Genomic DNA, 57,671 nt, shown 5'->3' on the forward strand with positions numbered 1-57,671 from the left:
CGGAGGACACCGCCGCGCTGGTCGAGCTGTGGCGCCGCCTCGCCGCGGACCGCTCCCAGCTCGCCGTCCGCGACTCGGGCCGCGCCTGGGTCGCCGCCAACGCCGACGACGACCTCCTCGCCGAGCGCTACCTCCAGATCCTCGACCGCGTCACCGCCCGCCGCCCCGCCTGACCCGCCCGGCCCCGCCCCGGCGCCTGCCCCGACTGGCCGCCCCGGCCGGTCAGAGCTCGGTCTCGGCGCCCATCACGACGGTGCGGGAGGGCGGGAGGTGCAGCACCTGGGTGCGGTTCGCGGAGGCCCGCTCGAGCATGCGGAACAGCCACTTCTGCCAGCGGGGCAGGGAGTCGTCGGCCCCCGGTTCGATGCGGAACACGGAGAGGAAGTAGATCGCCTGCTCGGGGTCGACGGCGAGCTCCGGAGCGTGGGCTGTGCAGGCGGAGCGGTCGACCTCGTCGGGCGCATGGGGTGCGCCGAGCTGCTCGACGGCGATGCGCAGGGCCTCGGGGACGTCCTGGCTGTCGTGGAATCCCACCTGGTAGGAGACGTGGACGATGCCGTCGGACTCGTCGCCGAGGGCGTCGACGAAGACGCGGTCGTCGCGGTGCACGTGCGGCACGCCGCGGTGCTTCATCGTCACGATGACGACGTGCTCGTGGATGACGTGGTTCATCGCCACGTTGGTGCGCAGGGCGAGGGGCACGGTGGTGGGGTCGCCGTGCGGGTAGACGGCCAGGCCCGGCACGCGGCGCGCCTCGCGGGCGGGGCCGGTGACGAACTCGTCGATCGGTCCCTCCATCGCGCGGCGGCGGCCGAAGAGCAGCTTCGATCCCTTCTTCCAGGTGAGCATGATCGTGGTGAGCGCCGCGGCGATGAGCAGCGGCAGCCAGCCGCCCGCAGGGATCTTCACGACGTTCGCGGCGAGCAGCACCAGCTCGAGGCCGCCCACGATGACGGCCATGAGCACCACGCGCCACAGCGGCCAGTGCCAGATGCGCAGGGCGAGCAGCAGGAACAGGGCGAGCACGAGGATGATCGTGGCGGTGACGGCGAGGCCGTAGGCGGCGGCGAGGGCGGAGGAGTGCTGGAAGATCAGCACGAGCGCGAGCACGCCGAGGAACAGCAGCGTGTTGATCCGGCCGATGTAGATCTGGCCGCCGTGCTCCTTGTCGGTCTGCGTGACCTTCAGGCGCGGCAGGAGGGACAGCCGGGTCGCCTGGCGGGACACGGAGAAGGCCCCGGAGATCACGGCCTGGGAGGCGATGACGGTCGCGGCGGCGGCGAGCACCACGAGCGGGAGGCGCAGGGCGTCCGGCACGAGGGAGAAGAAGGGGTTCACGATCGTGGTGGGGTCCGCGAGGATCAGCGCGCCCTGGCCGAAGTAGTTGATGAGCAGGGCCGGCAGCACGAGGCAGGTCCAGGCGAGGAAGATCGGGCGGCGGCCGAAGTGCCCCATGTCCGCGTAGAGCGCCTCCGCGCCGGTGATGGTGAGGACGACCGCGCCCATGGCGATGAAGCCGACCAGCGGGCGGTCGATCATGAAGGCGAGCGCGTAGTGCGGGGAGACGGCGCGCAGGATCGAGGGGTTGCCGAGGATCTGCGGCAGGCCCATCGCGGCGAGGGTGAGGAACCAGAGCACCATGATCGGGCCGAACGCCCCGCCGATCCGTCCGGTGCCCCAGCGCTGCACGGCGAAGAGCGCGGTGAGGACGATGACGGCGCCGGGCAGGATCACCTCGTTGGGGACGCCGCCGGTGACCTCGATGCCCTCGAAGGCGGAGAGCACGGAGATCGCGGGGGTGATGACGGAGTCGCCGTAGAACAGGCTCGCGCCGATCACGCCGAGCGCGAGGGCGACGGCGATCTCGCGGCGGTGGCCGGAGTCGAGCTTGCGCAGGATCAGGGCGGTGAGGGAGAGGATGCCGCCCTCGCCCTGGTTGTCGGCGCGCATGATGAGGCCGATGTAGCTGACGGTGACGATGATGATGAGGCACCACAGCACCATGGAGATGACGCCGAGCACGTCCCCCTCGGTGGGGGCGACGGCGTTGTGGTGGGTGGAGAAGACCGTCTGCAGCGCGTACAGGGGGCTCGTGCCGATGTCGCCGAAGACGACGCCGAGCGCGCCGAGCATGAGCAGCGGGAGCGGCTTGTGGCCGCGCGGGGTGCCGCCGGGTCCGAGGCCGCGGTGGGTGTGCTCGTGGTGCGCGTGGCCGGGGGCGGAGCGCGGCTGGAGGTGGGAGAGCCGGGTGCCGGCCATGCCCGGGATCTCCGCGGTCGCCGCGGGCGCGGCGGAGGCGGCAGGGGCGCCGGCGCCGGCGGTGGGGCCGACGGGGGTGCTGTGCGGGGCACCGGCGGGATCGCCGACGCGGGCGCTCGGTGCGCTGGCAGCCGCCGGTGCGGCGGGCGCGGGCTGCTCCGAGGAGGGGTCCGACGGGGTCGGTGCGGGTTCTCCGACGGGGGAGGCGCCCTGGGCGTGCTTCGACACGAGCGGCAATCCTGCCACTGTTCGCTCCCGGCGCAAGCCCCCGGCGGCGCGGTGGACTGTCTGCTCCGTCACCGGACCCGGGCGGCGGCCGATGCGCGGGCGCGGCGTCGTCCCGCTCAGCCGGCGTCGCGCGCGGCGGCGTAGGCGGGCCGCACGATCTCCTCGAGGATCCGCTCGCGCTGCTCCGCGGGGGCGAAGCCGCTGCTGAGCGCGGTGTGGGTGATCCGCTCGAGCTCGGGGAGCTCCCAGCGGTGGGCGCCGGCGAGGAGCTCGAGCTCGCGGCTCGTGCAGGTGCGGGACATGAGGCGGTTGTCGCTGCTGATGGCGACGGTGAAGCCGCCGGCGAGGAGGCGCCCCGCGGGGTGCGCGGCGAGGGAGGCGGCGGCGCCCGTCTGCAGGTTGGAGCTAGGGCACACCTCGAGGCAGATCTGCCGGGCGTGGACCTCCTCGGCGACGGGGCCGCGGGCGCCGTCGGCCCCGATGTCCTCGATGAGGCGCACGCCGTGGCCGATCCGCTCCGCGCCCTGCGCGAGAGCGCAGGCGATGGAGTCGGGGCCGTCGGCCTCCCCGGCGTGGATCGTCACGTGCACGCCGAGCTCGTGGGCGAGGGCGAAGGGGCCCGCGTAGAGGGAGGCGGGGAAGCCGGCCTCGGGGCCGGCGAGGTCCACGCCCCACACGCCCGCGTCGCGGCGGTCGGCGGCGAGGCGCACGAGCTCCTCGGTGGGCGGGAGGTGGCGCAGGTGGCACAGGAGCTGCCCGGCGAGGATCGGGCGGCCGGCCTCGGCGGCGATCGCCATGCCCTCCTCGAGTCCCGCCTGGACGGCGTCGACGGCCTGGGCGAGGCTGAGCCCGCCCTCGAGGTGCTGGTGGGGCGCCCAGCGGGTCTCGGCGTAGCAGGCGCCGTCGGCCGCCATGTCCTCGACGAACTCGCGGGCCACGCGGTGGAGGTCCTGCGGTCGCTGCATGAGCGCGATGGTGCGGTCGAAGGTCGCGAGGTAGCGGGGGAGGGAGCCGGAGTCCGCGGCGTCGAAGAACCAGTCGGCGACGGCGCCCGCGGTGCCGGCGGGCGTCTCGATGCCGAGCTCCGCGCACAGCTCGAGCACGGTCGAGGGGCGCAGGCCGCCGTCGAGGTGGTCGTGGAGGACCGCCGTGGGGAGCGAGCGGATCTGCGCGGGGGTGAGCGGCATGATGTCTCCGGGTTCCTGATGTGCGGGGCGGGGCAGAGGGAAGAGCCCCATTGTGCGACGCGGCGGCGGGGCCGACGGTCAGCGCAGCATGATCAGTTGCCGCAGCCAGGGCACGTGCCCGCTGATCAGCGCATAGATGCCGTCGCCGAGCACGGCGAGGCCGATGAGGGCGAGCAGGATCGCGAGCGCCGTCTGCAGGGCGCGGCGGCGCGGGCCGAACACCGCCATCACCCGCTCCACCAGTTGCTCGTGCCTGCCGAAGGCGGCGGCGATCGTCACGGCGACGAGCGGCAGCTGGTAGACGACGTTCCACAGCAGCAGCAGGGCGATGTGCGCCCACAGGTGCCGCTCCTGGGAGGCCATGCCCACGGCGATCGTGAAGGAGGGATCGGCGAGGGCGGTCACGGAGAAGGCGACGCCGGCGAGGGCGAGCGGGGTCGCGGCGAGCCGCGTGGGGGTGGAGCGCTCCTCGATGCGGCCGTGCTTCTGCTGCGGCCGGGTCACGGCGCGGAACTGGTGGGCGCTGATGCCGGCGAGGGCGAGGCCCACGACGATCTCGACGGTGCCGATCGCGTTGTTGGAGTCGAGCACGGGCCGCAGCACGGAGCTCAGCCAGGCGAGGAGGGGGTGCAGCACGAGCGTCGCGGCGGTGACGACCACGGTGTACCCGCCGAGGAAGGCGAGGAGGTGGCGCACGGCGCCGCCGCGCAGCAGCACGCCGGTGGCGATGACGCCGCCGAGCACGTCCATCGTCACCACGGCGAGCCCGAGGAAGGCGAGGATCCCGGCGAAGGTCATGGGCTCGAGGATAGGAGGCCGGGAAAGGGGCGGGCGACGGGGCGCCCTGCAGAGTCCGGGCGGGGGTTCTCCCCCACGCACTGCCATAATGACCAGCATGCGCGGAATCATCCTGGCGGGCGGCACGGGCTCGCGACTGCATCCGTTGACCATCGGCGTCTCCAAGCAGCTGATGCCGGTCTACGACAAGCCGATGATCTACTACCCGCTGAGCACGCTGATGCTCGCGGGGATCAAGGACATCCTCGTCATCACGACCCCGGAGGACCAGTCCGCCTTCCAGCGCGTGCTGGGCGACGGGTCGCGGTTCGGGGTGAGCCTGCAGTACAAGGTCCAGCCCTCGCCGGACGGTCTCGCCCAGGCCTTCGTGCTGGGTGAGGAGTTCCTGGACGGCGAGAAGGCGGCGCTCGTGCTCGGCGACAACCTGTTCTACGGGCAGGGCATGGGCTCGCAGCTGCGGCGCTACACCGACGTCGAGGGCGCGGCCGTGTTCGGCTACTGGGTCAGCGACCCGCGCGCCTACGGCGTCGTCGAGATGGGGGAGGACGGTCGCGCCGTGTCCCTCGAGGAGAAGCCGGAGAAGCCGCGCTCGAACCTCGCGATCCCCGGCCTGTACTTCTACGACGAGACCGTCCCCGAGCGCGCGAAGGCCCTCACGCCCTCGCCCCGCGGCGAGCTCGAGATCACCGACCTGAACCGCACCTACCTCGAGGACGGCACGCTGCAGGTCGAGGTGCTCACCCGCGGCACCGCGTGGCTGGACACGGGCACCTTCGACGACCTCGCCGCGGCGAGCGAGTTCATCCGCACCGTCCAGAAGCGCCAGGGCCTGTCCGTCGGCGCGCCCGAGGAGATCGCCTGGCGCATGGGCTACCTCTCCGACGACGAGCTGCGCGAGCGCGCGGAGCCCCTCGTGAAGTCCGGCTACGGCCGCTACCTGCTCGACGTCCTCGACCGTGAGACCACCCCCGGAGGAACCCACTGATGTCCCGTCACCTTCTCGTCACCGGCGGCGCCGGCTTCATCGGCAGCAACTTCGTCCACCACGTCGTCGAGCACACGGATGACACCGTCACCGTGCTGGACAAGATGACCTACGCGGGCAACGAGGCGAGCCTCGCCGGCCTGCCCGAGGACCGCGTCAAGCTCGTCGTGGGCGACATCGCGGACGCCGCGACGGTGGATCCGCTCGTGGAGCAGGCGGACGCCGTCGTGCACTACGCCGCGGAGTCGCACAACGACAACTCCCTCGAGGACCCGAGCCCGTTCCTGCAGACCAACCTCTTCGGCACGTTCACCCTGCTCGAGGCGGTGCGCAAGCACGGGACCCGGTACCACCACATCTCGACCGACGAGGTGTACGGCGACCTCGAGCTGGACGATCCGGCGCGCTTCACCGAGCACACCCCGTACAACCCCTCGAGCCCCTACTCCTCCACCAAGGCGGGCTCGGACCTGCTGGTGCGGGCGTGGGCGCGGTCCTTCGGTGTGCAGGCGACGATCTCGAACTGCTCGAACAACTACGGGCCCCGCCAGCACGTGGAGAAGTTCATCCCCCGCCAGATCACGAACCTCATCGACGGGGTGAAGCCGCGGCTGTACGGCGCGGGGCTTAACGTGCGTGACTGGATCCACGCGGACGACCACTCCTCCGCCGTGCTCACGATCCTCGACTCCGGCCGGATCGGCGAGACCTACCTGATCGGCGCGGACGGCGAGGAGTCCAACAAGGACGTCGTCGAGACGATCCTGCGGCTCATGGGCCACGACGCCGGCGACTACGACCACGTCAACGACCGCCCCGGCCACGACATGCGCTACGCGATCGACTCCACGAAGCTGCGCGAGGAGCTGGGCTGGAAGCCCTCCTTCCAGGACTTCGAGGCGGGCCTCGCCGCGACCATCGACTGGTACCGCGAGAACGAGGCCTGGTGGCGACCGCAGAAGGCGGCCACCGAGGCGAAGTACGCGAAGGTGGGCCAGTGACCGCGGCGGGCCAGCAGCGCACGCTCGCCGTCCACGAGACCCCGATCCCGGGGCTGCTCGTCATCGACCTCCCCGTGCCCGGGGACAACCGCGGCTGGTTCAAGGAGAACTGGCAGCGGGCCAAGATGACCGCCGCGGGGCTGCCGGACTTCGGCCCCGTGCAGAACAACATCTCCTTCAACCAGGCGGAGGGCGTCACCCGCGGCATCCACGCCGAGCCGTGGGACAAGTACATCTCCGTCGCGACGGGCGCCGTGTTCGGCGCCTGGGTGGACCTGCGCGAGGGGCCCAGCTTCGGCACCGCCTACTGTCACGAGATCACGCCGGAGACGGCGATCTTCGTGCCCCGCGGCGTGGGCAACGCCTTCCAGACGATCAGCGCGCCCGCCGCGTACACGTACCTCGTCAATGACCACTGGTCCGAGGGGGCGCAGGCGCAGTACACCTTCCTCAACCTGGCCGACGAGACCGTCGCCATCCCGTGGCCCATCCCGCTCGAGCAGGCGGAGCTCTCGGCGAAGGACGTGGCGCATCCGCGCCTCGCGGACGTCACCCCCGTGCCGCCGCGCCGCACCCTCGTGGTGGGCGCGAACGGCCAGCTGGGCCGCGCCCTCGCTGCGCGCTGGGCGGAGCGGGCCGACGTGGACCTCGTGGCCCGCGACCGGCTCGACCTGGCCGACGCCGCCTCCGTCGAGGCCTTCGACTTCACGCCCTACGGGACCATCGTCAACGCCGCCGCGTACACCGCGGTGGACACGGCGGAGACGCCCGAGGGCCGCGCGCAGGCCTGGGCCGTGAACGTCGACGGCGTGGCCCGGCTCGTGGAGCGCGCCCGCGCCCAGCGTGCGACGCTCGTGCACGTCTCGAGCGACTACGTCTACGACGGCACCGCCGCGCAGCACACCGAGGACGAGCCGGTGAGCCCGCTCGGCGTCTACGGGCAGACCAAGGCAGCCGGCGACCGCCTCGTCGCGACCCTGCCCGACCACTACATCCTCCGCACCAGCTGGGTCGTGGGCGAGGGCGGCAACTTCGTGACTACCATGGCGCGCCTCGCCGAGCGCGGCGTGGACCCTTCCGTGGTGGACGATCAGATCGGCCGCCTCACCTTCACCAGCGACCTCGCCGCCGCGATCGACCACCTCCTCGAGGCGCGCCCCGAGGCCGGCGTCTACCACCTCAGCGCCGGGGGAGAGGCCCTCTCCTGGGCCGGCATCGCCCAGCGCGTCTTCGCGCTCACCGGCCACGACCCCGCCCGCGTCACCCCCGTCGCGACCGCGGACTACTACGCCGGCCAGGGGAAGGCCGAGGGCGACGGCAGCATCGCCCCTCGCCCCCGCAGCTCCGTGCTCGACCTCGCGCGCATCGAGGCGACCGGCTTCACGGTGCGCGACCAGGACGAGGCGCTGCGGGAGTACCTGGAGGGCTGAGGGGCGCCGAACTGCGAAGAGGGCCCGGTCGGAGCGATCCGATCGGGCCCTTTTCAGCTCGAGCGCTCAGGGACGGCCGAGCGCCTCCACCTGCCAACCCGCAGCGCGCCAGGCGGAGAGATCGAGGGCGTTGCGCCCGTCGATGATCTGCGCCGTCGCCACGAGGTCTCGCACCGAGGCCGGATCGAGCTCCCGGTACTCCTTCCACTCCGTGAGCAGCAGGACGAGCTCGGCGTCGCGGAGCGTCTCTTCGACGGAGTCCTCCACGTGGAAGGACGGGTAACGCCGACGGACGTTCTCGTTGGCCGCGGGATCGGTGATCGACACCTTCGCGCCCTCGGAGTAGAGCTTGAGCGCGATGTCGAGTGCCGGGGAATCGCGCACGTCGTCGGTGTCCGGCTTGAAGGCCGCGCCGAGGACGGCGACCCGCTTGCCGTCGAGCGTGCCGTCGAGCAGCCGCTTCGCGAGGCGCACCACGTACTCGCGCCGGCCCGTGTTGATCGCATCGATGTCTCTAAGGAAGGCGAAGCTGTCCACGGAGCCGAGCTCACCGGCGCGGGACAGCAGACCGCGGATGTCCTTGGGCAGGCAACCGCCGCCGAAACCGATACCGGCCCGGAGGAACTTTGCGCCGATGCGGTCGTCCATGCCGATCGCCTCGGCGACGTCGTTGACATCGGCACCGGTGACGTCGCACAGCTCGGAGATCGCGTTGATGAAGGAGATCTTTGTGGCGAGGAACGAGTTCGCGGAGACCTTGACCAGTTCCGCCGACTCGAAGTTGTAGACCTTGCGGGGGATTTCGAGGCCGATCAGCTCCGCGTAGACCGTGTCCAGGAGCGAGATCTCCGTGCTGGCGTTCCCCTGATCCGCGACCCCGTAGACCAGGCGATCGGGACGCAGAGTGTCCTCGACCGCGAACCCCTCGCGGAGGAACTCCGGGTTCCAGGCGAGCGCGACGCCGTCGATCGCCGTGATCCGGGCGTGGAGCCCGCGCGCGGTGCCGACGGGCACGGTGGACTTGCCGGCGATGAGGGTGGGCTTCCCGTCGCGCGCCTCGAGCAGCGGCACCAGCGCGTCGAGAGCGGATTCGATGTACGAGAGATCGGCGCCCAGACCGTCGGCACGCTGGGGCGTACCCAGGGCGAGGAAGTGGACGTCGACGTCAGTGAGCTTCGCGTAGTCCGTGGTGAAGGTCAGTCGCCCGCTCCGGACGTTGCGGAGGAGCAGCTCGTCGAATCCCGGCTCGTGGAACGGGGAGCGTCCCTCTGAAAGGGCGGCGACACGGTCTGCGTCCACGTCGAGTCCGATGACACGATGTCCCAGCTCTGCCATCGCGGCAGCGTGCACGGCGCCGAGGTAGCCGACTCCGATGACGGAGAGGGTGAGGGGGCGGGGGGAACTGACGTCCGTCATGGCGGCGACGTGCCTTTCTCGGGAGGTCGGCGAGCGAAGAGCCCGGGAGACTTTCCTGATCGTAAGTGATCAGTACGGGGTGAGATGGCTTGAAGGGAACTGGAGGGTGAACTGGTGCTCTGGTGTCGTGGACTGGAGCACAGCCTTGGCGTGCAGAAGACGACCGGTTCCTGCTCGCATTGCGCAACGCCGTTAGGATCGCAGTCGTCCAGAAACGCCATCCAGACGATCGAGGGGTACCGTGCCCGGTCAGCGCCACCTTCTCCGGAATGCACGGCTCCTCGTGCAGGCCGCGGCGCAGCATCTGCTCGACGACCCCGCCCTTCTCGCGATCCAGGTGAGCCGGAGACTTCCCATGGGAGCGCGGCGCCGGATCGGCCGGGGGCTCCGGAGCGCTGCGGCTCGGGTACCGCGCGGTGACGGGGTGGCCGCCCTCGGCGCGTTCATGGCCGGCGACGAGAACAGTGCCCTGCAGCACCTCATCGCTGCACGCGCCGAGGGGTCCCGGACCGCCGGCGAGGTCGCCGTGCTCCTGGACCGCACTGACCTGCTCCCCGCGAACGCCCCCGCGAGCACCCGCGCCCGCGCGCTGTGGACCGCGGGCGACCTCAGCGGCGCCGTGGAGTCCCTCGACGCTGCCGGTCGCGGCGGCACGCCCCAGGCGCGGCGACTGCGCAGCGAGCTCGACATCCTCGAGGTCGGCCACCGCCTCCAGTCGCCCTGCTTGGGCGACTTGGACCCCACCCCGCAAGGCGAGCCGCTCCGCGTACTCCACCTGATCACGAACTCGCTGCCGCACACGCAGTCCGGCTACGCCCTGCGCACGCACAAGATCCTCACCGCACTTGCGTCGAACGGGATCGAGTCCCTTGCGCTGACCCGCACGGGCTATCCCGTCATGGTGGGCAAGCCGCTGTGCGAGGATGAGGACACGATCGACGGTATCCGCTACCGCCGCACCCTCCCCGCGACGCTCGGCGCCACCCCGGAAGAGCGCCTGGACCAGGAGGTCGCCGAGGCCCTGCGCCTCGTCACCGAGTTTCGCCCCCATGTGCTCCACGCGACCACCGACTACCGCAACGCCCTGGTCGCCCAGGCCGTCAGCGCCGCCACCGGGATCCCGTGGATCTTCGAGGTGCGCGGCCTCATGGAGCAGACCTGGATCGCCTCCCATCGCAGCAAGGAGACCCGCGCGGCGGCCGCAAGCTCGGAGAAGGTGCGCCGCATCGTCGAGGCGGAGGCGTCGCTCGCCCGCGAGGCGGGCGCCGTGGTGACGCTGAGCCGGACCATGGCGGACGTGCTCGTGGAGCGGGGAGTTCCCGCGGCGCGGATCACACTGGTCCCCAACGGGGTCGACGAGACGCTGCTCAGGGAGGACCTCACTCCTGCCGCCGCTCGAGAGCGCCTCCGCAGCGACGTCCCGGAGGACGCGCTCGCGATCGGCGCGGTGAGCGCCCTCGTGGACTACGAGGGCTTCGACGTGCTTCTGCGCGCTGCGGCCGCGATCATCGATGACGACACGATGCCCGAGGCCGTGCGCGACCGCGTGCACGTGGTGCTCGTCGGGGACGGGGTGTCCGGGCCAGTTCTGCGGGAGCTGGGTGACGAGCTGGGAATCTCCGATCGCCTGCACATGCCCGGTCGCGTGCCCGCCGGCAGCGCACGGACGTGGGTGCAGGCGCTCGACGTGGTGGTCGTGCCGCGCAAGGACCTCGAGGTCACGCGGACCGTCACCCCGCAGAAGCCCGCCGAGGCCCTCGCACTCGGCCGCCCCGTGGTGGTCAGTGATCTGCCGGCGCTGCGGGAGACCGTGCAGGACCCGCAGGGTGAGCTGATCGGGGAGCTCGCGGAGGCCGGGTCCATCGCCTCGCTGGCCTCCTCGATCACCACGTTGATCGCCGACGCGGAGCGCCGCGAGGAGCTCTCTGGGCGAGGTCGCGCAGAGGCGGCAGAACGGACATGGTCAGCGATGATGAGACTATACGTCCGCGCGTACCGTTCGGTCGCGCTCCGTGATGCCGAGGAGTCGATCAGTGGCGAGTGAGGTGAAGAGCACCGCCGACGCGAAGCGCGCCCTCGAGGCCAAGGGCCTCGACCCGAGCGGGCTCAGCCGGATCGGTACCCGCCCTCCACTGGGGGAGTACATCCAGCAACTGTGGCAGCGCCGGCATTTTATCTGGTACGACGCCCGCCATCGTGCCTCCACCCAGAACTCCCGGATGCGGCTGGGGAACGTGTGGCTCGTGCTGCGACCGCTCGTGGATTCGAGCTTCTACTTCATCATCTTCGGCCTCGTGCTGGGGGCGGGCGGCGACATGGAGAACTTCGCCGCCTTCCTGCTCATCGGGATCCTGCTGTTCCGCTCCACCTCGACCTCCATCGCGGGGGGAGCGGGGGTCCTCCGTGCCAACAAGTCGATGATCAAGGCGTTCACCTTCCCCCGGGCGTCGATCCCGATCGCGGCCGTGCTCCAGGCGACGATGACGGCCGTCTTCACGATGGGCGTCATGTGCTTCGCGATCGTGGTGCTTCCTCCGCACGAGATCCCCACGCTCACCTGGCCCCTGCTGGTCCCGATCTTCCTCATCCAGACGGTCCTCAACCTGGGCCTCATGTTCATCACCGCGAGGATCGGCTTCCATCTGCCCGACATGGCGAACGTGCTGGGCGTCTTCAGCCGCTTCCTCATGTACGGCTCGGGAGTGATGTTCCCGATCACCCGCTATGTCGATGATCCTGCTGCGGCCGGGGTGCTCGAGCTGAACCCGCTTTACCAGATCATCGGAATGATGAGAACTGTCCTGATGGACGGGCGGGTACCGGAGCTGAGGTCCTGGCTGATCGCCGCCGGGTGGGCGGTTGGGATCCTTGTGGTTGGTTTCATCTTCTTCTGGAGAGCGGAGGAGAGCTATGGCCGAGAGCTCGGCTGATCTCGACCCCGAGGACGAGCCGGACCTCGACGTCGATGAGGCGGAGGAAGACGGCGAGCCGAAGGATACGCTCTGGGTCGCCCCGGAGGAATCCCCTCTCACTGTTGTGGCTCACCGGGTGCGCATGCGTTACAAGACTGCGCGTACGGACAGGGCTCCCCGCACTGGACTTCTGGGAAGGATCGCCCCGCGCAAGTCGATGGTCTCTGTCTCCGCGGTGCGCGGGGTGGACCTCACCGTGCGCGAGGGAGAGTTCATCGGCATCATCGGTCGGAATGGCTCCGGCAAGTCGACACTCCTGCGCATGCTCGCCGGCGTCGAGCCGCCCACCTCCGGCTCTGTCTTCACGAGCGCGCGGCCCCAGCTGCTCGGAGTGAGTGCGGCGCTCATGAGCGACCTCACCGGTGCGGAGAACATCAAGCTCGGCTTCCTCGCCCTCGGGATGACCCCGGACGAGGCGGAGGAACTCGTGCCCGGCGCTGCGGAGCTCTCTGCGTTGGGGGACGCCGTGGACCTTCCCATGCGCACCTACTCCTCCGGGATGGCCGCGCGTCTCAAGTTCGCCATCTCCGTGATGGCCCAGCCCAAGATCCTCATGGTCGACGAGGCGCTCTCCACCGGCGACGCCACCTTCTCCCGGCGCTCCAAGGCGAAAATGGACGAGCTGCTCGAGAACGCCGGCACCGTCTTCATGGTCAACCATGCGCCGCGGGCGATCGAGAATGTCTGCTCGCGGGTGATCTGGATGGAGAAGGGTCGCATCGTCATGGACGGCGACACCAAAGAGGTTTCCGCGACCTATCGCTCCTTCACCTATCGCATGGCGCGCGACCGGGAAGCGGAGGCAATGGGCATCCTCCGCGAGGCAGTCCTCGCCGGCGAAGCACAGCGTGCATCGGCCGTGCTCACCCTTCCCGAGGACGACCTACCGGAGCGGGCGGACAGCACTCCGGAGCTCGAGCCGGACCCCTTCGGCTCGATCTTCGACCGCCAGATGTCAGCGCAACGGTTCCCCAGCACCGTCCTGCCCAAAGACTGATCCATCCCCCCGTCCCCCGACTTGATACCCCGATGAGGACTCCCATGGCACTGCGCATCATGACCATCTACGGCACCCGCCCCGAGGCGATCAAGGTAGCCCCGATCATCAAGGCTATCGAGGCCGCCGAGGATCTCGAGAGCATCACCGTCGTCACCGGCCAGCACCGCGAGATGCTCGACCAGGTGAACACGATGTTCGAGATCGTCCCCGATCACGACCTGAACATCATGGCCAGCGGGCAGACCCTCAACGGGATCGTCGCCAAGGTGATCTCCGGCGTGGACCAGATCCTCGAGCACGAGAAGCCGGACGCCGTCATCGTCCAGGGCGACACCTCCACCGTCATGGGTGCCGCGGTCGCATCGTTCAACCGCCAGATCCCGGTGATCCACCTCGAGGCGGGCCTGCGCTCCGGCGACATCAACTCGCCCTTCCCGGAGGAGGCGAACCGCAAGCTCACCAGCCAGATCGCCGCGCTGCACCTCGCCCCCACCGACACCTCGAAGTCGAACCTCACCCGCGAAGCGGTCAGTGAGAACGACATCGTCATCACCGGCAACTCGGTGATCGACACCCTCATGTTCGCCACCGCGAACCTCGAGGTGCACTTCGAGGACGAGCGGCTCGAGGCTCTGCAGCAGGCCAAGGAGTCCGGCACCGCCGGGCGCGTACTCCTCGTGACCGCGCACCGCCGCGAGAACCTGGGCTCCGCGATGGAGGACATCGGTGCCGCGGTCGCGGAGATCGCCCGCAAGTATCCGGACCTGACGATCGTCTTCCCGATCCACAAGAACCCCAAGGTGCGCGCCGCGATCCGCCCCGCCGTCGAGGGCCTGGACAACGTGGTGCTGATCGAGCCGCTCGCCTACGCGGAGTTCACCCGTGCCCTGAGCCTCGCCGACGTGGTCCTCACCGACTCCGGCGGTGTCCAGGAGGAGGCGCCGAGCCTCGGCAAGCCGGTCCTCGTCATGCGCGAGAACACCGAGCGCCCCGAGGCCGTCGTGGCCGGCACCGTGAAGCTCATCGGCACCCACAAGCAGCGCCTCGTCGACGAGGTCTCCCTGCTGCTGGACTCCGAGGAGGCCTACACCGGCATGGCGAACGCCGTGAATCCCTACGGGGACGGCGAGGCCGCCGAGCGCACTGTCGAGGCCATCCGGTGGAAGTTCGTCGGAGGGGAGCGCCCCACAGATTTCGGCAGCTGACCCTCGCTTCGCCGGCACTTCGGAGCGAGGTCAGCTCAGGTGCTCGGCCTGGTTGGCAGGGTAGGCCGCGAGGTTGGCCACTGCTCCCTGCTCGCGATCGACGATTCTGCGGACGATCCGTGCCGGGACACCGGCCACGACGACGTCGTCAGGGACGTCGCGATTCACCACGGCACCGACGGCGACGATGGATCGGGCGCCGATGGTCACGCCGCCCATGACCGTGGCGCCCGCGCCGATCCACGCTCCATGTCGAACAAGGATCGGGTCCTTGCGTGGCGTGCCGGTGCGACGGGATCCCGACGAGATGTCATGGGAGTCGGTGATGAGCCGGACGAACGGGCCCAGCGAGACGTCGTCCTCGATCGTGACGAGGGGACGAATGTAGCTTCCCTGGTTCACGAAGACGCGCTTGCCGACGGTGACCGGTCCCGTCCACTCGCCACCGCGCCACACCTGGGTGTGGTCACCGATCCGGATCGTGGCGTTCTCCCGGCTGATCAAAGTGCAAGCCGGGTCGATGCGGACGTTCTCCCCGAGGATCGTGCGCTCACCGTGCCGGGGCGTGGTGAGTGCGCGGACCTCTGCCCGCAGCGCTTCGACCTCGGCGAGGAGCTCTGCGAGAAGATCGGAATCAGGTTGTTTCACGTCGGGGAGTCTATGCAGACCGAACCGGTATGGACAGTGGGACTCGAGTACCTGGGCGGAAAACGGCGAAATGCGGTATTGGTGCGCTCTGTTATCGTAGGGCCGTTGGCCCGTTCTGGGCGTGTGACCGATCGTCTAGACCCCGTTCAGAGGACCCCGTGCATCCCACCCCTGTGCCTGATCCGGGCGTCGACGGCTCCTTCGCCCCGCTCGTCATTACCGAGGATCCGCGTGAGGAGAGGTTCCCGCGTGAGCCTGGTGCTGTGCGCTGGAGCCACGACCTCGGGGGTGGCCGAATGCTCGACTCCCTGGGCATCAATGACGGGGGCCGCACTCTGGTCGTCTCCTTCCATGGTGCGCTCGACCGGGATCGGTACACTCTTCCCCGCTTCGAACGGATGGCCTCCATCCGGAAGCTGGGGCTGAGCTCCCTCTATATCGCTGACCCCACGCTGCATCTGGATCCCAAGCTCCAGCTGGCCTGGTATACGGGATGGCCGGGGCTTGGTCTCCTCGACATCATTGCGGAGCAGGTCGTGCGTGCAGCCAACGCGATGAGCGCCCGCACCCTGATCCTCTCGGGCTCTTCCGGTGGTGGGTACGCGGCGCTGCAGGTGGGGGCCCGGATCGAAGGTGCCATCACCCTCGCGTTCAATCCTCAGACGCACATCCATGGCTATCTGTACGACGGCAAGCCTGATTCCCATGGCGTGGAGCGCGCCTATATTGAACATGTGTATCCGAATGCCGCGCCGAATGGTATTTGGAGCATCGATTTCGATGTTGACTGGACCGAGGATGCAGGGCCTGACTATTCTGCCATCCGTACCTACGCAGTGCAACGTGGCAATCGGATTCTATATGCCAACAACCTTAATGATTGGCATGTGGCGCAGCATTATGTCCCGTTTGCGGAAGCCTACCGGGCGGCGCACGCCAGGGATCTGCTCACCGAGTTGAACTATGAAGGGAGGGAAGGGCATTTTCCTCCCTCCCCCGCGGAGTTCGAAGCTGGAATGTCGGCCGCTCTCGCTTTGGTGACGGAGGAGGAGTCGGTGGCGGCGCCTCGCCATTGGCGCGCCGACGCGCTATGACGGCATCGTCGCGGTCAGCACTGAAGTGCTGAGAGCATCGCCCCGTCCACGACCTCCTGCGAGTTCGTCCGTCGAAGGATCTCCCGGGCGTCGCGCACGGCATCGTCGTAGCGTGCCGTGTCGAGATAGGCTCGAAGATCGTCCTGCAAGTCTGTGGCCGTGAAGCGCATCGTGCCATGATCTCCGAAGTTGCTCCAGAGGCCGGCGCGGAGGTTCTGCCCCTGCTGAACACCGACGAAGCTGCGGGCTCCGACGCCCACGCACAGCGCCCCGGAGGCGATGGTGCGCACACCGGTCATTCCGGCGGCGATACCGACCACGGAATCATTCATCTTCAACGGCACCTCGTGGGGCTCGATCCAGCCGTGGAACTCGACCCTGGCATTGGGTAGCGCTCGAAGACCAGTACGGTACGCACGCTCGAAGGAGTCGCGTTCCGGCCCGTCCCCGTAGACATCCAGTTGCCACCGGAGATCCGGTCGCAGCTGGGCGCAAGTGGCGATCGTCTGGAGTGTTGGCTCGATCTGGCTGAGCTTGTCCCGCGCCAGGCGAGCCGCCGTGACCACGCGCCCCACCCCGTCCGAGGTCCGCTCGTCGAGAGTTCGGAGCGGGAGGTCGAATGCGGCCCGGGGAGCTGCATTGGGAACCAGGGAGACCTTCCACGGCTCGACACGGCCGAACCGGTGCGTGAAATGCACCAATGACGGGCTCGCGGCGAGAAAGCCTGTCGCATGGTGCGACCAGGTGTACATGTAGTCGTGGTAAGCGCCGTGGATCATCACGTACAGCTCTGTTCCGAGCCTGCGGGAGAGCTCGAGCCCGAGCATGCGGGCGTGAGGGGCGTGGGCAAAGATCAGATCAGCAGCCCTCGCTCGGGGGTCGCCTGCGACCTGCTCGGCCGAGGACTTCCAGTCCCCCCAGTCCACCGTGATGAAGTCTGCGCCGGTGGCGCGGGCACGCTCCTCGAAGACGACTCCCTGGCCCACGAAGGTGACGGTGTGCCCGGCGCTCAGGAGGCTCTGCGCGGCATCGACGGTCCATTCATGGACGCCACCCCATTCCGCGACGGTGCGCACGGGCATCAGGATATTGCGGGTCATGGGCTCAGCTTTCCGAGGTGAGGACGTCAGTGGTGTGAGTCTGCAGATCGATGCCCACGGCTGCGCACAGCCGTACCGCTCGACTCCACCACTGCGGGTCGACCTCGTCGAAGACGGTGAGGTCGAGGATGAGCTGGTCCATGTGGAGCTCGGTCGCCAGGAGGACTGCAGTCCCCAGATAGGGGCCGACTGGATTGGCAGTGCCAGGTGTGCTCGCGTGGAGGAACGCATTGGTCGCGGTGACCAGTCGGTCGATGCTGTAGAGCCGCCCTGCCCAGTCGCCGAGCTCCCGCAGCTCGATGACGAAGGTCGCGTTCCCCATGTCGGGATTGCTGTCCAATGTCGAGCCGGGACCGGCGATCACCATCGCGGAGCCACCACCGGGGTACCACTGGTACGCGTCGTCGGAGACCGTCGGGTTAAACGGGACGTCCGGACCGAGGAACTCTCCGACCGCTGCCCGGACCTGGGTGCTGATGAGGGTGCTCGCGTCCCAGGTCCCGGCGAGGCCGGTGCCGAAGCACAGCGCCGCGGCGACCCAGAGGCGGTCGGGTGGGCGCACGTCGACCCGAGTATCGAGGATCAGCTCGCGGGGGAAGGGCGCGGTCTCGCCCAGGCTGCCGGCCTGGATCCCGAGCGACGTCCGTCCGGCATTGGTCTCGTTCCACACGAGCTTCATCTCAGGCCACCTCCGTGGGGTCGGCGTGAATGGGCTGGGGGCTCAGGGCCTGGACGAGTCCGCCGAGCTCCTCGCGGGAGTGGAGCGCGAACGTGCTGCCACCGGAGTTCGTGGAGCGTTCGTGCAAGTTCATCAGGGCATTGAGGCGGTGTGAGTATCCGAAGATGCGTGTGCACGTGGTCGCGCCGAATTCGCCAGCGGCGACCACACGGCGCGCCGACTTTGCTCCCTCGAGGAGCTTCTCGTCGACGAATTCGTGGTAGGGGTCTGCGCCGTGCTCGACGAGGACGCTGCCCGTCGGGTACTTCCGCAGGTGCTCTTCGATGACCGCATCCACCCGAGCTGCGGCAGCTGTTGCGACGGACCTGTCGATCGCGTCCTCCGCCTGCTGCTCGACATCGGTGAGGTCGATGTCCTGGTCGTCCAGCTCCGGATTCTCGGGGCGGATGTCGATCGTGGCGGTCACTTGGAGGCCGAGCAGGCCGGAGCGTCGGAAGGAAGCGAGATCGGCGAGGGTGACGTCTTCCAGCGCCGCACCTTCCAGGTGCGCGCGCCCCGTGAGGAGGTTGCGGTCCTCGAGGACGTACGACATCCGATGAGGGAGATCCGCGGTGAACTGTGCGTTGATGAGGTCGCGGGAGATCCGTACCTCGCGTCGCACCAGCTTGTCGGGAAGAAACCCTGCATACCGCTCCATCAGCGACTCGTGAGAGGCGGACGCCGGGTAGCGGGCAGCCTTGCCGGCATCGCGCATCGTGTTGCGCTGCTGTCGGGAGGACATGAGGTTGTTCCCGTACCGCGTGAGGATGTGGCCGATCTTCTGCCCGGCGCCATCGGATGCGGTGACCTGCTTCTCGTGGACCCGACGGAGGTACATGAAGTGTTCGGTATGGACCCAGCGGACTCCAGCCCAGTCGAGGCGGGAGGCGAGGTTGTGGTCCACGGACGCGGTGAGGCGGCTCTCGTATCGCACCCGGCGGACCAGCCAGGTGGGAAGGGTCCACGTCGAGTGGCCCGGGCCCTGGCCGTTGAAGGCGTTGATGTCAGCGCCGAAGCCCACCTTGCCGAGGAATCCACGCATCTCGCCGGTGAGGTCGGAGAAGTTGATCCAGGACCCGTAGCTGGCATCACTCCCGGACGTCAGTGCGGCGATCCCGCGCTCGAGCCGATCGGGCAGCATGATGTCGTCGTCATCATGCACCGCGGTGAGGTGACAGTCGGTCATGTCGGCAGCCCGGTTGCGCGCTGCCGAGATGCCGGCTGGCTCCTGACGCACGTAGACGATCCGAGGGTCCCCGATCTGCCGGACCGCCTGCTCGGCGAGATCGTCCTCGGAGCCGTCGTCGACCACGATGATCTCGAAATCCTGGAACGTCTGGTACAGCACCGAGTAGAGGCTGTCGGCGATCATCGAGCCGCGGTCCTTGGTCGCGACCGCGACGCTGACCAACGGTGGTCGCGAAGCAGCGGGAACCGACCACTCCAAGAGGTTGCGGTAGATGCTCTGATCCGTCTCGACGAAGGAAGCCAGCTCCCGCCGCACGGAAGCTGCCTTGACACCGTCCTGATCGGTCGTGGGTCCGAGCTCCGGGGCGTGATAGACGATGCCGTCCAGGTGGGACAGCGTGATCGCCAGGTGCCCTGACCGACGGAGTCGTGCGACGAGGTCGAGGCCGGCGGCGCGATCGAAGGACGCACGCTCGTCATACCCACGGAGGGTCAGGAACGCCCTGCGTCGAACGGCGTACGCGAGACCGGGGTTCGCGGGGGCACGCGGGTTCGAGCGGAGGACTGCGCCGTCCGAGATCCTCTCGAGCTCGTTCAGCACGGTGTCGCGCCGTTCGAAGTACACGACCCCGTTCTCGTGGCGGCTCAGCGTGGCGAGAGCGTGGTCGCCGGCGCCGGGCACGGGCCACCAATCCTCCTCGAGGATCATGACGACGTCGGCGCTCGTCATCGCGACTGCCTGGTTGAGAGCCTGCCAGGGCGAGAGCTCCGCCTCGACGGCGCGCACGCCGAGGCGAGCTGCCCAGCCGAGGAAGTCCTCACCCGTCTCCGAGGACCACGACGATCGATGGTTCGCGGCGGTCACGATCTCCTCGGCGCCGGGAAAACCTGCGCGAAGCGCCGCGAGATAGGCCTCGGCCCTGGGCGATGTGGGAGGGAAATGGTCGACGACGACGGCGTACCCGCTCATGCAGGGACTCCTTCCTGGAGGAGGGTCACGGAACGCACGGGTGCGGTGCGTCGGGTGCCCTGCGCGACGAGAAGACCGATCCCCGCGGGGAGTTCGGGGGGTGTGCCGCGTCCCCACGCGCGGAGCACGACCTCGAACTCCGAGATCGAGGTGCGATGGACGTCGGTGGTCGGAGTCGCCCGCCCGTGCAGTGCCGGGGTGACGTAGTGGAACGGGAGTCCCAACGCCTTCGAGTGCGGGGCCTTGAGGTCCGTGGTGGGGACGGGGTCCCCCGCGGCATCCCAGGCGGCCAAGGTGGCGATGAACTGGGAGCCTGCATCGGAGTCGAGGAACGCCGGCCACTGCAGGCTGAGCGAGTCAACCGCGATGTCGAAGGACAACCGATACGTCAATCGTTCTGTCATAGCGTTGCGCTCTCCTCCTGGCCTCTCTGCTCCCCTGGGGACCGGGTGCATCGCCAGGCGAGGTTCTCCCGCACCATGGCGCCTGTCCATTGTACTGATGACCGGCGCATTTGCTGCACAAACGTGTACGACGGATCGGCGTGGTGATGCCGCAGGGCTGACGTTCATCCGTTCGTCTCTTCGTGTTCCCGGATCTATTCCTCGGAGATCGGTTCAGCGCTGAAGGGTCTCTGCCACTCCCTGCCGGGAAGGCGAGCGATCGGCTGACCATGCCGTCGCCACCGCGGACCAGTCGCCATGGGCTCTTGCGAGCTGGGCGAGCATCGGCTTGAGCTCGCGAGCGTTGGGTGGGACGTGCCCACGACCCCAGTCGCCGAGCAGGAGGGCGACGTCTCCGCTGGTTCCGAGGCTGTCGAGCCACGGTAGGAGCTGCCTCTGGACATGACCGTCCGAGGCGTTCTGAACGTAGATCACGGCATTGTCGAAACCATCGGAGTAGAGGCGTCGCAGGTCAGCGCGAGGATGTGCCTCAAGCACGGTCCGAGACTGTTCGGCCGTCTCTGCGCCGAATGCTGTGCGCGCGTAATCGAACCATGCTTGCTCGACATAATCGAGCACCCGGGTCTGCGGGTTGACCGGGATGGCGAGTGAACCCGGGAACTCGTGGGACAGGTTCAGTGATGCGAATCCGCCGCCGGACATGCCGAAGAAGGCGAGGTGCTTCGCGCCCATGCGCTGCTGCAGCGCGGCGATGATTTCGGTGAGCACGGCGGTCGCATCCACGTCAGAGGTGCCGAGGTACCAGGCCACCCCGAGGTCCTTGCCGGCCAGCAGGCCGGGATCGGAGACGAAGATGCGGTTAAGTCCGATCCCGTCGCTGACGGTCCGCGCGGTGAAGATCGGCGGCTTGAGACCGGAGCCGCCCAATGCGGCGTGGAAGCTGACCAACGTGGTCTCCGCGCCGATGTCGTCCACCAGCAGATCGAAGGGCAGGCCGCCCTGCCAGACCGTCAGGAGGCCGCTGCTGAGGTCCGCACCTGCGATCTCCTCAGGGGAGTCCAGATCGGTGAAGTCACCCCAGGCAGAGGTGTCACGCCGCTCCAGATGGAGCCCCGCGGTGTCATCGGTGACGCCTCCCTCGGATCCCTCGGCCTCCGCTTCCACAGCGCTGCTGATCTCGCGAGCGAAGTACTCGTAGGCCGCGTCCTGGTAGTGGAAGGGCGAGGCGCCCCATTCGTGATCGCGGCTGGTGTGCGCCAGATTGTGGGGGAGCGCCACGATCCGCAATCCGAGCCTGCCCAGGTACCCGAAGTAGCGCTCGTAAGCCTGGTTCGCCTCGGCAGGGTCCGTCATCCAGTCAGGGATGGTGAACGCCTCGCCGTCCTCGAAGGTGGAAGCCCATTCCGCGCGTAGCACCACGGAACGTCGCAGCAGATCGAGCCGGCTCAGCTCCTCGACGAACCGCGCCGCCCCTGCGGCCCACAGGCTGAAGTGCGCATCCGAGCCGAAGGCGAGCTGCTGCGCACCGCGGGAAGCCTCGCGGCCCCCGGCACCCCAGAACTCGTTGAGCTTCGTCGCATAGCCGCCCCCCAGCTCTACGACTCCGCCTCGCTCGTCCACGAGGTCGATGAGGACCAGGTCAATTGAAGCGGCGGCGTTCTGCAGGGAGGAGTACAGGTTGCCCTCAAGGTCTCCGGCGACCATTCGCTGCTGGAACTGGGACTTGAGAGGGGAGAGCTTTTCCTTCACCCCGCTGGCTGTGTTCCCCGCACTGATCAGCGACTGGCGAGCAACATAGCGGTGCAGCGCGTAGCGCTCGGGCAGGTACTTGAAGGTATCGCGGCTCACGCAGCTGCCATAGATGAAGGTGCGGATCTCGGCCAGCTCCTTGCCCTCGCTCGTCATGCTGATGCTCGCCTCCGTCGTCGGGAAAGGATCGCCCGGGACCGGAGGAAAGGGCCTGCGATCCGTGGGGCATGAAGAGCTACGGAATGCCCAGGCCCCTGATGGCAGACGATGCTACCCGGGGAGGCGCCCCGAGGCGGCCTCGGGCAAGGGCAGCGGCTGGCCAGTCGGCGTCTCTGCGCTAGTCTGAGCTGGTCCCAGGCCAGTACTACGAGCAGGTTGCATGTCACGAAAAGAAGAGGGCATGGCGATGACGGTGGAGACAGGGCCTGTTGAGCCGACCTCCTCGGCGCGAGAGCCGGAATCGGACCCGGCCCGGACGCTCGTCATCCTCGAGATGATCTTCTGCGACAACGAATCGGATGCGCAGATCCTGGCCACCTATTTCTCGCGGTTCGAGATCACGCTTGCATCCGTCCTCGCCCAGGACGTGCCGCCGGACGCCGAGCTCCTCGTGACTCTCCACATGTCTCGGGACAAGGTGGAGTGGATCGATCGGGTCGATGACATGATCCGCGAGGTCGGCAGGAGCCCGCGGCTCCGGTGCAACATCCACCTGTACGACCATCCGCCCGAGGGGTATCCGGGTGGTGACCTGTCGCGGGTGGACTGGGTGAAGGGGCCGAACAAGCACTCTCCCCATCGCGAGCGGCTGTTTCTCGAAGCTCATGAAGGGCTCCATGTTGATCGCTACCGGCGGGTGCTCCGAGTCAATCTCGACGACGACGATCTGTGGTTCCCCTGGCACGTCAGGAATCTCTGTGACGCCGCCCGGGCGGCGCGACTCTCACCAGAGGTCAGTCACGCCGGGCCTCTGGCACTCGGGATCCTCGACTCGATCATCGGATATGTTCAGGAGGGATCGACGACGCTGGATGTGCAGCGGTTGAAGCGCACTCTCACGGGCCAGAAGTTCTACGTGATTGACAGTCCTGAATCCGTCGACGCACTGGCGCCGTACTCCTCTCTCGGGGTCCCGGAGCGCATTGATGCAGAGTTCCACGAGCGTTTCGGGAAGCGCGAGATCGGTCTGTACGGCATCGTCGGCCTCGTCCCTAGCTTCGTTTACGTGCGCTGGGGTCAGAACCTCTCGCGGCAGGGCAAGCAGTACCTCGAGGTGACCACCTTCGGGCAGGTCGAGATCAGCGGTCCCGCGGCAGCCCTTGACTTGAACGAGTCCGAGATCCCGCATTCGGTCGACGGGCTCCGTGTCGTCGTCCCTGGGGATGGGGAGCTGCGAGTGAACGTTCGCCGCAACGCACGCGGTCTCCTCGTCACGACGAACCTCGAGGACTTCCCTGCGGGAGCAGAGGTCTGCTACTACCTCATCCATCGTCGGAATCGCGCCGATGCCCGCTGGTACTCCTCCGATCCTGAGATGACGTTCCGCGATGCCCCTCCTAGCTCGAGCGTTCGTGCATTCGTCCGCGTCGGGACCGAGGTGGTCGCACAGGCTGAGAGCAGGGCAGTGTGAGCCGCGATGCGCTCGAGACCCACAGTGCGCCTCGAAATGTCCAGGAGCCCGTGTTCACACAGCCCGTAACGCGCTGGGCTGACACCCGGGAGTTCCTCGCCGCGACATCCCACGAGGACGGGCTCCACGTGCTCGGCGACGGTGCCGGACGTCAGACGGAGATGTTCCTGGGGGGGCATCCCTTCGAGGTCGAGAGCTCAGACGTGCTCGTGATCTTCTCCGGGGCGGTGACGAATCGCCGGGCGAAGGTCCCGCCGTTCTTCTCCGGCAGCGGCCTCGCTGCGGCAACCGGGCACCCGTTCATCGCTCTGTCCGATCCGGCGCTCGAACTCTCCGAGAGTCTCGCCATCGGCTGGTATGCGGGAAGCGTCCACCACGACACCCAGCGTGAGATCATCGACCTGCTCACGCCGTTGTCGCAGCGACTGGGAAAGAGGCTGTGGACCGTCGGAGGGTCGGCAGGAGGATTCGCAGCGCTGTGGTTCGGGCACGCCCTTCCCGGCGCGCCCTCGGTGTTTGCCTGGAACCCGCAGACCGATCTGCTGGAGTACTCACCGAGCTTCGTGAGGCAGTACCTCGACGCGGCGATGCCGGAGGCTGTCTCCGCGCAGGGGGCGCGGTCGCTCCAGAAGGTCGGCCGTGAAGCATTCCGCAATGCGGGGCACTCCCACTCTGTTCTGGAGTTCCTCCCTACCCAGTCGCCCTCTCGTCTGCTCTATCTTCAGAACTCGACGGATGAGCATCTCGTGGAGCATTGCGCACCGTATCTCGAGGCGCACGGCTACGCGCGATACGGCCGGGGTCTCTGGCGCAGAGATCGTGAGCACGTGGTGTGGATCGCCGACGTGGCAGACGGGCATCTTTCTCCGACGCGAGATCAGCTCATCGACGTTCTCTCGCGCATCACGCGTGAGGATGGTGACCTGCTGGGGCTGGTGCAGGACCTCGATCTCGCGGACTACTTCGGAGATCTCAAGCAGCGTCGCCCCGATCCTCTCCGCAAATTCGTCGCTGGACGCTGAGCCCGAGGTGATGTTGTACTCCGCATGACGTTCGGGAGCGGCGTCATCGGCATGTCAGCGGTCGCTCAGCGACCACGGAGCGCAGCGGTGATGACCTCCCGCTGGCGTGAGGCGAGGTGCTCCACCTGTGCGAGGGCGGGCTGAGGGAACGACTCCACAGCATCCAGGATCTCGCCGGGGCTGCCGGCAAGCGGCTGACGACGTACGTCAATTCCGAACGCTGAATAGTGGTCCCGGAACTTGAAGTCCCCACCGAAGACTTTGTCGGTGAGCACGAACGGTGCGACGGGGATCCCGTAGGCGTGGGCGAAGATGCAGCCGTGGAGACTCGTGGACGCGACGGCCTCGTACTGCGAGAGCTGACGGACGAACTCGTCGCGCGAGGTGTAGTTGTCGATGATGCGATCGGTCTCCGAGGGGTAGAGCCGTGCGAACTCCTCACGATCCACGTCGTGGATGACGTACCCGATCCCCGGGAGCTTCTCCGTCTCCGGTAGGGGCGAGAGCCAGGGCAGGAGCAGCCCGGGATCGCCGATCACCTCAGGGACCTGTTTCGCATCGCGCTCGATGATGGCCTGGGTGAGAAATCCACGGACCGCTTCGATGCGGACATCGGGCCCGTACTTCCGAGTGCTGCCGTTGATGAGCCCGCCGCCGATCACACGGACCGGAGAATCGACTAGAGCGGCGATGACGGAGCCCACGAGAGCGATGGTCTCCTCGTCCAGCGCATCCTTCTGCCTGATGCCCTTGCGCACGTACGCATCGGGCCCGATGATCTCGTCGGCGATATGGAACCCCATCATGTCCCCGAGATTCCCGGCGTCACCGGAAATGGTGGTCTTGTGGGCATAGACAGAGCGCATGGCTCTCCTCTCAGTGGTCTCCGATGACGGTACGGACGAGGCGCGGCGCGAGAACAGAGCGTGCATAAAGAGGGGCGACGACATCACGCTCGTCGCGCTCCGAGGTCTCTCGTGCTCGGACGGATGAAGCCATCGTCTCAATCGTGGGGCTCAGCCAGGACCGCGGGTAGAGCAGATCACTGCCGGCCCAAGCCAGTGAAGCAGGAAGGGATCGAGATGCCGCACCGTCCGCCACGGTGTAGTGGAACGACTCGAAGTCCGAGACCGAGAGCGCGACGCCGATCTTGCGATACCACTCCGGCATGTCGTCCCCCTGCGGGTCGAAGACCACGGCGCCGGGGTGATCAGCGTTGATGTGTGCGATCCGCCGGTACTGCTCCTCGTACCAGGCCATCTCGTCCGGACGCTGCGCCATCCACGGGTAGTCCTCTGGGCGCTTTCCCTTGATGAAGAGGCGGTACTCAGGGTCATCGGCGAGAAGGGTCTCGAGGAGGTCGACGGCGAGGTCGAGCCGCTTCGCTCGCGGGACGATACCCACGAGCCCGAGGTTCTTCGCGGAGCCAGGGAGCTTGGGGAGATCGAGCCCGACGGTGTCGACGGGGTTCGGCACGACGGTCGCCTTTGCTGCGGGCACCCCGTGGCTCTCGATGGCGGCACGACGGATGAGCTCCCCGACGAAGACGTAGGCCGAGACCCGTGCGTGCTTGACGCGGCTGAGGTACGGGCGGAACAGCTCCTGGGAGTGCACCCGCACCACCAGGCGCTGGTGAGTGCCCACGTGCTTGGAGTACCAGACCGCGTTGCCCAGGCCCCACTCGCAGAAGACGACGTCCGCCTGGGCGAGGAGCTCCTTCGAGCGCTCCTCGTCATGCTTGGTGTGGTTCTCCCACTGATCGATGAGAACGGTGTGCCCGGCGCTCTCGAGCTCCTCGAGCAGAGCGCCCGCGAACTTCAGGTCGTGACCGGCCACGAGCACGGTGCGTGGCACCGACGTGGGATCGTCGAGCGCCGCCGTGTCCTCGACTGGACGGGCCCCGGGCCCCACCACGAGCAGCCGCACCGCGGCCGCGTGCGACGCGCGGAGCGCCGCCTCGACCGTCGGATATCCGGCGGCGTGCGCAGTGCGCACCAGCCCCCGAGTGGAGCCGTTGAGCGCTCCGAGAGCCGCGAGGGTCCTTCCCTCGTGCTCCGGGCCGGCGATCTCCGCGTCGATCCGGTCCCAGCTGCCGAAGCGGGGCGCGATGAGCAGATCCTCGAACCAGGTGCGAGGGAGGGGCTCGTCGACGATGCCGATCCACGCGGCCGCCGGCGATCCCGCCTCACGGGAGTCCCGCACTACGATCCCGGCCTCGGAGAGCGCCGCCGTCGCGGCCGCCGGCCCGCCGGGCACGAAGACCTCGAGGGGTCGCTGGGACTGCGCCAGCACGGAGTCGAACAGCTCTGCGTCGGATCGCGTGAGGACCACGGCATAGTCCTCACGCGGCGCCGCCGTCACGGCGACTCCCGTGGTGCGCAGGAGGATTGCCATGGCGCTGTCCACCGTGTGGGCGCGGTGCACGGCGCGCATCTGCCGCCAGGCCTCGCGCACCCGGGCCACAGGATCCGTGGACCAGGAGTGCAGCATGGCGCGCCACAGGGAGGCGTCCTTGGAGACGGGGATCATCCCGCCGAAGGTCTCCTCGACGCCGCGGCCGGGACCGGAGAGGGCGATGCCGCCGCACGCGGCGATCTCCACGACGCGGCGGGAGAACATCGACGGGGACTGCATGACGGAGTTCCCGTTGAGGTGGGCGAGGTGGGACTTGTAGGAGTCGATCACCTCGCCGTAGGGCAGTGCGCCGTCGCTGAACCGCGTGAACTCCGGCGGGAAGCGGTATGGGGAGTCGGGGTTCGTGGCCTGGCGGTCGTAGATGGTGATGCCGAACGCCGAGGAGGTCGCGAGCATCCGGTACAGCTCCTTGGAGCGCTCCTTGTACCGGTCGCCGTAGTACGTGCCCGCGTACGCCACGGTGTGGCGGTACGGGCGCTGCGTGGGCAGCGGGTTGTGGATCGCGGGCTGCGCGTAGAAGGGCATCGCCGAGACGGTGCGGGTGACGGCCCCGGGTGTCGAGAGGTAGGTCGGAATCATCGCCGCATCCGTGGTGAAGACGTGATCGCACAGCGCGGCCGTGGGCCGGAAGCGCTTGATGTGGATCGGATCCTCCTTGTTCCAGAAGGCGGAGGTGATCCCGAGCTCGCGCGCGCGGGCGAGCAGGTCACGGATGTCCTGGTGCTCCTCCAGCTCGTAGGCGCCGATCCCTCGGTGCCACTGCCCGCCGTTGCCCTCCCAGGCGGACTCGACGAGCACGAGGTCCAGACCGGTGGTCTCGAGCTGCTCACGCCACCGGGAGCGGTCCAGGGGCACGACGTTCATGGAAGCGGAGAGGGTCGACGTCGTGAACTCGTCGGCGATGAGGCCCAAGGTGATCGAGTCGAGGGATCGGCCGCCGGCCGCAGCGTCGGCGACCGCGGTGATCACCTGTCGGTGAGCGAAGCGCATGCCCTGGGCCACGGACGTCCAGGTGCGCTCGTCGAGCGTCCACAGCCGTGCCGCGCGGCCCAGGTCGCGGCGCAGGTCCTCGTCGCCGATCAGCGCGGCGAGGGCATCCGCGAGGGACGCCACGTCCCCGGCGCGGAAGGTGAGCGCACGGGCGCTGCCTTCCCCGGCGAGGTCGAAGTGAGGGGCGACGTCGGAGAGGAGCACGGCCTTCATCGACGCGAACGCCTCGAGCGGCTTGAGCGGGGACACCATCTCCGTCACCGGCAGCGACAGTCGCGGGACCGGGACGATGTCGAAGGTGCTCAGGAGTCGCGGCATCTCCTCCATGGGCAGCCGGCCCAGGAAGCGGATGTCGGTGCTGCCGAGCTCGTCCCGGAGTGCCTCGAGCGCCTTCTCCTCGGTGCCGGAGCCGGCGATGACCACCTGGTGCTCGACGCCGCGCGCGCTGAGCGCGGACGAGGCCCGGAGCAGGGTGTCCAGCCCCTCGTAGCCCACCATGCTCCCGGCGAAGCCGATGACGGGGACATCGGTGCGGATTCTCTTGGACTCCGCGTAGCGCACGTCCTTGGGGAGGGGGACGAACTCGTCGGTGTCCACGGCGTTCGGCGCCACGGTGATCTTCTCGGCAGGGATCCCGCGGGAGATCAGGTCCTCCTGCACCTGTCGGGTGATCGCGAGGACGTGGTCCGCCTCGCGGGCCACGAGAGTCTCGAGATCGGCGATGGTGCGGAACTGCTCGCTGCCGTCGAAGGCGGGCTTGCTCGCCACCTGGGACAGCTCCCAGAAGCCGCGCACCTCGTAGACGAAGGGCACCCCGACACGGCGGGCGGCGACGAGGGCGGGGAGCGCGGTGCGGTAGTTCGAGGCGGACTGGATCAGCTCGGGGCGCTGCAGCAGCGCCTCGCGGGTGAAGGCATCGGCCGCCTCGATGAGGTAGCGGTCCATGGGGACCGCTCCCAGGCCGGAGCCGGGCAGGTGCACGTAGTCGACGCCGTCGAGCTCCTCGACCCAGCGCTTCTGGCCGGGCTTGGGCTTGTCCGCCTTGTGGTCCCAGGGGTAGCCGGCGCGTGCGACGACGCGGACGTCCGCCCCAGCCTCCTGCAGGCCCTTGGCGACGCCGCGGGTGCGGGTGGAGTAGCCGTTGGAGTTGAACACGGGCGTGGAGTGCACGCAGTACAGGACGCGCGAGGGCTCCGGGAGGTACACGGAACCCTGCGCGCGAGGAGGAACCTCGACGCCCCCATGGCGGAGCCGGTGATCGCCGAGTACGCGCTCGACGATGCCCTTCTCGCGGTCGTTGAGCTGCGCGACGAGCTGCGGGTTCTCGACGGCCAGGCGGGCCGGCTCGTCGATCAGGCCGTGAGCGAACCACGTGCGGTTGATGACGCGGTAGAGCGTGGCGGACGAGGGATGGATCTCGAACTCGTGGCGCAGGGTGTCCAGGTCCCGCTGGCCCACGGGCAGCGGTGACTCCCCGTCGAACCCACTGAGGGGTGCGGTGGTCGGGGTCCCGGGGCTGGCCGAGGGCGAGGTCGGAGAGGACGGGGCCGACGGCGCATCGACCGGCGGCAGAGTTGCTGACGAAGGCGCCGCCGGTGCCTCTGTCGAGGCAGGCCCCTGCTCCGGCACCGTGCCCGCCAGCGTCTCGGTGTCCTTCGAGTCCTTCAGCGGCGTCGGTGACGACTGCGGTGAGCGGAAGGCTTGAACGGGGCTCAGGACTGCCTTGCCGACCTTGAAGGTGCGAGAGCCCCGCACACGATGCAGGTCCTCCTTGAGGCGCTGAACCTCCGCCGCGTGCTTGTCCCGCGAGGCCTCGACGGTCTCGATCCGCTTGCGTGCTGCGGCATCGGACTTCTGCGCGGCGAGCGCTGCCTTCTCCGCGGCCTTCCGGGCCTCCTCGGACTCCAGTCGCTTCGCCTTCTCCCAGCGCGTGGCCTTCTCCGCCAACGCCTGGGCCTCCCGCGCGGCCTTGAGCTCGGACTCGAGCGCGGCCAGCTTCTTCTGCAGCCGCTGCTGGGCGCGGAAGAACGCGACGGGATCGCTGGCTGCCAGGTTCGCCTTGAGGAGCTCGATCTCGGCGTCTGAACGGGTTTCGTCGTCGAAGGTCATGTCTCGATCCATGGTGCGAAGGGTCGGCGGAGGGGAGGAGCGCCGGGACGGGCAGAGCCCGCGCCACAGCATGACAGGATCGGCTTCCACCCCCATGGGCGGGAGCCGATCCTGGTCATGTACGGGAGGTGACGCTTCTCAGCGCCACAGACCCTTGGTGTCGATGACGACCTTCTCCTGCAGCTTCTCGCGGTCGAAGGTCTTGAACGGGTCGTGGTCCACCATGAGCAGCACGATGTCCGCTCGCTCCACGGCGTCCTCGAGCTTGGCGAGCTCGACGTTGGACTTGCCGGCGAACTCCTGGGGGAGCTCCTCGATGTTCGGCTCCACGACCAGCACGGTGCCGTGGTCCAGACGGTCCGTGAGCGCCACGGCGATGTCCTTGGAGGGGGATTCACGCAGGTCGTCGATGTTCGCCTTGAAGGCGATGCCGAGCGCAGCGACGACGGGGGACTTGAGCTTGTCCGCCTTCTCGAGGACCTTCGAGAGAACGATCTCCGGCTTGGAGTCGTTGACCTCGCGGGCGGTGCGGATGAGGTTGGAGTACTCGCGGTCCGAGGAGACGATGAACCACGGGTCCACCGCGATGCAGTGGCCGCCCACGCCCGGGCCGGGCTGGAGGATGTTCACGCGCGGGTGGTGGTTGGCGAGCTCGATGAGCTCCCACACGTCGATGCCCTGGCGCTCGGCGATGATCGAGAGCTCGTTGGCGAAGGCGATGTTCACGTCGCGGAAGGCGTTCTCGGTGAGCTTGGCCATCTCCGCGGTGCGGGCGTCGGTGACGAGCAGCTCGCCGCGGCAGAAGCTCGCGTAGAGGTCCCGGTTCAGCTCGCCGGCCTCCTGCGAGAGGCCGCCGATGATGCGGTCGTTCTCGACCATCTCGATCATGATGCGACCCGGCAGCACGCGCTCCGGGGCGTGAGAGAAGTACAGGGAGTTCGGAAGGTTCGGCTCCTTGGTGAACTCCGGGCGGATCCCGAGGATCACGTCCGCCATGAACTCGGTGGCTCCGGGGGGAGAGGTGGACTCGAGGACCACGAGCTCGCCGCCGGAGAGCTTCGGGGCGATGCCCTTCGCGGCCGCCTCGATGTAGGAGAGGTCCGCGTCGTGGTCGCCCTTGAAGGGGGTGGGGACGGAGACGATGTAGGCGTCCGCCTCCGGGGTCTCGGTCTGGGCGGAGAGCTTGCCCTGGGCGACACAGCCGGCGACGACGGTCTCCAGGCCCTCCTCGACGAAGGGGACCTGGCCGGCGTTGATCGCGTCGACGTTGGACTGCTTGATGTCCACACCGATCACGGTCTTGCCCGCCTGCGCGAGCACGGCGGCCGTCGGCAGGCCGATGTAGCCGAGGCCGATCACAGCGACGGTGTCGAGAGGGACGTTGGGGCTCATGCGGGGACTCCTGAGGAGGGAGGGAACGAGGTCGACCGCGAGGTCGAGAACGCTCTTACGGTAGCGGCACGGATCGCCTCGAAGCGACGTGCGGTCATGGGGTGTCGCACGCCCGAGCGCCTTCATGTCGCATGCCACGAACGTGTCGGCCGGCGGCTCCGACGTGTTCGTCCTCCCGTCGCCTCGTGTTCACGAGGTATCGGGGTCCGTGTGCGCATGCGATCGGCCACGACCGGATGAAGCGGGGCACGTGGCGCCGATAGTCTCGACACGTCATCCCGCCTGCGTGAAGAGGAGCCTCTGTGCCCGAGGTCGAGTCCCGGCGCCACATCCGTCGCTCCCGATGGGTCGCAGCCGCCGCCGCGCTGCTCGTCGTCCTCCTGGTGGTGCTCGTCCTCGTGCTGGACGGCCGCCTCTTCTCGAACGGTGGCTCGGGGGAGCCCACGGCCGGGGCGACCAGCTCGCCGGGGGGAGATCCCTCCGACGCCGGCGGCGGCCCCTCGGATGGTGGGAGCTCAGCGTCCGACGGCGGGGGCACGGACGCGGCCGGCACGGTGCCGTTCAGCGCCGTGGAGAAGATGTCGATGCGGTTCCCCTCGGAGAAGCGCACGCAGTCGCGCTCGTTCAACGTCGAGGCGGGGGAGACCTACCTCCTGCGCTTCGACGTCTCCACCGAGAAGCCGGCGGACTCCCCGGGCAACGGATTCATGCTCGGTGTGCGTCTCGAGTGCACGGACGAGCAGGGGAAGCAGGTCGCGACGACGGGCGGGACGCAGAACCTGCTCACCGGGGACCCTGTCACCCTCACGAACCAGGTCGTCCTCGCCCCGCGCGCCAGCGGTGTCTACCGCTGCAGCCTGCTCGCCAACGCACCGGATGCGGCGCTCGCCGCGAAGGGGACCGCTTTCGCTCTCGACGTGACGTGGAAGGTGACCGAGCCGGTGGGAGTCGCGCTCCCCGCGCAGGCGTCCACGCAGCTGCCCGCGGTGATCCCCACGGGGGCGACCCGGCAGATCTTCTCCCAGGACGTCCCCGTCGCGAGCCTCACCCAGCGCCGGCTCGACGTGCTCGCCAGCCTGTACCTCACCTCGTGCACGGGCCCGGGCGGTTCCACCGAGGGTGGCACGCAATGGTGCACGCAGGAGGTCATCGACCAGACCGGAAGCCACTACCGCTTCGAGGTCCGTTACGACGTGATCGGCAGCGACGGGAACGTGTGCGGGACCATCGACTCGGGTCGCCGGGAGGAGTACCTCGACACCTACCGCCACCACCAGCTCTACCACGTGGAGAAGTCGGTGACGGTCCCCGCTGATCTCTGCGGGGACACCATCCGCACGTCGGTCAACCTGCTCAACCGCGGTCCGGCAGGCCTGCTGGTGCACGGTGAGAACACGTCGATGGTGACGATGGAGACCAGGCCCGTCGGCTGAGGCTCGATCAGCTCGGCGATGGCAGGTCCGTGATCGTCACCGACTCGGGATCGATCATCATGCGCTGCCGCGCGAGACCGTTGGAGACCTCGAGCGTGATCTCCGGGGAACCGTCCTCGGAGAGCTGGCGCACCTCGGGAGCGGTTCCTGCGCCGGGGGCGACCACGGTGACGAACCGGAGCCGGGTGCCGCTGCGGCGCACGAGGACTGCCGTGGCCGGGGCGAGCTTCTTCCACCCCACGGAGACGTAGCCGTCGAAGGGATCGTCCTGGTCGCGCACCGTCGTGAGGTCGAGCGGGGCAGGATCGAACCAGAGTGCGGCGCGCTCGCCTGCTGCGGTGAGATCCACCTGATGGTCGGAGGCCTCCGCATTGACGTCGGCCCCCAGCTGCCACCTCAGCACGCCGGTGATCTTCTTCCTCGCGGCGGCCTCGTCGATCACGACGAGGTACTCGCCGCCGGTGGAGTAGATGACGCGACGCGTGAGCTCGACCCGGTCCACGCTCAGGTCCTCGAGCAGGAAGTCGTGGTGATCCTCGTGGATCTCGTGCCGGGAGAGCTCGGTGAAGGCGTCGCGGAACGCCTTGCGGCCCTCGACGGAGAGCACGGAGTGCCCGGCCCGGGAGACGAAATGGTGCCGTGGCGTGCTGTTGCCGTACTGGAACTTCCCCGGGTCCACGATCCAGTTCACGCCGCGTGCCGAGTACGTCAGCGACGTCCCGTCGGGGTGGCCGTGCACGCGCCGGGCGGGGCCGAAGCGCAGCGTGTAGTAGGTCTGCGCCGAGTACGGGCGCTGTGCGTCGCCCCAGCCGCTGCGGGCGAAGACGTAGCCCGCGTCGTAGACCGCGACGGTCTCCGAGGGCGCGGTGCCCTCGGCCCCGTCGGTGGTCACGTAGTCGGTGAAGGGGGTGTCGATCTTGGTGGGGCGCAGCACGTCGGTGTCGCCGATCGAGACGAGGGTGCCGTCCGGGCGCGTGGCGTGGGCGATCTGCTCCGGTGCGTGGAGGTGCCTGTCCGCTCCCTCCGGCCGCGGCAGCTGCTCCAGGTCGAATCGACGCAGCGCCTTCTCCCACCAGATGAAGTTGTTGTGGTGGTAGGCGGGAGCGCCTTCGGCGTTCATGCCCTGCTCGTCGTACTGCTCACGCAACAGCGAGCCCATCCGCTGGGAGGCGAGCCGCCAGTAGCGCTCCTCTTTGAGGACACGACCGCAGATGAACAGCGCCTCCTGCTGGTGCAGCGCATGGTTCGCGTTGCCCATGTGGTCCGGGTCCGCGAGGTGCTCGGCGTGATCGCGGATCGCCGCCTCGATCCAGGGCAGGTGCGCGTTCGCCCGGCGCCACACGAGCGGCGCGGCGAGGCACAGCTGGGTGGCGCGGAGCCCGTCGGCCATGTCCACCCAGGCCCACGGAGAGGCCGCGCCCTCGCGCGGGTTCTTCGCGGTCCAGTCCTGCATGTAGTGCAGCCACATCTCGAGCGCGGGGGCGTTGCGCTTCACGGCCGCACGGCGCAGCGGCTCGAGCCAGCGCAGCGAGTGGTACTGGAAGCACCAGTTGCGATCCTCGAACGGGTCCTCCAGCCAGGTGGGATCCTCGGGGATCCGCCACTCCGGGTGGGGCGCCATCTTCAGCTGGTGCGCGAGCAGGCGCGCCACCTCGGCGTCGTCCACCGAATGCTGCAGGGTCTGGCGACGGGATGCCCAGAGGTCGAGCCCGGGCGGCTGCGGAGGCTCCGGCGGGCGCACGGCGCGAGCAGCCATCACGCGATCTCCGCATACACGCCGGCCACGACCGCGGCGAGCTGCTTCCAGTCCCGCTCGGCGACTACCCAGTCCCGGGCCTGGGCGCCCAGGCGGGCGGCGAGCTCGGGATCGTCCAGGAGCGTGGTGAGCTGCTCGGTGAGCGAGGCGGCACTGCCCTTGGTGTGCAGCAGCCCGTTCGTGCCGGGGGTGACGATCTCCGCGAGGGCGGCGACGTCGGAGGCGATGACGGCCTTGCCCATCGCCATCGCCTCGAAGGGCTTGAGCGGCGAGACCATCTCGCACACGGGCAGCGGGAGCCGCGGGAACGGGGTGACGTCGATGATCGAGTAGTACCGCTCCACCTCCTCGTGCGGGATGCGGCCGGTGAAGGTGACGACATCGCCCAGCTGCTGCTCCGCGGCGAGGGCCTGCAGCTCCTCGAGCTTCGCGCCGTCGCCGATGATCAGCACGTGGAAGTCTTCGCGCGTCGCGCGCAGGGCGCGGGCGGCCTCGAGTAGCAGGTCCAGGCCCTCGTAGTCCACGACGGTGCCCACGTAGCCGATGACGGTCTTCCCGGTGACGCCGAGCTGCGCGGCGAGCTCCTCGTCGCGGGGGAGCGGGGTGAAGCGCTCGGAGTCCACGCCGTTGGGTACCAGGACGATCTTCTCCTCGTCGACGCCGCGCGTGACGAGCTCGTCCTTGAGGGCCTGGGTGATCGCGAGGACCTTCGTCGCGCCGCGGGCGGCATCGGCCTCCATGCGGGCGATGTAGCGGTACTGGTCGCTGCGCCCCCACTCGGGATCGCGGGAGCCGCGCGTGACCTCCCACAGCCCCCGCACCTCGTACACCGACGGGATGCCGAGGATCCGGCCGGCCTTCACCGCGGCGAGGCCGTTCCAATGGTTCGAGGCGCCGTGGAGGATCGCCGGGCGCTCGGTGCGGGCGAGCGGCAGCAAGGCGTCCACGTAGCGGGCCACGTAGTCGAACATCGGGTTCTTCTTCTCGATCTGCCGGCCGGTGAGCAGGTGGTGGTAGTCCACCTCGCCCACCAGCTCGTGCGCGGGCAGGTCGGGGAGGTCCGCCATCTTCGGCATGTCGTAGGGGTAGCCCAGACGCGTCACGCCGTCCACGTCCCAGCCCATGCGGTTCAGCTCGGTGAGCAGCCCGTGGGTGCGGGTCGCGTAGCCGCCGGAATGGTGGGGGAGCGCGTTGTGCAGCAGGTAGAGCGCGTGGTCGCGGCGGGGTGCGTACTCCGGCTCGTCGCGCATCTCGGGCAACGGGAATCCGTCCCGGGCGAGATCGGAGTTGCGGACCACGACCGGCTTCGGGGCGCCGGGGGCACTGGGGGTGTGCGTGAGCGTCGAGGGCTTCGCCCGGCGGGACTCCTGCCGGCTCCACCAGAGCCGCAGCTCGCCGATGCCGCCGTGGCGGAGGTGCCACAGCGCCTTCCGCAGGGTCGTCACGCTCGAGGACAGCGGATCGGGCACGAGGGAGACCTCCAGGCAGGCGGCAGGGACGGGCTCATCCTAGGGTCTGCGCCGTCCCGGTACTGTGGCGGTTGCCAGGACCACGTGCCCAGTAGAGGACAGCGATGCCCGAGGAGACCTCCCCGCGATCGACGTCCCGACGACCCCTCCTGCTGGCGGGACTGGGCCTCCTGATCGTGCTCGCCGTGATCGTGGCGATCGTGATGATCCGAGGTGCCGGGGATGACGTCCCGACGGATCCTGCGCCGACGACCTCAGACCCCACCCTGCCGCCGTTCCCTGAGGCGCCCGCCTCGGTCTCCGGCCACGCGAGGCTCACCGTCCCGGAGGAGCCCCGCTTCGCGGAGGGCACCTTCTGGGCGCGCGCCGGCCAGGAGTACCTCGTCACCGTCGACGTCACGAGCGAGAAGCCGGAGGGCAGCGGCGGCAACGCCATGTACCTCGGCGTCACCCTCAGCTGCTCACCGCAGGCAGGCGGGCCCGGGATCACCGCGGGCGGGACCCAGAACATGCTCACGGGGGAGGAGACGACCTACCGCAACCAGGGCCTCGTCACCGTCGCGGAGGACGGCCCCGTGGACTGCAGCATCAAGCTCTCCGCCCCGTACGACGACGTCGCCTCCGCGGGCACCACCTTCGACGTGGACGGCACCTGGCGCGCCACGGCCGCCGGGGCGGACGCCCGGCAGGCCTCCACGGACGGCCTGCCCCGCACGGTGGATCCGGGGCCGGCCCAGGCGGTGCTGAGCACTGAGGCGCCGGTGGAGGCGGGCGCGGACCTCCGCGCTCTCACCTCCCTGCACCTGACCACCTGCACGATCGTCAACGGCTCCCGGGAGGACGGTCGCGCGTGGTGCGACGAGGCGGACCTCGACGAGGCCGGCAGCACTGTGCAGCTCACGGCGACGGCGCAGCTGCTCGATTCAAGCGGCGAGGTGTGTCAGGAGCTCGACGCGGCGACGACGAAGCCGGACCACATCGACGAGTACCGCCACCACCGGCTGATCCCCGTGAAGCTCGAGGTCACCGTGCCGCAGCAGCCCTGTGGGACGACGGTGCGGGTGAGCGTCGCCGTGACGAACGACGGCCCGGCGCCGCTCGTCGTGCACCGTTCGAACTCCTCGCTCGTCGTCGCGGCGTGATCCGGCGCGGCCCCGCTCACCGCCCGTACGCCCGCGCGGGGATCTGGGTGGCGAGCTTGCCGCCGGAGACGTCCACGAGGGTGCCGGTGATGTAGCCCGCCTGGTCGCTCGCGAGGAAGATCAGCAGGTCGGCGACGTCGTCGGCCGATTCCCAGCGTCGCAGGGACAGGGTGTCCAGGAGGCGGTCCTGCGCCTCGGGCGGCATCTCGGCGAAGCCGTTCATGGCGGTGGGGACCATGCCGGGGGCGTAGGCGTTGACGGTGACGTCGTACGGGCCGAGCTCCGAGGCGAGCACGCGGGTCAGCTGCACCACGGCGGCCTTCGACGCCGCGTAGGCGGCGCTGCCCACGCTCGGCACGATCGCGGCGAACGAGGCGGCGTTGATGATGCGGCCGCGTCGGGCGGTCTTCATGACCTCCGCGACGGCCTGGCTCATGAGGAACACGCCGCCCACGTTGACGTCGAAGCAGGCGCGCCAGCGGTCCCAGTCGAGCTCGGCGACGGGGCCGTCGACGTTGATGCCGGCGTTGTTGATCAGCACGTCGATGGTGCCGTGGCGCTCGACGATCGTGCCGACGGCGGCCTGCACGGATTCCGGCGACGTGACGTCCACGGTGAGGTTCTCGATGCGCGCGGCACCCGTCGCCTCGTCGGTGGGCTCCGCGCCGGGGTCGGGCTCGGGGAAGGCGAGGTCGAGGGCGACGACGTGGGCGCCCTCGGCGGCGAAGCGCCCGGCGATCACGGCGCCGATCCCGCGGGCCGCGCCCGTCACCACCACGACCCGGTCCCGCAGATCCAGCTTCATCGCTCCACCCTCCGTCGGCCTGCCGGAGCGCCCTGGTGGCCGCCCCGCGAAAAAGCATACTATTGGCCGCGTGATGACGAGCAGCCCCGCCCCCGAGTCCGACGCCGCACCCGCCGCACACTCCGTCGGCGATACCCCCGCCCGCGTGCTCTGGGTGACCGGCGGCGGCAGCGGCATGGGCGCCGCGGCCGCGATCGCCGCGGCCCGCAGCGGCTGGACCGTCGCGGTCTCGGGCCGCCGCGAGGAGAAGCTCGCCGGCGTCGTCTCCGCGATCGAGGCGGCCGGCGGCCGCGCGATCGCCCTCCCGCTCGACGTCACCGATACCGCCGCCGTGGCCCGCGCCGCGGAGGAGGTCGTGGAGCGCTGCGGCCGCCTCGACGGCGTGGTGCTCGCCGCCGGGCTCAACACGCCCCGCCGCCGCTGGGAGGACCAGGACCTCGGCGAGGTCGAGGCCGTGCTCACCACGAACCTCGGCGCCGTCACGAGCGCGCTGCACGCGGCCCTGCCGCACCTGCGCGCCGCGGGCGCCGGGATCGCGGTGGTCATCTCCTCCTACGCCGGCTGGTCCTTCCAGCCCGGCGCGGGCGTCGCCTACTCCGCGAGCAAGACGGCGCTCGGCTCCCTCGTGCGCACGCTGAACCAGCAGGAGGCCCGCCACGGCGTGCGCGCCTGCCACCTGTGCCCGGGCGACGTCGCCACCGACTTCCTCGAGCAGCGCCCCGAGGTCCCTGGCGCCGCCGCCCGCGCCGTCATGCTCACCCCGGAGGACGTGACCGCCTCCGTGCTCCACGTGCTCGACGCCCCCGCCCACGTGCGCGTGGACGAGCTCGTGATCTCGCCCGTCTCCCAGGCATGAGCACCGCCTTCGCCCGCGCCCTCGACCAGCTGGGCGCGGCGATCGCCCGCGGCGACCTGCCCACCGGCCACGCGGACACGGTGGACGGCTTCGTCACCCGCACCGGCGCCTCCCGCAGCGTGGTGCGCGAGGTGACGCGCGTGCTCACCGCGCTCGGCATGCTCAGCGCCGGCCGGCGCGTGGGCCTGCGCGTGCTCGGCCAGGAGCACTGGGAGCTGCTGGACCCGCACGTCATCCGCTGGCGGCTCGACGGGCCGGACCGCGCCGTCCAGGTGGACGAGCTGCGCGCCCTGCGCCGCGCGGTGGAGCCGGAGGCCGCGGCCGCCGCCGCACGCGCCGTCGGCCGCGACGGGGAGGAGCCCGCCGCAGGCGCCGTCGGCCACCGCGACGAGGAGCGGGTCGCGGCGCTCGCCGGCGCCGCGGAGGCGATGACGGCGGCGGCCGCGGCCGATGATGCAGGCGGCTTCCTCGCCGCGGACCGCGCCCTCCACGCCGCCGTGCTCGCCCTCTCCGGCAACGGCATGTTCGTGCGCCTGGGCGGCGTGATCGAGGAGGCCCTGCGCAGCCGCGCCCTCCACGAGCGGGCGGACCTCCCGCCCGATCCCCACGACCTCGCCCTGCACCGCGAGGTCGCCCGCGCGATCATCGCGGGGCAGGAGGCGCAGGCCCGGGACGCCCTGGCTGAGATCGTGGACCGCACGGAGCGGCCCGCGGGGACGGACCCGGCAACTAGGCTGTGACCAGACGGTCGATCCCGACCGATGCCGACTTCCGGGGAGGACGCCCGTGCCCACTGCGCTCGTGATCGAGGACGATGACGACATCCGTCGGCTCCTGGAGGTGGTGCTCCAGCAGGAGGGCTTCACCGTGCGCGCCGCCGCGAACGGGGCCGACGGGATCGCGGCGCTGGAGGCGGAGCCCCCGGACCTCGCCCTGGTCGACGTGGGCCTGCCGGACATGGAGGGCTACGAGGTGGTGCGCCGCTCCCGTGCGGCGACCACCGGCCGCATCGTCATGCTCAGCGCCCGCACCCAGGACGCGGACATCCGAACAGGCCTGGAGGCCGGGGCTGACGCGTACCTCACCAAGCCGTTTCGCCCCCAGCAGCTGCGCACGGACCTCCGCCGGATCCTCGAGGGCGGCGACCCCGCCTAGCCCACGCCCGATCACCGGCGCCGCACGGGCACCATCCGCGTCTCGGTGACGGTCTCCGGCGCCACCGTGTGCGCCGTGCTCTGCAGCGCACGGCGCACCGAGATCTCCTGACGGACCACGTCCACGCTGTCCCGGCCGATCGCCGTGACCACGGGCACGAGCGCGCGCGCCGCCTCCATGTCGCGGTCGACGAGGGCCGCCTCCAGCTGCGCGGCGGCGCGCTCCAGACGTTCGGCGCCCACCATCGCGGAGGACACCTTGATCGAGCCGATCGCGTCCCGCGCGGGAGCCAGGACCTCCGCCGCCACGGCGCGCTCGAGCCGCGACTGCCGGGTCGGCCACATGATCGCCCAGCCCGAGACGAAGTCCATCCCGAGGTCCGAGCGGCCCTCGAGCTCGTCGACGAGATCCTCGATCCGGGAGGGGAGGATCAGCGCGAGCGCCTGCAGCTCCGGGCTCAGCTCGACCGGTGCGAGCACCCGGCCATCGGCGTTACGCTGCGTCTTCGCCCACCCCGTCCGCCCGGTCACGGCCCGCCACGCCGCGCGCGCGTAGTAGACGTACGTCAGGTACACGTACACGAGGTTCAGCAGGCCCAGGCCCACCGCCGCCGGGATCGAGACCTCGGCGCCGCTCACCCGTCGGTAGACGAGCCCCCACACCGCGTAGGGCAGGATCAGGAAGAGCAGCGCCGCGCCGAGGACGAGCAGCGGGTCCAGCCCCCGCCAGAAGTCCGCTCCGTGCTGGGCGACACCCACGGCGAGCAGCAGCGGCACCAGCACCAGGTTCAGCATCATCACCAGCGGCTGCAGCATGAAGTAGTGGATCTCCAGCAACCCGGCCGCGCTCAGCTCCCGGCTCTTCCGCAGCGCGGGCAGCGCCGAGGCGCACTCCATGTTGCCCTGCGCCCAGCGGGTGCGCTGCCGGATGAGCCGGCGCGTGTACGGGAGCGCCTCCTGGGAGACGTGCGCATCCCGCACATAGTGGTTCCTCATCCCCATCGCGAGGATGTTCAGGCCCAGCTCGTAGTCCTCGCAGAGCTTCTTGCCCCACGGCCGCCCCTGCTCCTCGGCGATGGTGTCCAGGACCGTGAGCCGGGTGAACTGTCCGTTGCCCCCCATGCCGACGGTCCCCGTGCGCACGCGCAGCACCTGCATCGCCGAGTTGGTCGTGCGGAACTCCAGGTCCTGCATGCGCACGAGCATCCGGCCCACGAGGTTTAGCAGCCGCCCGTCCTCGGGGCGCGGGCGGCGGTCCCCGCGGTTCTTCATCCACACCTCGAGCTGGACCGCACCGATCTCGTCGTCGCCGAAGGATTCGGGTCCGGCGAGCAGCGTCAGCGTGTTGTCGGAGAGGAAGCCGTCGGCGTCCAGCACGCCCACGATCGTCCGGTGACGGTCCGTGGGGGAGTCGCCGACGTGCTCGGAGACGATCCGGTAGGCGGCATTCAGGGCGTCGCCCTTGCCCGTGCGCGCCTCGGGCGCGACCCGGGAGATGAGATGGACCTTCGGGTCGAACACCATCAGATCGCGGACCACCGCGGCGGTGGAGTCCTCACTCGCGTCGTCGATGACCCACACGTGGGCGCCCGGGAAGGAGGTGCGGGCGGCGGAGACGGTCTCCGCGATGACGTTCTCCTCGTCGCGGCACGGCACCAGCAGGTGCCAGGAGAGCGCGTCCGGGTCACCGGCCGTGCTGCGGGGTGCGCGGATCTCGCGCAGGAAGGTCATGAGCAGCAAGGACACGTAGGTCAGAGCGCAGGCGGCGACGACCGTCAGCAGCAGGACGGCGACGTCCTTCCACAGCATGGTGCCGAACCGCGTGAACGCCCCGGACATGCCGAACACGAAGACGGCGAGAAGGCCGTACGCCGACGCCAGCACGATGATCAGAGCAGACCTCACGGGGGGATCCCTTCCGCCGAGAGGGCCCTGTGCCCTCGCGCGATGGTAGCCCAGAGCGGGCCGCCGTGCGTTCGGTGCAGGCCGGGGGTTGCGCGATCGGGGCGCTCTCCTAGAGTCGACGGACATCGAACCGGAAGGAAGGCCCTGTCATGAACGAGCAGAACGCTGACCAGAAGAGCGCCCTCATCATCGCGACGTCCTACGGGGTGGAGGCGGATGAGCTCCTCGCCCCGCAGCGGTACCTCGAAGGCGCCGGATACGCCGTCACGGTCGCGACCCCCGACGGGGAGGACATCCGGACTCTCGTCTCGGACAAGGACCCCGGGCCCACCGTCCCTGCGACCTCGACCCTCGCGGACGTCGACGTGGAAGGGCACGCGGTGCTCGTCGTCCCCGGCGGCACCCTCAACGCGGATTCCCTCCGACTCGACGCCGACGCGCTCCGCCTCGTGAAGGGCTTCGCCGAGGCGGGGACCCCGATCGCCGCGATCTGCCATGGGCCCTGGCTCGCCGTCGAGGCCGACCTCGTCGAAGGGCGGACCCTCACCTCCTACGCCTCCCTCCGCACCGACATCTCCAACGCGGGCGGCAGCTGGGTGGACGAGCCGGTCGCGGTGGATGACACGGGGTCCTTCACCCTCATCACCTCACGCACGCCGGAGGACCTCGAGCAGTTCACCGCTGCGATCGGGGAGCACCTCGCCTGAACCGTTCTGCGTGTCCGGTGCATGCGCGCGACGCGCATCCCGCCCCGGGTCGAGGTGGCTCAGGCCGAGGCGCTCCCGCCCGACGTGGAGGGAGCGGATGCGCGAGGAGCGTCGAGGTCCTCGCCGATCGGAAGCCTGATCGTGAAGGTGGACCCCGATCCCGGGCTCGACACCACGCTGATCTGGCCGCCGTGGGCCCGGACGATGCGGAGCGTGAGGGCCAGGCCGATCCCGTGGCCCGGGATGTCGCTCTCCAGCGCGGTCCGGGTGCGGTAGTAGTCGGTGAACAGATCCGTCTGCTCCTGATCCGACATGCCGATCCCCGTGTCCGTCACGGCCAGCTCGACGCTGCTCTCGGCGAAGCACGTGTGCACGCGCACGGTCCCGCCGCGCGGGGTGTACTTCAGTGCGTTCGACACCAGGTTCCCGATGGCCTGCCTCATCCGAGAGGCATCGATCGGCTGCAGCGGCGTCTCCACGAGGTCCTGCTCGATGGTCAGCCCGAGCTCACCGGCGCGGAGGGCGACGGACTCGACCGTCTCGCGCAGGAGATCCGAGATGCGGGTCGGGCGCAGGGTGAGGGCGTCGGTGCCGGATCTCGAGGCCTGGTCCCGCAGCAGCTCCTCGACGATCGAGAGCAGCTGCTCGGCGTTGCGGTGCGCGACGTCGAGGAAGGATCCGGTCTCGCGGGGCAGGTCGGGGTCGTCCCGGGCGATCTCCAGGTAGCCGAGCACCGACGTGAGCGGCGTGCGCAGCTCGTGGGAGACGGTGGCGACGAACTGCTCCTGCTTTCGTGCGGACTCGATGTACTGCGTGACATCAGTGAACACCACCACGGCGCCGTCCCGCTCCCCGTGGGCGTCGATGATCTGCCGCGCGGAGGTCGAGTAGGCGGCGCTCCCGGGCCCCGCCGGCCCCACGGAGATCACGTAGTTGCTGAAGGACTCCTGCTGCACCGCGCGACGCACCGGCCTGCGGTCAGGGTGGATGGGTCGGGTCGTCCCCGGGTAGTGCAGCAGCAGCTGCGACTCGTCCGGGTCACCGGGACCGGGCGGTGAGGCGCTCCTGTGGATGGTCCGCTGCGTGCGGTTCATCAGAAGATCGTGCCCGTCCCGATCGACCACCACGATGCCCGTGTCGACGCTGTCGATGATGTTCTCGAGACGCCGCTTCCACATGTCGGCCGCGTCGAGCAGAGCCTCCTTCTCCGCGAGAGCGGTGGTGACCCGCTCGGTCTGTCGATCGTGCACCGCCAGCCCGCCGGTGACGAGGAGCCCCACCTGCAGCACCGTGAACGGGAGCAGCGCCGCCTGGGCGAGGGTGACGGAATCGAGGGGGTGCGCGCGGAGAAGCGTCGGCACCGTGAACGCCGCCGCCACGCTCACGGTCGCGAGGACGGCTCCGCGGGTCCTCAGGCGAGCGGCGAGCCAGAGCGCCGGGATGAGCGCGAGGAGCGAGGTGGCCGTCGCGATCTCCCGCATGAGGTCGCGCACCAGACCGATCGCCGCGATGTCGAGCAGCGGGACGATCGCGAGGCCGAGGGGAGAGACCCGGTCCCACGGCACGACGTAGGCGAGGAGGGTCGCAACCAGCAGCAGCCCGAGCGCTGCGAGATAGGCCGGCGCCAGGACCAGCGACGCCCCGGAGATCGCCACGACGACGGTGAACGTCAGGAAGAAGGCGAGGAAGTAGATCTGCTTCTCCGCAGTGCCGGAGGCTGGGGACACCACCTTCGCGAGCTGACGGGACAGCGAAGCGGCGACGTCCACGGCCACATCCTTCTCCGGGGCCTCCGACGACTGGGGGGCAGAGGAGCAAGGCCCCCGCTGTGCTCCACCGACTGCAGTCTGGTGCCGTCAGACGGGTCTGGCAAGCCGGCGCTGCCACCGTGATCGCGCACCGCCAGCCACCGTCTCCCCGGCTCAGGAGCGGAACCGCTCCACGTACCGCGCGAAGTCCCAGGCCTCGTGGGTCGCGTCCCCGTCCAGGAACTGGATCGCCGCCTCCCGGCCCTCCGCGTAAAGCGCCTCCCGCTGCTCGTCGGAGAGGTCGAACTCGGTGGGCTTCACGGCGGAGGTGTCGATGAAGATCGTGCGCGCCACCGCGTGCGAGGACTCGATGTGCATCCGGTCGTAGAAGCCCGTGACGGTGCCCGCCACGGCCTTCGCGTAGCTCAGCGGCCCGCGGATCCGGTGCACGGGCCCCGCCGCCTCGGTGGGCCGCTCGGAGAGCTTCACGCCGAAGGTGGGCCAGCGCGGCGCGCGGCCGCCGGGACGGTCGAACACCTCGACAGGGAAGTTCGAGAGCAGCCCGCCGTCCACGAGCCACGCCGCCCGGCCGAGCGCATCGGTGAAGCGGGCGGGGCGGAATACGAACGGGATCGAGGCCGAGGCCCGCACCGCCTGCGCCACGTCCATCGCCCCGGGCTCCTGGCCGTAGGCGGCGGCATCCTCCGGCAGGAAGCGCAGGCGCCCCGCGGAGAGGTCCGAGGCGGTCACCGTGAGCCGGGTGGCGGGGCCGGCGATCTCCTCGCCGTCCGGATCGGCATAGGCGAGATCCGCGAACGTGCGCACCGGTGACGGGGCGTGCGCCTCGAGCTGCTCCCGCGTCCAGGACTCGAGCCGCTTCCCGGGGTGCACGCCGTTGCGCAGCGCGATCGCGAGCGCCATCCCCGGCAGGGTCCGGGTCCACCAGCCGCCGTCCTGGAAGGCGCGGTAGTCGGTGCCGCGCAGGATCTCCACGAGCCTCCTCGCCGGCACCCCGGCCGCCGCGAGCGCCCCGGCCATCGCCCCGGCGGAGGATCCCGCCACCCGGTTCACGGTGTATCCGCGCTCGGCGAGCACCTCGAGGGCGCCCGCGATCGCGATGCCCTTCACCCCGCCGCCCTCGAGCACGAGGTCCACGCGGCGGGACGGATCGGCGGGCGGGGGATCAGCGGGGAGCATCGGCGGGGGAGGGGTCATCGCCCCACCGTAGGGGCGGGCGCCCACGCCCCGACGGGCCGTGTCAGCGGGCGGCGCCCCGCAGCTGCGCCGCCGCGCCCGAGGTCGCCGTCGGCGTCCCCGCGTCCTTCCGGGACGCGGCGCCGTCCCGCTCCGCGCCGTGGGAGATCCGCTGCCCCGGGTGCAGCCTGTTCTGCGCGATCTCCTGGCAGGTCAGCGTCGTCAGCCCCGCCTCCCGGATCCAGGCGAGCACGCTCGGCACCGCCGCGACGGACTGCTCGTGGATCTCGTGCATGAGGATGATCGAGCCGCGGTGCGCGCTGTCCTGCACGGCGGCGAGGGTCTTCGCGGCGTCGCGGGTCTTCCAGTCCAGCGTGTCCACGTCCCAGAGCACCACGCCCTCGCCGAGGGCCCCGGCGGCGCGGTCCGTGGTGCGGTTCCGGGCGCCGAAGGGCGGTCGCATGATCGAGGGCGCCCGCCCGATCGCCTGCTCGAGCGCGGTCGCCGGCTTGTCCACCTCGTCGCCCAGGGCGGAGCCCTGCAGCTTCGAGAGCTCCTGGTGGGACCAGGAGTGGCTGCCGACCTCGTGCCCCGCCGCCGCGGTCGCCGCGACGAGCGCGGGGGAGCCCTGCGCGCTGCGGCCGATCATGAAGAAGGTCGCCGCCGCGCGCTCCGCGAGCAGGTGCTCGCGCAGGGTCGCGTTGAGCGTCGGGCTGGGGCCGTCGTCGAAGGTCAGCGCGATCGCCCGCAGCAGCCGCGCATCCGGGGCGGTCACGGGGGAGGGCCGCTCGCCCTCAGGCGCGAGCGGGGCGAGCTGGGTGCGCGGCCCGCGGGCGGCCGCCGCCCGGGCCGCTCCGCCCGTGCCCGGGTGCTCGGTCGTCGTCACGGAGCCGCCGGGGTCGGGGACGGTGACGGCCTCGGGGTCGTGGCCGGAGGGCTCCGCGATCGCCGCGCGCACGGCGAGGCCGTCCTCGGCCAGCAGCGCGCCCGCCTGTTCCTCGGGCACGGTGAGCAGCAGCTCGCGGGCGTCGTCCCCGCGGCCCACCGTCGGCAGGAGCACGTCGAGGGTGCCGTCGGCCCGCGGCAGCAGGGCGGGACCGTTGCCCCACGGCCGCGGCTGCTCCTGCAGCAGCGCCGTCACCTCCTCGACGTCCACGCCCCGCTCCTGCCCCGCGAGCTCGCGGACGGCGCTCACGAACGCCGGCCACTGCTCGGCATCCACGAGACCGGGGGAGGTGAAGGCGCGGTCGCCCTCGGCCCGGTACCACAGCAGCGCCGAGGAGACCCCCTCCTCCTCGTGCACGTCCAGCAGCACCCCGAGCGCCTGCGGGGAGCTCGCGATGATCCGCCCGGTGACCTGCAGCGTCGCCGCCTCCCCGCGCACGGCGCGCTCGCGCAGCAGCTTCGCGACGCTCACGCCGATCGCCGCGTCGAGGCCGGGCGCGGTGGGCAGGTGCGGGATCTCCACGGTGGCCGGCGCGAGCGCCGGGAGCTTCTGCATCGCCGCCTGCGGGACGTGCGCGGCGCGGTCCGGGAGGTCGGTGAGCGGGCCGTGCGCACGGTGCCCGCGATCCCGCCCGTGACCCGCGGGCCCCTGCGGGCCGCTCGGATGCAGGAGGGCGACGCCGCCCACGCCCAGGCCCCCCAGCCCGAGCGCCGCGATCCCGCCGGCGAGGAATCGGCGGCGCCGCAGCTCCGCCCGGCCGAGGTGACGGTGGCGGGTGCGCCCCTCGTGGTCCTGCCGCATCAGTCGATCTGCCCTCTCCGCATGGAACGGCGGGCTCGTGCCGCGCCTGGGTCAGCCTACGACCAATGCGGGGTCAAGGGAGCACCAAAAAAGCAGGTCATCGACGACCAGCCGATGTGGGATCCGACTTTCGACGGAGGGCGAGGACCGGCGGGTCCCCCGGCAGGTGGACGGCCCTCCGTCACCCCCTCCGGCGTCGCCGGAGCGGGCGCTCGCCGATGCCCCGCGCAGGGCGCTCGCGAATCTCTCGCTTGAATTTCTTCTCTCCTCGCGAGAGAGTTTGCGCGTGGCCCCTCGTGAACCCGTCCTCCGCCCTCCGCTCCTCCTGCGTGCCCTGCTGCCCGCCCTGCTCGTCGTGCTCTGGATCGCGGTGTTCGGCGCCGGAGGCGCCAGCTTCGGCCGGATCGGCGACGTCGCCACCGAGGACCGGGCCTCGTTCCTCCCCGCGAGCGCCGAGTCCACCGCGGTCCAGGACCGCATCGCGGAGTTCACCGGCTCGGACGCGGTCCCCGCGATCCTCGTGATCGAGCGGGACGGCGGTCTCGAGGACGCGGATCTCACCGCGCTCGAGGATCTCGTCGGGGACGCCGGCGACGTCGTGCCCGGCGCCACCGCCTCCCCGGTCATCCCCGCCGAGGACGGTGAGGCCGCCCAGGTCGTGGTGTCCATCCCGTCCGGCGAGGACTCCGGCGAGGCCGTCGAGGCCCTCGAGGCAGGACTCGAGGATCTCCCGCCGGGCCTCGGCGCCTGGGTGAGCGGCCCCGCCGGCTTCACCGCGGACCTCCAGGCGGCCTTCGCCGGCATCGACGGGATCCTGCTGGTCGTCGCGCTCGCCGTGGTGCTGCTGATCCTCGTGATCGTCTACCGCTCGCCGCTGCTGCCGCTGCTCGTGCTCCTCAGCTCGATGACCGCGCTGTGCGCAGCGATCCTCCTCAACGTGAGCCTCGCGGAGGCCGGCCTGGTGACCATCAACGGCCAGGTGCAGGGCATCCTGTTCATCCTCGTGATCGGCGCGGCCACCGACTACTCGCTGCTGTTCGTCACCCGATTCCGTGAGGAGCTGCGCGACCACGCCTCTGCTGCCCGCGCCTCCTGGCGCGCACTGCGCGGAGTGCTCGAACCGATCCTCGCCTCGGGCGGCACGGTCATCGTCGGCCTGCTCTGCCTGCTGCTCTCCGACCTCGGCTCGAACGCCGCCCTCGGGCCGGTGGCCGCGATCGGCATCCTGTGCGCGATGCTCACCTCGCTCACCTTCCTCCCGGCGCTGCTCGCGCTCGTCGGGCGGGCCGCCTTCTGGCCCCGCGCTCCCCGCCATGGGAGCCCCCACCCCCAGCTCATCGGAGCCGACGCCCGGGGACCCTTCGCCCGCGCCGGCCGCCTCGTCGCCGCCGCCCCGCGCCGGGTCGCCGCCACGGTCGTCGCGCTGCTCGTCATCGGCTGCGGCGGGCTCACGCTCCTCCAGGCCGACGGTGTGCCCCAGAGCGAGTTCGTGCTCGGCGCGAGCCAGGCCCGCGACGGTCAGCAGGCCCTCGACCGCCACTTCGCGGGAGGCTCCGGCTCGCCCACCTACGTCCTCGCCCCGGCGGAGAGCCGCGCCGAGGTCGCCCAGGGGATCACGGCGACCGACGGCGTCGACGCGCTCGCCCTCGTCTCCCAGGACACGCCGTCGGGGAGCATCCCCGTCGGCGCCGACGGGGAGGTCACCCCCGAGGCGACCGCCGGACCCTTCGCCGGAGTCGAGCCCACCGAGATCGACGGACAGCTGCTCTTCTCCGTCACCCTCGACGCGCCCTCGGACTCCCTCGCGGCCGAGCAGGTGGTCACCGCCCTGCGCGACGCCGTCGGCCCCGACGGCGCCCAGGTGGGCGGCTCCACCGCGGTGGACCTCGACACGAACGCGACCTCCGCCCACGACCGCGCCCTCATCATCCCGATCGTCCTCGTCGCGATCACCCTCATGCTCGCCCTGCTGCTGCGATCCCTGATCGCGCCCGTAGTGCTGCTGCTGACCACCGTGCTCAGCTTCGGCACGGCGCTCGGCGTCAGCGCGGTCGTGTTCCACCTCATCGGCCAGGAGCGCTCCGACCCGTCGGTGCCGCTCTACGCCTTCGTGTTCCTCGTCGCTCTGGGGATCGACTACAACATCTTCCTCATGACCCGGGTGCGGGAGGAGTCGCTCGTCCATGGCACCCGGGAGGGCACGCTGCGCGGCCTGTCGCTCACCGGCGGCGTCATCACGAGCGCGGGCGTGGTGCTCGCCGCGACCTTCGCCGCGCTGCTCGTGATACCGATCCAGTTCCTCCTGCAGCTGGCGATCATCGTCGCGCTCGGGGTGCTCATGGACGCGCTCGTGGTGCGCACCTTCCTGGTGCCCGCCCTCGCGATCCTGATCGGTGACCGCATCTGGTGGCCCTCGAGGGTGCCCCGCGGATCACGCCCCTCGGCCTGAGCTGCGCCCCCGTGCCGCGGAGCCGCCCGCGGCACGGGACGCCGGGGCATTCTCGCCCCGCCGGGCGGCGGCGAGGATGTTCCGGGCCATCGCCGGGAAGACGAGGGCGTGGAAGGGGGAGATCGCCCACCAGTAGAGCCGTCCCGGCAAACCGTCCGGGAAGTACACGGCCCGCTGGCGATAGCGGGAACCGCCCTCCTCGGCCGGGTCCACGCGCAGCTGCAGCCAGGCGCGCCCGCTCATGCGCATCTCCGCCCGGAGCGTGAGGACCCGTCCCTCCTCGATGTTCTCCACACGCCACCAGTCGACCGCGTCGCCCACCCGCAGCCGGTGAGGGTCACGGCGTCCTCGGCTCAGTCCCGGACCGCCCACCGCCCGGTCCGCCAGGCCGCGCAGCGTCCAGAGCAGCGGGGTGGAGTACCACCCCGACGCCCCGCCGATCCCTTCGATCACGCGCCACACCTCCGACGGGTCGACATCCGTCGCCACGAGCTCCCGCTCGTCCGTGTACACCGTCTGCCCCGCCCAGTCGGGATCCTCCGGCAGAGGCGCCTCCGGGGCGCGGTCCCGGCGCACGTCCGCCTCCCAGCTCGTGGCGATCTCCCCCTCGCGCTGGTGGTCCAGGGCGGTCCGCACGGCCGCGCGATAGGACGTGGGGCCGGAGGGCGGCGGGGGGAGGACCTCCGCGGCGAGCGGGGGCCGTGCCACGGCATCATGTTGCATCGAGTGGGCCAGGGGTGCGGCGATCGCCCGGGGGACGGGGGTGATCAGGCCGATCCACAGGCCGGAGAGCCCGGGGGCGGGAAAGGGCAGGGCGAGCACGCGGCGCCGCGACAGCCCCGCCACCTCCGCGTAGATCGTCAGCAGATCGGCGAAGCGCAGCTCGGACTCGCCGCTGCCCACGGCGAGGGTGCCGGAGACCTCGCCGGGGGCGGTGGCCGCCGCGACGAGATAGTGGAGGACGTCGCTCACGGCGACGGGCTCGATGCGGTGCCGCACCCACCGCGGCGCCGGCATGATCGGCAGCCGCTCCGAGAGATGGCGGATGATCTCGAAGCTCGCCGAGCCGGCGCCGATGACCGTGGCCGCCTCGAGGACGACGACCGGCACCTCGCCCTCCCGCAGGATCTGCGCCACCCGCTCGCGCGAGCGCATGTGGGTGCTCAGGGGCTCGTCGTCGGGGTGCAGTCCCGAGAGGTACACGATGCGCCGCACGCCGGCGCGTGCGGCCTCCTCCGCCATGATGCGCGCCATCCGCGCCTCCCGCTCCTCGAAGCCGGAGCCGCCGCCCATCGCATGGACGAGGAAGACGACGACCTGCACCTCCGCCAGGGCACGGCGCACCGCCGAGCGGTCGGAGAGGTCCGCGGTGACGGCCTCGACCTCCTCCGCCCAGGGCTGCGCCGCGAGCCGCCGGGGGTCCCGCCCGCACACGCGCACCCGTGCACCCGCGGCCCGCAGCTCGGGGACGAGCCGGCCGCCGACATAGCCGGTCGCCCCCGTCACGAGCACGCGCTCGGCATCATTCCGCTCGGCGGAGGTCCGTGCTTCCTCATCCTGGTTCGAGATCACCCCGACATCGTCGCCCACGGCCAGCGCAGGCGCCACCGGCCCCCTGCCGCCGGACCGAGCGGTCCACGTGCTCGCTCGGCGGCGCTCATTCTCGTCCGGCGCGGCCCCTGTCCCGCGAACCGGCCCACTCCTGGGACGCGGGCGAGATCTCCTGGGCCATGTGGAGCAGGAAGCGGGTGACGGTCGAGCGCTCCTCACCGGACAGTGCCGCGGCCGCCCGGAAACGGCCGGCCTGCTGCCGTCCCATGGTGGACATCGCCGCCTCCCGCGTCGCAGGCTCGACCGTCAGAGCCAGGCTCCTCCTGTCGTGGGGATGGGGAGTGCGGCGGACATGGCCCGAGGCCTCCAGCCGATCGAGGAGCTTGGTCGTCGCACCCGAGGACAGGCCGAGGTGGGCGCCGAGCATGCCCGGGGTCGTGACCTCGCCCCGGTTCTCGCTGATCATGAGGAAATGGACGGCTCGCATGTCCGTGGAGTTCAGGTCCATGTACTCCTGGGATGCGCGGGAGAGCTGCTCCTCCACCTGCCGCAGCTCCACCAGGGCGGCCATCAGGGCGTCGATCTCGGCGATCTGCTCGGAGCTGAGCGACGAGCGGTCCACGAGCTCCCCGTGCGGGTCGTTCGCGTCGATGTCGAACGGCCTCCAGGCCGCGCGGGGCGAGCTGTCGGAGGGACGCGTCATGGCGTCACTCTACCGAGGGCGCCGGCGTGCCCGGCAGAGCGCGGTGGGCGATCAGCCGTCGCCGCGGCGACGCAGGAGGACCACGCCCGCGGTGCCCAGCAGCGCCACCCCGGCCACGGAGCCCACGGCTGTGACTATCGCGCCCCCGGCCGCCGGGCGGGCGGCGGCGCGCTGCTCGCCCTCGCCGCCGTCGGAGGCGGCTGCGGACGTCGCGGCGCCGCTCGGCGCGACCACCGCCGGGGTGCTCGCCTCGGCCGGGTCCGCGGCGGTGGCGGAGGCGGAGGTGCTGGGGGTGCTGATCTCCGCCGTCGGGCCGTCCGTCGTCGGCGACTGCGCGGCAGGGGTCGTCGGCGTGGCGCGCGCGGTGGCGTCCTCACCTGCGCGGCTCGGCGTCGTCGAGGCGCCGGTCCCCGGCTCCTCCGCCTGACCGGTGCTGCCCGAGGCGCCCGTGCCGCGGGAGCTGCCGCTCCCGGCGGAGCGGGTCGGCTCCTCGCTCGGCGTCGAGGAGGTGGTGGGCTCCGGCGAGCGGCTCGGGGACGGGTCCGCGCTGCGGCTCGCCGGGGGAGTGGTGGTCGGCTCCGGGGAGGGTTCCCGCGCCGTGGTGGAGGACGGGGCCGACGGCGGATCGCTCGTCCGGTCCTCCGTCGGATCCTCGGCGGGCGAGGACGGGTCCTCCGTCGGCGCCGGATCCTCCGACGGGGCGTCCTCCTCGACGACCGTGATCGTCGTCGAGGCGACGGTGCGGCCGTCGTCGATCACCGCGATGACCGCGCTGCCCGTCGCCTTCGGCGCCTCGAGGCTCGTGCTGAACTCGCCGTCCGCCCCGGTCGTCACAGAGCCGCGGTTCTCGCTGCCCACCTGCAGCGTCACGCTACCGCGGGTCGTGGCGAGGCAGGAGCCGGTCACCGAGACCTGCGCCTGCGGTGCGACCTCGGAGGGGCTCGCGTTCACCTTCGGTGAGCGGCACACGTCCTCCTGGGTCTCCGCAGCGCCGGGCGAGGAATCCGCCATCACGGCCGCCGGAGCGAGGTGCGCCGTCACCACGAGCATCGCCGCGGCCAGCAGGCGCACGAAGAACGTCGGGGGGCGGATCGGCACAGAGGCTCCTCAGGGAGGGGGTACCCGCCATACTCTAGGGAACGACCGCGTGGAGCGACGTCGCCCAGGTCACGTTCCGGGGCGGGCCGTCGGTGAGAGCGGTCACCGGCCCACGGCGAGGAGCATCCGATGTCAGAGCACGAGACGCCCCTCGCGGCGCAGGAGTTCCCCGGCGGGACCACCTCCGACGATCCCGCCATCTCCGAGGCCACCGGCCCGCTCTCCGAGGCCCAGGCGATCGAGATCGCCGAGGAGGCCCGCGCCGTCACCGCCGAGATCGCGACCGTCGTCGAGGGCAAGCCCGAGGTCGCGGACCTCGCCCTGCTCGTCCTCCTCGCCGGAGGCCACCTCCTCGTCGAGGACATCCCGGGCGTCGGCAAGACGATGCTCGCGAAGTCCCTCGCCGCCGCGCTCGGCGCGACCCGCCACCGCATCCAGTTCACCCCGGACCTTCTGCCCGGCGACGTCACCGGCGCGAGCGTGTTCAACCAGGCCACCTCCCAGTTCGAGTTCCGACCCGGGGCCGTGTTCACCCAGGTCCTCCTGGCCGACGAGATCAACCGCGCCTCCCCGAAGACCCAGTCCGCCCTGCTCGAGGCGATGGAGGAGCGGCAGGTGAGCGTCGACGGCGTCACCTACCCGCTCGAGGAGCCGTTCATGGTCGTCGCGACCGCGAACCCCGTCGAGATGGAGGGCACCTACCGCCTCCCCGAGGCGCAGCGGGACCGCTTCCTCGCGCAGACCTCCATGGGCTACCCCGTCGCCGGCGCGGAGGCCCGCATGCTCGCCGCCCAGACCGGCCCCGTCCAGGGCGGCGCCCGCGAGGTCATCGACGCCGTGCGGGCCCGCACCACCCCGCAGCGGATCGCCGCGCACGTGCGCGCCACCCGCCGCGTGCACATCGCCCCCGGCCTCCTCGAGTACGTGGTGCGCCTCGCGACCGCGACCCGCTCCCACCAGCAGGTCGCCCTCGGCGCCTCGCCCCGCGCCGCCGTGCACCTCGTGCGCGCCGCGAAGGCCCGCGCCGCGCTCGACGGCCGCCCCCACACCCACCCCGAGGACGTCCGCGCGGTGATCGGCCCCGTCTGGCGCCACCGCCTGCACCTCACCCCGCAGGCCCTCTCCCGCGGCGCGAGCACGGGGGAGGTCCTCGACCAGGTGCTCGCGGCGACCCCGCTGTCGTGACCACCCCGTCCCCGCCCGCCGGGCGCCGGCGCCGCGGCACCGAGCGGACGCCCGCCCCGGGCCGGCGGCTGCGCCCCACCGCTCGCGGGATCGTCGTCGCCCTCGCCGCCGTGCTCCTGTGGGTGATCGGCGACCTCACCGAGCTCACCCCCGCCCGCTCCCTCGCCGCGGGCCTGCTGCTGTGCCTCCTCGCGGGGATCGTGTGCATCCTGCTGTGCGGGATCGGCCTGCGGGCCCGGCGCAGCCTCATCGACGACGCCGTGCCGCTGGGCAGCTCCGCCCGCGTGCAGGTGCGCCTCGCCGACGGTGCCCTGTTCCCGGCGCTGCCGCTGGGCCGGGGCGTGCTGCGCGAGCACCTGCCCGAGGCCCTCGGCGGCCGCGGCGACCTCCCGCTCGCCCGCCGCATGCCCCACACCCTCGCCGTCCCCCGCCGCGGTGCCCACGCGCTGGGCCCCTTCTCGATCGTCGTCGAGGACGTGCTGGGCATGTTCCGCCTCACCGTCACCGCGGAGGACGGCGCCCGCATCGCCGGGCTGCCCCGCGTGGAGACCGTGGAGCCGCTCGCGCTCGCCGCGGCCGGCATCAGCCGCGAGGGCGCCGGGCGGGCCGTCACCGGCGGCATCGGCGAGATCGGCGCCATGGCGCGGGTCTACGAGCCCGGCGACGACATCCGCCGCGTGCACTGGCGCGCCTCCGCCCGCACCGGCCGCCTCATGACCCGCGAGGAGGAGCCCGCCGGCGGCCACAGCGCCGTGCTCGTGCTCGACACGAGCCGCCGCGAGGGCATCGCCGAGCCGCAGCGCGCCGCCCTCGAGGACCGCCTCGTCTCCCACGCCGCCTCCGTGCTCGAGGCGCTCGGCGCGCACGGCTGGGAGGTGCGCGTGCTCGACGCGAGCGGTGACGAGATCACCCGCACCGAGCGGCGCATGGCCACCCTCGGTGCCTCCCCGCTGGGCCTCGAGGCGGATGCCGGCGCCCGCCGCGCCGCCCTGCTCGCCCTCGCCGACGTCGGCTTCGACGACGACCCCGCCTCCTTCGCCGCGGGCCGCGACCACGCCGCCGGCCACACCGCCCTCGCGATCGCCCTCGGCGCCGACGACGGCGACCCCTTCTCCGGCCTCGACCTGGACCGCTTCGCCGGCCGCGCCGCGCACCGCACCGCCCTCGCCCTCCGCTGCGCCGGCGACGGCGGGAGCGGCGACGCTCCGGCCGTCTCCCGCCTCGGTGCCTGGACCCTCGTGCGGGGCACGAGCGCGGAGCCCGTGGGTGAGCTGCTCGCCGCCGCCGCGGACGACGGAGGCCCGCGATGAGCCCGCTGCTGGGACGTCCCTCCCTCCCCGCCGGCCACGCGGCCGTGCGCGGCGTGCTGCTGCTCGTCGCGCTCCTGCTCGCCGTCACGCCGCTGTCGATCCTCATCACCGGCACGGACTGGTTCACCCTCACCCTGATCGGCGCCGCGCCCGTGATCCTCGCCGGGATCGTGCTGCGCAAGCTGCTGCCGCTGCCCGCGCTGGTCCCCACCGTGCAGGTGCTCGTCGTCATCGCGACCGTGATCGTCGTCGAGCTGCGCCAGGGCGTCGTGGACCTCTCCGGCGGCCCCGCCTCCCTGGTCACCGAGCAGGTGCGGCTGTTCCCGACCGCCGTCGCGGATCTGACCGCCTCGCTCGCCCCCGTCACCGTGGGCGCCCGGGGCACGGTGCTCGTGGTGCTGCTCATGGCGCTCGTCGCCCTGCTGCTGGACATCATGTACCTCGACCTCGGCTGGCACACGCCCACCGCGCTCGTGCTCATGGGCCTCATCGTGGTGCCCGCGCTGCAGCAGCCCTCGGGCGGCGCCTGGTGGACCGTCGCCCTGCCGATCCTCGCCGGGGCGATCGTGCTCGCCTCCCGCACCCTCCACGCCGATCCCGTGCTCGCCCAGCGGGACCCGCGGCCCCAGGCCGGGCCGCTCGCCGGCGCCGGCCGCACCGCGCTCGCCGCGAGCCTCGTGGTGCTGCTCGTCGCCGTGCTCACCGTGCCCGCCTCGCTGCTGCTGCCGCAGGTCGCGCCCAGCAGGGTCGCGCTCGACATGGACGTCGTCAACGCCTGGCGGAACAAGGACCAGGCGAACCTCGGCTCGGTCATGGTCGACGACTCCGTCTCCGTGCGCCGCTCCCTCCTGCAGCAGGACCCGGTCGAGGTGCTCCGCTACACGACCGACGCCGAGGACCCCTCCTACCTGCGCCTGCGGACCCTCACCCGCTTCGACGGCGAGACCTTCGCGGAGGGCGACCCGGACACCGCCGCCTCCGGCTCCGAGGCGTTCTCCGACGGCCGCGACGACGGGAACGCCGTGAGCGGGGACGACTCCCTGCTCTCCGAGTACTCCGTGACCGTCACCGACCTCGCGGGCGACCGCCTCCCCGCCCCGGCGGACGTCCGCGAGGTCAGCAGCACCGACGCCTCCCTCGACTCCCGGCTCGCCGTGGACGCGACGAGCGGGGAGATCAGCGCCGGGGAGAGCTCGGGACTGCTCACCGGCATGGACTACCAGGTCGTCGCCGAGGAGAACCCCGCGAGCGCGCAGGAGCTGCGCGACGTCGACCCCTCGGTGCTCTCCGAGCCGCTGGACTCCGGCTACCTCCGCACGAGCGACGTGCCCGCCGCCGCGACGGACCTCGCCGACTCCCTCGTGGAGAGCTCCGGGGCGAGCAACGCCTTCGACACCGCCGTCGCCTTCCAGGACTACTTCCACAACTCCTTCGACTACTCGCTCACCGTCTCCACCCCGCCCGGGGAGGACCCGCTCGAGTCCTTCCTCGCGGACCGCGTGGGCTACTGCGAGCAGTTCGCCTCCGTGTTCGCGCTGATGATGACCTC

At 70.8% G+C, this 57,671-nt stretch carries 44 protein-coding genes (2 of these 44 running past the window's edge); 21 read left to right on the top strand and 23 right to left on the bottom strand.

Translation table 11 applies throughout. The annotated features are described in order from the left end of the window. Positions 1 to 173, top strand: partial view of a glycosyltransferase family 4 protein gene (locus ABD080_RS06695; protein WP_343904138.1) — the 3' end only. The gene continues 1,123 nt to the left of window position 1, outside the view; only the last 173 of its 1,296 coding nucleotides appear in the window; its start codon lies off the left edge, out of view; its stop codon occupies positions 171 to 173. A 49-nt stretch (positions 174 to 222) separates the two neighbouring features. Here the strand turns inward: ABD080_RS06695 and ABD080_RS06700 are convergent, their stop codons facing one another. From ABD080_RS06700 to ABD080_RS06710, 3 genes are all read right to left on the bottom strand, one after another. Further along, positions 223 to 2,487 (bottom strand): potassium transporter Kup, encoded by a 2,265-nt coding sequence (locus ABD080_RS06700; protein WP_343904139.1) that lies wholly within the window; start codon positions 2,485 to 2,487, stop codon positions 223 to 225. A gap of 116 nt (positions 2,488 to 2,603) precedes the next feature. Next, the gene (locus tag ABD080_RS06705) at positions 2,604 to 3,674 is read right to left on the bottom strand and encodes an adenosine deaminase (protein WP_343904140.1); all 1,071 of its coding nucleotides are present in this window, start codon (positions 3,672 to 3,674) and stop codon (positions 2,604 to 2,606) included. Positions 3,675 to 3,752: 78 nt separating this feature from the next. After that, positions 3,753 to 4,472, bottom strand: a complete 720-nt coding sequence (locus ABD080_RS06710; protein ID WP_343904141.1) for a GAP family protein — start codon at positions 4,470 to 4,472, stop codon at positions 3,753 to 3,755. 97 nt (positions 4,473 to 4,569) lie between these two features. Here ABD080_RS06710 and rfbA point away from each other — a divergent pair, with 97 nt between their 5' ends. Genes rfbA through ABD080_RS06725 form a run of 3 tightly spaced genes read left to right on the top strand, consistent with a single transcriptional unit; the run spans position 4,570 to position 7,888 of the window. After that, positions 4,570 to 5,457, top strand: coding sequence for a glucose-1-phosphate thymidylyltransferase RfbA (rfbA, locus tag ABD080_RS06715; protein ID WP_343904142.1), 888 nt, complete (start codon positions 4,570 to 4,572; stop codon positions 5,455 to 5,457). Next, entirely contained in the window at positions 5,457 to 6,458 is a 1,002-nt protein-coding gene (rfbB, locus tag ABD080_RS06720; protein WP_259361948.1) for a dTDP-glucose 4,6-dehydratase, read from the top strand. Before rfbA ends, rfbB begins: the two co-directional genes overlap by 1 nt. Continuing rightward, positions 6,455 to 7,888 (top strand): sugar nucleotide-binding protein, encoded by a 1,434-nt coding sequence (locus tag ABD080_RS06725; RefSeq protein ID WP_343904143.1) that lies wholly within the window; start codon positions 6,455 to 6,457, stop codon positions 7,886 to 7,888. Before rfbB ends, ABD080_RS06725 begins: the two co-directional genes overlap by 4 nt. Positions 7,889 to 7,954: 66 nt before the next feature. Here the strand turns inward: ABD080_RS06725 and ABD080_RS06730 are convergent, their stop codons facing one another. Continuing rightward, a complete protein-coding gene (locus tag ABD080_RS06730; RefSeq protein ID WP_343904144.1) occupies positions 7,955 to 9,304 on the bottom strand; it encodes a UDP-glucose dehydrogenase family protein in 1,350 nt (449 codons plus the stop codon). Between the two features lie 424 nt (positions 9,305 to 9,728). On the opposite strand from ABD080_RS06730, the gene ABD080_RS06735 reads away from it, so the two are divergent. Genes ABD080_RS06735 through wecB form a run of 4 tightly spaced genes read left to right on the top strand, consistent with a single transcriptional unit; the run spans position 9,729 to position 14,481 of the window. After that, positions 9,729 to 11,348 carry a glycosyltransferase family 4 protein gene (locus tag ABD080_RS06735; protein ID WP_343904145.1) on the top strand — a complete coding sequence of 540 codons (1,620 nt, stop codon included), beginning with the start codon at positions 9,729 to 9,731 and terminating at the stop codon, positions 11,346 to 11,348. Beyond that, positions 11,338 to 12,234, top strand: coding sequence for an ABC transporter permease (locus ABD080_RS06740; RefSeq protein ID WP_343904146.1), 897 nt, complete (start codon positions 11,338 to 11,340; stop codon positions 12,232 to 12,234). The genes ABD080_RS06735 and ABD080_RS06740 overlap by 11 nt, the downstream gene beginning before the upstream one ends. Beyond that, on the top strand, positions 12,215 to 13,273 hold the full coding sequence (locus ABD080_RS06745) for an ABC transporter ATP-binding protein (RefSeq protein WP_343904147.1): 1,059 nt from the start codon (positions 12,215 to 12,217) through the stop codon (positions 13,271 to 13,273). The genes ABD080_RS06740 and ABD080_RS06745 overlap by 20 nt, the downstream gene beginning before the upstream one ends. A gap of 44 nt (positions 13,274 to 13,317) precedes the next feature. Continuing rightward, positions 13,318 to 14,481: a non-hydrolyzing UDP-N-acetylglucosamine 2-epimerase gene (wecB, locus tag ABD080_RS06750; protein WP_343904148.1), complete on the top strand. Its 1,164-nt coding sequence runs from the start codon at positions 13,318 to 13,320 to the stop codon at positions 14,479 to 14,481. A 30-nt stretch (positions 14,482 to 14,511) separates the two neighbouring features. Here wecB and ABD080_RS06755 read toward each other — a convergent pair whose 3' ends face one another. Next, a complete protein-coding gene (locus ABD080_RS06755; RefSeq protein ID WP_343904149.1) occupies positions 14,512 to 15,129 on the bottom strand; it encodes an acyltransferase in 618 nt (205 codons plus the stop codon). 158 nt (positions 15,130 to 15,287) lie between these two features. Here ABD080_RS06755 and ABD080_RS06760 point away from each other — a divergent pair, with 158 nt between their 5' ends. Beyond that, the gene (locus ABD080_RS06760) at positions 15,288 to 16,223 is read left to right on the top strand and encodes a hypothetical protein (RefSeq protein ID WP_343904150.1); all 936 of its coding nucleotides are present in this window, start codon (positions 15,288 to 15,290) and stop codon (positions 16,221 to 16,223) included. A gap of 14 nt (positions 16,224 to 16,237) precedes the next feature. On the opposite strand, the gene ABD080_RS06765 is transcribed toward ABD080_RS06760, so the two are convergent. From ABD080_RS06765 to ABD080_RS06785, 5 genes are all read right to left on the bottom strand, one after another. Next, the gene (locus tag ABD080_RS06765; protein WP_343904151.1) at positions 16,238 to 17,323 is read right to left on the bottom strand and encodes a glycosyltransferase family protein; all 1,086 of its coding nucleotides are present in this window, start codon (positions 17,321 to 17,323) and stop codon (positions 16,238 to 16,240) included. Between the two features lie 4 nt (positions 17,324 to 17,327). Next, a complete protein-coding gene (locus ABD080_RS06770) occupies positions 17,328 to 17,993 on the bottom strand; it encodes a hypothetical protein (RefSeq protein ID WP_343904152.1) in 666 nt (221 codons plus the stop codon). A 10-nt stretch (positions 17,994 to 18,003) separates the two neighbouring features. After that, complete coding sequence (locus ABD080_RS06775; protein ID WP_343904153.1) at positions 18,004 to 20,199, bottom strand: glycosyltransferase family 2 protein; 2,196 nt, start codon at positions 20,197 to 20,199, stop codon at positions 18,004 to 18,006. Further along, entirely contained in the window at positions 20,196 to 20,603 is a 408-nt protein-coding gene (locus ABD080_RS06780; protein WP_343904154.1) for a hypothetical protein, read from the bottom strand. Before ABD080_RS06780 ends, ABD080_RS06775 begins: the two co-directional genes overlap by 4 nt. A gap of 213 nt (positions 20,604 to 20,816) precedes the next feature. Further along, complete coding sequence (locus ABD080_RS06785; protein ID WP_343904155.1) at positions 20,817 to 22,508, bottom strand: DUF6270 domain-containing protein; 1,692 nt, start codon at positions 22,506 to 22,508, stop codon at positions 20,817 to 20,819. Positions 22,509 to 22,752: 244 nt separating this feature from the next. Here ABD080_RS06785 and ABD080_RS06790 point away from each other — a divergent pair, with 244 nt between their 5' ends. Both ABD080_RS06790 and ABD080_RS06795 read left to right on the top strand, forming a co-directional pair. Next, on the top strand, positions 22,753 to 23,982 hold the full coding sequence (locus ABD080_RS06790; RefSeq protein WP_343904156.1) for a hypothetical protein: 1,230 nt from the start codon (positions 22,753 to 22,755) through the stop codon (positions 23,980 to 23,982). 50 nt (positions 23,983 to 24,032) lie between these two features. Continuing rightward, on the top strand, positions 24,033 to 25,004 hold the full coding sequence (locus ABD080_RS06795; RefSeq protein WP_343904157.1) for a hypothetical protein: 972 nt from the start codon (positions 24,033 to 24,035) through the stop codon (positions 25,002 to 25,004). A 65-nt stretch (positions 25,005 to 25,069) separates the two neighbouring features. On the opposite strand, the gene ABD080_RS06800 is transcribed toward ABD080_RS06795, so the two are convergent. The 3 genes from ABD080_RS06800 to wecC all read right to left on the bottom strand — a co-directional run bounded on the left by ABD080_RS06800 (position 25,070) and on the right by wecC (position 31,910). Next, on the bottom strand, positions 25,070 to 25,870 hold the full coding sequence (locus ABD080_RS06800) for a polysaccharide pyruvyl transferase family protein (protein ID WP_343904158.1): 801 nt from the start codon (positions 25,868 to 25,870) through the stop codon (positions 25,070 to 25,072). 10 nt (positions 25,871 to 25,880) lie between these two features. Beyond that, positions 25,881 to 30,518, bottom strand: a complete 4,638-nt coding sequence (locus ABD080_RS06805) for a glycosyltransferase (protein WP_343904159.1) — start codon at positions 30,516 to 30,518, stop codon at positions 25,881 to 25,883. Positions 30,519 to 30,656: 138 nt separating this feature from the next. Further along, positions 30,657 to 31,910: a UDP-N-acetyl-D-mannosamine dehydrogenase gene (gene wecC / locus ABD080_RS06810; RefSeq protein WP_343904160.1), complete on the bottom strand. Its 1,254-nt coding sequence runs from the start codon at positions 31,908 to 31,910 to the stop codon at positions 30,657 to 30,659. A gap of 302 nt (positions 31,911 to 32,212) precedes the next feature. On the opposite strand from wecC, the gene ABD080_RS06815 reads away from it, so the two are divergent. Further along, positions 32,213 to 33,343, top strand: coding sequence for a hypothetical protein (locus ABD080_RS06815; RefSeq protein ID WP_343904161.1), 1,131 nt, complete (start codon positions 32,213 to 32,215; stop codon positions 33,341 to 33,343). 7 nt (positions 33,344 to 33,350) lie between these two features. Here the strand turns inward: ABD080_RS06815 and ABD080_RS06820 are convergent, their stop codons facing one another. Both ABD080_RS06820 and ABD080_RS06825 read right to left on the bottom strand, forming a co-directional pair. Continuing rightward, positions 33,351 to 35,099, bottom strand: coding sequence for a heparinase II/III domain-containing protein (locus tag ABD080_RS06820; protein WP_343904162.1), 1,749 nt, complete (start codon positions 35,097 to 35,099; stop codon positions 33,351 to 33,353). Continuing rightward, complete coding sequence (locus tag ABD080_RS06825) at positions 35,099 to 36,568, bottom strand: glycosyltransferase family 4 protein (RefSeq protein ID WP_343904163.1); 1,470 nt, start codon at positions 36,566 to 36,568, stop codon at positions 35,099 to 35,101. Before ABD080_RS06825 ends, ABD080_RS06820 begins: the two co-directional genes overlap by 1 nt. A gap of 104 nt (positions 36,569 to 36,672) precedes the next feature. Here ABD080_RS06825 and ABD080_RS06830 point away from each other — a divergent pair, with 104 nt between their 5' ends. Beyond that, positions 36,673 to 37,710 carry a hypothetical protein gene (locus ABD080_RS06830; RefSeq protein WP_343904164.1) on the top strand — a complete coding sequence of 346 codons (1,038 nt, stop codon included), beginning with the start codon at positions 36,673 to 36,675 and terminating at the stop codon, positions 37,708 to 37,710. 16 nt (positions 37,711 to 37,726) lie between these two features. Here the strand turns inward: ABD080_RS06830 and ABD080_RS06835 are convergent, their stop codons facing one another. Next, positions 37,727 to 38,515, bottom strand: coding sequence for an SDR family NAD(P)-dependent oxidoreductase (locus ABD080_RS06835; protein ID WP_343904165.1), 789 nt, complete (start codon positions 38,513 to 38,515; stop codon positions 37,727 to 37,729). Positions 38,516 to 38,588: 73 nt separating this feature from the next. Between ABD080_RS06835 and ABD080_RS06840 the strand changes: the two genes are divergently transcribed. From ABD080_RS06840 to ABD080_RS06850, 3 genes are read left to right on the top strand one after another with little or no spacing between them, the layout of a single operon-like run. Continuing rightward, a complete protein-coding gene (locus tag ABD080_RS06840) occupies positions 38,589 to 39,371 on the top strand; it encodes an SDR family oxidoreductase (RefSeq protein ID WP_343904166.1) in 783 nt (260 codons plus the stop codon). Continuing rightward, a complete protein-coding gene (locus ABD080_RS06845) occupies positions 39,368 to 40,111 on the top strand; it encodes a FadR/GntR family transcriptional regulator (protein WP_343904167.1) in 744 nt (247 codons plus the stop codon). The genes ABD080_RS06840 and ABD080_RS06845 overlap by 4 nt, the downstream gene beginning before the upstream one ends. A gap of 46 nt (positions 40,112 to 40,157) precedes the next feature. Beyond that, entirely contained in the window at positions 40,158 to 40,526 is a 369-nt protein-coding gene (locus ABD080_RS06850; protein ID WP_343904168.1) for a response regulator transcription factor, read from the top strand. Between the two features lie 11 nt (positions 40,527 to 40,537). On the opposite strand, the gene ABD080_RS06855 is transcribed toward ABD080_RS06850, so the two are convergent. Beyond that, on the bottom strand, positions 40,538 to 42,430 hold the full coding sequence (locus tag ABD080_RS06855) for an XrtP-associated glycosyltransferase (RefSeq protein ID WP_343904169.1): 1,893 nt from the start codon (positions 42,428 to 42,430) through the stop codon (positions 40,538 to 40,540). A gap of 149 nt (positions 42,431 to 42,579) precedes the next feature. On the opposite strand from ABD080_RS06855, the gene ABD080_RS06860 reads away from it, so the two are divergent. Next, positions 42,580 to 43,137, top strand: coding sequence for a DJ-1/PfpI family protein (locus ABD080_RS06860; protein WP_343904170.1), 558 nt, complete (start codon positions 42,580 to 42,582; stop codon positions 43,135 to 43,137). Between the two features lie 59 nt (positions 43,138 to 43,196). Here the strand turns inward: ABD080_RS06860 and ABD080_RS06865 are convergent, their stop codons facing one another. The 3 genes from ABD080_RS06865 to ABD080_RS06875 all read right to left on the bottom strand — a co-directional run bounded on the left by ABD080_RS06865 (position 43,197) and on the right by ABD080_RS06875 (position 47,826). Continuing rightward, positions 43,197 to 44,906, bottom strand: coding sequence for a sensor histidine kinase (locus tag ABD080_RS06865; protein ID WP_343904171.1), 1,710 nt, complete (start codon positions 44,904 to 44,906; stop codon positions 43,197 to 43,199). A gap of 153 nt (positions 44,907 to 45,059) precedes the next feature. After that, a complete protein-coding gene (locus ABD080_RS06870) occupies positions 45,060 to 46,100 on the bottom strand; it encodes a patatin-like phospholipase family protein (RefSeq protein ID WP_343904172.1) in 1,041 nt (346 codons plus the stop codon). A 43-nt stretch (positions 46,101 to 46,143) separates the two neighbouring features. Beyond that, positions 46,144 to 47,826: a polysaccharide deacetylase family protein gene (locus ABD080_RS06875; RefSeq protein WP_343904173.1), complete on the bottom strand. Its 1,683-nt coding sequence runs from the start codon at positions 47,824 to 47,826 to the stop codon at positions 46,144 to 46,146. Between the two features lie 286 nt (positions 47,827 to 48,112). Here ABD080_RS06875 and ABD080_RS06880 point away from each other — a divergent pair, with 286 nt between their 5' ends. After that, positions 48,113 to 50,275 (top strand): MMPL family transporter, encoded by a 2,163-nt coding sequence (locus tag ABD080_RS06880; RefSeq protein ID WP_343904174.1) that lies wholly within the window; start codon positions 48,113 to 48,115, stop codon positions 50,273 to 50,275. Here ABD080_RS06880 and ABD080_RS06885 read toward each other — a convergent pair. The 3 genes from ABD080_RS06885 to ABD080_RS06895 all read right to left on the bottom strand — a co-directional run bounded on the left by ABD080_RS06885 (position 50,258) and on the right by ABD080_RS06895 (position 53,627). Continuing rightward, positions 50,258 to 51,847: an SDR family oxidoreductase gene (locus ABD080_RS06885; RefSeq protein WP_343904175.1), complete on the bottom strand. Its 1,590-nt coding sequence runs from the start codon at positions 51,845 to 51,847 to the stop codon at positions 50,258 to 50,260. The two genes, ABD080_RS06880 and ABD080_RS06885, sit on opposite strands and share 18 nt — an antisense overlap. 85 nt (positions 51,848 to 51,932) lie before the next feature. Next, on the bottom strand, positions 51,933 to 52,529 hold the full coding sequence (locus ABD080_RS06890) for a MarR family winged helix-turn-helix transcriptional regulator (RefSeq protein ID WP_137769761.1): 597 nt from the start codon (positions 52,527 to 52,529) through the stop codon (positions 51,933 to 51,935). Positions 52,530 to 52,580: 51 nt separating this feature from the next. Next, positions 52,581 to 53,627, bottom strand: coding sequence for a hypothetical protein (locus ABD080_RS06895; RefSeq protein ID WP_343904176.1), 1,047 nt, complete (start codon positions 53,625 to 53,627; stop codon positions 52,581 to 52,583). A 129-nt stretch (positions 53,628 to 53,756) separates the two neighbouring features. Between ABD080_RS06895 and ABD080_RS06900 the strand changes: the two genes are divergently transcribed. The 3 genes in view from ABD080_RS06900 to ABD080_RS06910 are tightly spaced (each overlapping or abutting the next) and all read left to right on the top strand, a layout consistent with a single transcriptional unit that may run on beyond the window. Then, positions 53,757 to 54,812 carry an AAA family ATPase gene (locus tag ABD080_RS06900; RefSeq protein ID WP_343904177.1) on the top strand — a complete coding sequence of 352 codons (1,056 nt, stop codon included), beginning with the start codon at positions 53,757 to 53,759 and terminating at the stop codon, positions 54,810 to 54,812. Next, entirely contained in the window at positions 54,809 to 56,122 is a 1,314-nt protein-coding gene (locus ABD080_RS06905) for a DUF58 domain-containing protein (RefSeq protein WP_343904178.1), read from the top strand. Before ABD080_RS06900 ends, ABD080_RS06905 begins: the two co-directional genes overlap by 4 nt. Further along, positions 56,119 to 57,671: the 5' portion of a transglutaminaseTgpA domain-containing protein gene (locus ABD080_RS06910; protein ID WP_343904179.1), read on the top strand. Its footprint extends 1,012 nt past the window's final position; 1,553 of the gene's 2,565 nt are visible here — the first part of the coding sequence; its start codon is at positions 56,119 to 56,121; its stop codon lies beyond the right edge, outside the window. Before ABD080_RS06905 ends, ABD080_RS06910 begins: the two co-directional genes overlap by 4 nt.

The sequence above is a fragment of the Brachybacterium rhamnosum genome (genome assembly GCF_039526185.1).
GTDB classification, from domain to species: Bacteria; Actinomycetota; Actinomycetes; order Actinomycetales; family Dermabacteraceae; genus Brachybacterium; species Brachybacterium rhamnosum.

Excerpts from the sequence above, each read along its gene's own strand:
- ABD080_RS06875 (WP_343904173.1), bottom strand. The coding sequence starts at position 47,826 with ATGCGGCAGGACCACGAGGGGCGCACCCGCCACCGTCACCTCGGCCGG.
- ABD080_RS06830 (WP_343904164.1), top strand. The coding sequence starts at position 36,673 with ATGCCCGAGGAGACCTCCCCGCGATCGACGTCCCGACGACCCCTCCTG.
- ABD080_RS06820 (WP_343904162.1), bottom strand. The coding sequence starts at position 35,099 with ATGGCTGCTCGCGCCGTGCGCCCGCCGGAGCCTCCGCAGCCGCCCGGG.
- ABD080_RS06705 (WP_343904140.1), bottom strand. The coding sequence starts at position 3,674 with ATGCCGCTCACCCCCGCGCAGATCCGCTCGCTCCCCACGGCGGTCCTC.
- ABD080_RS06790 (WP_343904156.1), top strand. The coding sequence starts at position 22,753 with ATGGCGATGACGGTGGAGACAGGGCCTGTTGAGCCGACCTCCTCGGCG.
- ABD080_RS06835 (WP_343904165.1), bottom strand. The coding sequence starts at position 38,515 with ATGAAGCTGGATCTGCGGGACCGGGTCGTGGTGGTGACGGGCGCGGCC.
- ABD080_RS06845 (WP_343904167.1), top strand. The coding sequence starts at position 39,368 with ATGAGCACCGCCTTCGCCCGCGCCCTCGACCAGCTGGGCGCGGCGATC.
- rfbB (WP_259361948.1), top strand. The coding sequence starts at position 5,457 with ATGTCCCGTCACCTTCTCGTCACCGGCGGCGCCGGCTTCATCGGCAGC.
- ABD080_RS06765 (WP_343904151.1), bottom strand. The coding sequence starts at position 17,323 with ATGACCCGCAATATCCTGATGCCCGTGCGCACCGTCGCGGAATGGGGT.
- ABD080_RS06785 (WP_343904155.1), bottom strand. The coding sequence starts at position 22,508 with ATGACGAGCGAGGGCAAGGAGCTGGCCGAGATCCGCACCTTCATCTAT.
- ABD080_RS06780 (WP_343904154.1), bottom strand. The coding sequence starts at position 20,603 with ATGACAGAACGATTGACGTATCGGTTGTCCTTCGACATCGCGGTTGAC.
- ABD080_RS06710 (WP_343904141.1), bottom strand. The coding sequence starts at position 4,472 with ATGACCTTCGCCGGGATCCTCGCCTTCCTCGGGCTCGCCGTGGTGACG.
- ABD080_RS06805 (WP_343904159.1), bottom strand. The coding sequence starts at position 30,518 with ATGACCTTCGACGACGAAACCCGTTCAGACGCCGAGATCGAGCTCCTC.
- ABD080_RS06900 (WP_343904177.1), top strand. The coding sequence starts at position 53,757 with ATGTCAGAGCACGAGACGCCCCTCGCGGCGCAGGAGTTCCCCGGCGGG.
- ABD080_RS06870 (WP_343904172.1), bottom strand. The coding sequence starts at position 46,100 with ATGACCCCTCCCCCGCCGATGCTCCCCGCTGATCCCCCGCCCGCCGAT.
- ABD080_RS06775 (WP_343904153.1), bottom strand. The coding sequence starts at position 20,199 with ATGAGCGGGTACGCCGTCGTCGTCGACCATTTCCCTCCCACATCGCCC.
- wecC (WP_343904160.1), bottom strand. The coding sequence starts at position 31,910 with ATGAGCCCCAACGTCCCTCTCGACACCGTCGCTGTGATCGGCCTCGGC.
- ABD080_RS06730 (WP_343904144.1), bottom strand. The coding sequence starts at position 9,304 with ATGACGGACGTCAGTTCCCCCCGCCCCCTCACCCTCTCCGTCATCGGA.
- ABD080_RS06800 (WP_343904158.1), bottom strand. The coding sequence starts at position 25,870 with ATGCGCTCTGTCTATGCCCACAAGACCACCATTTCCGGTGACGCCGGG.
- wecB (WP_343904148.1), top strand. The coding sequence starts at position 13,318 with ATGGCACTGCGCATCATGACCATCTACGGCACCCGCCCCGAGGCGATC.
- ABD080_RS06860 (WP_343904170.1), top strand. The coding sequence starts at position 42,580 with ATGAACGAGCAGAACGCTGACCAGAAGAGCGCCCTCATCATCGCGACG.
- ABD080_RS06745 (WP_343904147.1), top strand. The coding sequence starts at position 12,215 with ATGGCCGAGAGCTCGGCTGATCTCGACCCCGAGGACGAGCCGGACCTC.
- ABD080_RS06890 (WP_137769761.1), bottom strand. The coding sequence starts at position 52,529 with ATGACGCGTCCCTCCGACAGCTCGCCCCGCGCGGCCTGGAGGCCGTTC.
- rfbA (WP_343904142.1), top strand. The coding sequence starts at position 4,570 with ATGCGCGGAATCATCCTGGCGGGCGGCACGGGCTCGCGACTGCATCCG.
- ABD080_RS06840 (WP_343904166.1), top strand. The coding sequence starts at position 38,589 with ATGACGAGCAGCCCCGCCCCCGAGTCCGACGCCGCACCCGCCGCACAC.